Genomic DNA, 55,867 nt, shown 5'->3' with positions numbered 1-55,867 from the left:
TCCAGCGGGTGTGTCTGGTTCTCTGCGTGCCCGATACGTGACGAACTCTGTTTGAATTCATCCATGGTTGCTGCAGGAAGTAACACAAATTCTGGACCCGCTATTGGTGATGAGGTCCAGCTCCGGAGGGGCGGGGAAGTGGTGTCGGGGATCGTCGTCGAGGACTACTCCGATCAACTTGTCTCCGGTCCCGCGTTGGGTCGCGACTGGGCGCACCCGCATCGATGGGCTGTCGCGTTGAACTCGGGAGAACTCGCCTTCGTCGACGACGGTGATTTGCTGACCGAGATCGACGGAAAGAAACGGTGAGCGGTGGCGTCCGAGCAGCAATGTGATCGTTGGTTGCGTTTGCCGTGTTGTGGGAGCCGTTCGGGGGAGCGTCGGCATCGGATGTATCCGTCGAGTTCGGACTCGGGGTGGGTGAGTATCGCTGCCCGGTTGAGGGAACTGACTGGACGCACATGATCGAGATTGCCTCGACCCGGCGTTACGGGATCGGTTGGTCGAGTATTCGCGACGCCGGGATGAGCGCGCGCCGCGTCGGCGAATAGTGAAGAAAAAGCAAGCGTCACCACTGTTTCGGTACCAATGGGTGGCGGATACGGACGACGAGAGGTCTGTGCGCTCCCGGTAGGTTCAGTATGCGGCGTGTCGGTTCCGTCGTCGCGGCGGTACGACGGAACCGACACACCACAACCCCGACAGCAATCGCACGAGGCTGTGCGGGATCTTGTGCAACGACCGACCAGCGTGCCTCTACCCTCTCACTCAGCTGGGTTCCAGCAGAGAGTTGTTCGCTACTCGACGACATCGGTCAACTCTCCCGCCGCGTCCGGGTCGAGGAACTCGAGAAGATCGTTCAGCATTTTCTCAGCGCGGCTTTCGACGTCGGCGAAGACGGACTCGATGTCGCAGAGCACGCCTGGATACGCCTTGAACGATGCACAATTCGCGATGGCGAAAGAGGCACTGAACTACCGCATGAAGCTCGGCTGGGCAAGAAAGCTGACAGATACCGAAATGGAGTCGATCACAGTCCCAACGCTGGTGATCTTCGGCGCTAACACGGTGGTCTCGACCCCCCAAGCAGCGGTCGATCGAGTCAGATCCAGCATCCCGCGAGCAGAAACCGAGATCTACGCCGACACAGGACACGGAATCGTCGGCAAGATGAACCGTCCCGGGTTTCTTGCCGCTCCTACGCTTGCAACATCTCCGGGCGGAGTGCCGATTCTTGACTGTAGTAGACCTCCTCGAATTCGTCCGGTGTGAGGTAGTCGAGAGTGCTGTGGAGGCGGCGTTGGTTGAACCAGTCGACCCATCCCATCGTGGCGAACTCGACATCGTCGATGGTCTTCATCGGACCAATCAGGAACGGACTTCTCTTCGATACCGCCTCGGTCTTGAACAACCCAATCGTGCTCTCCGCCAACGCATTGTCGTAAGCATCCCCGACACTGCCGATCGAAGCCGCAATACCCTCCAGCACAAGCGTTTCCGCAAACGCGATCGACGTGTACTGGCTGCCGGCGTCGCTGTGATGAATGAGCCCCGAGCCGACGCGGTGCCCACCGTGATCGCGTCGCCACAGGGCCATCTTCAGCGCCGTGGTGACCATCGCCGTGTCTTTGACCGTCGAGGCGTGCCAACCGACAATCGCTCGCGAGAAGCAGTCGATGACGAACGCGACATAGACGAATCCCGCCCACGTTCTGGTGTACGTGAAGTCGGTGACCCACTTCCGGTTCGGGGACTCGGACGTGAAGTCACGGTCGAGCAGGTCAGGGGCCCGGGTGGAGTTCTTGCCGCCCTGGATTGTGGTGCGGTGCCGTTTGCCTCGGACGACGCCGGACATACCCTCGTCGCCCATCAGGCGGTCGATCGTGCAGGCAGCCGCATTATGGCCCTTCCTGCGCAGGTGGCGGTACATCTTGCGGCGACCGTAGAGCTCTTCCGGTTCGCCGACCGTGTCACGGAGAGCGGCAGTGAGGTAGGCGTCGGAGACAGTGCGAGCCGACGGTGCTGCGGTCTTCCAGTTGCGGTACGTGCGTGGGGCGACCTGTACTCCGTGCTCGGTGAGCACGCGGCAGATCGACTCGACCCGGTAGTTCTGTGCACGCATCTGATCGATGAACTGGACTATCTGCGGCGGCGAGGGTCGAGCTCCCTCGCGAAGAAAATCGAAGCCGACTTCAGAATCTCGTTGGCTTCCTTGAGATCTCGGTTCTCACGCTCGAGCTCCTTGATACGTTGCTGCTCCTCGGTCGTTGCACCGGGAGCTTGGTTGGCATCGATCTGAGCCTGGCGTGTCCAGAGCCGCAGTGACTCCGCGCCGACGCCCAATTTCGGTCCGATCGCCTTGCACGCGCCGTACACGGAGTTGTACTCGTGGAGATGGTCGAGGACCATCTTCACCGCACGCTCACGTTGCTCGGCCGGGTAACGCTTCGACATACGCTTCATCCTTCACAAAGAACGAAGCGGCATCAAACCCAGGACGGTTCACTCCAACCGTGGTTCCACGGACGGGCATCGGTCGTCCAATACCAGGAACAGACCAGACGTCCCAATCAGGGAACCGGCCTGATCCTCTAGCCGACTACGTCGAAGACACCACCCTCAGTTCACCACCACCCTCGCCGTCCTAATGAGCACCAACCGACCACCGTCCACCCGTCTGTTGAAATCGAACTATCAGAAGCCGACTTCACTCGTATATGAAGCGCCTGGTCGATGCAGTAGACCTGTGGAAATAGCACTCCAGTTGTCGGATGCGGACAGGTCCTATGCCCTCTGTTCGGGACCGTGAGGGGCCTGCAATCGCAACGCTCGTTCGGACTAGCGGCTGTCTCACGGATCGATGCCCCAGAAACGACCGTTTCTGGGGCGGCATATCGACGGCCGGGAGCTCAGCCCTAGTTTTGTGGCACAGTTCGTCGGCTGGTCGACGGATCGACTGATGTGTGGAGCAGGATGTGACAGAAACGATCGTTTCTGTCACATCCGCCCATTGAGCAGTCCGAGCACAAGTGCCATCACAAGGAAGAGCACGAGCTGGTACCCGATGTTGATGATCGTGAGCTTGGCCGGCTTCATCTCGAAGGCGTTGTGCTGAACGAGCGTCGACGCCGAAAACGCAACCCACGTCACGAGCCCTACGAGCAGCGCCGCCCACACCGAAGTACTGCCGGTCGCCTCGGCTGCGAGCCCGATTGCGACCGCTAACCCGAGCGCCATGATGATGATGGTGATGAAGAGCTGCATCATGCTTCGCGCCCGCACTGGCTTGATCCGCTCCGGGGTCACCCCGGTCAGCTTCTCCCATGCGCTGGCAATCGGTCCTGTCTGATACCAAAGAAAGGCAACGATCATCCCCGCCACTACAGCGGGAATGACACCGAGCCAGTTGATACCCATTGTGTGCGACCACTCCCCTGCATACGCGAGCGCCGTCCCGATCGCGACAGACACTGGCAGCTAGTACGTTTGGTTGATATTATCTACTGCAATGGACAAAGTAAAGCGTCACGGAGCCCGTTCTTACGGACAGTTCTGCGGTCTGGCTCGCGCGCTTGACCTCGTAGGAGAGCGTTGGAATCTTCTTATCGTCCGCGAGCTGCTTCCCGGCCCGTTGCGCTACAACGAACTAAAAACATCACTGGTTGGAATAGCGTCGAACCTTCTTGCTGAGAGACTTCGCACGCTCGAAGAAAACGGCATTGTCCAACGACAGCTCGGGGAGCCCGGGGTGCTTTATGCCCTGACCCAATGGGGTGCCGAGCTCCGTGATCCGATGGAAGCCCTTGGGCGGTGGGGAACGCCGTTGGTCGCCTCAGGTCGCGGCGACGATGTGTTTCATCCACGCTGGCTGGTTCTGGCTCTACCCGCCCTCTTGAGAGACGTCACTGCGACGCCCGCGGTCGAAGTCGAGCTGCTTATCGAGGGATTCTCGATCGCCCTGCGCATCGACGAGCATGGCCCGCAAGCGTTCAGTCGCCGTAACCAAACGGCAGCAACCGTCATCGAAGCGGCCCCAGAGATTATTGTCGGCCTCGCCGCCGGCGCACTGACGGTCGAACAAGCACGCCCCTCCCTGCAAGTCCGCGGTGACGCGCAGGTTCTTGATTCCGTCTTTCCTGCGGGACGCACTCAGCCGCCGATCTAAAACTCAGCCCCGGAACCTGACCGTCTGAAACGTCGCGAAGCGGACGCCGTAGCGGCCACCCACGCCTCCCGAACGCTGAAAACGAACGTTTCTGGGGCACTCGAACCACGCACGGTTGTCAGCTCGCGTTTGTGTATTCGGGAGCTGCAGCGGTCAGTGCGTAGTTTCTGTCTCTGTCATCGCCTTCTGTTTCTAGTTCGGCCGGCGGGCCCAGATGTTCGGCTGCCTTCATCGCAGTGACCTTGTTTACCAGTGCGGAGTATCTGTCGTATCGCCGTGCGACTGTAGGCGGAGTTACTCCGAGGCGACGGCTGACGGCCGCGAAGTTTCCCTTCGTTTCTGGGTCATTCTGGTAGAGGTCGGCGGTTTGCCAGATTTCAGGTTCGAGGGTTCCGTGCTGATCGAGCAGGGCAATGAGGTCGTTGGTACCGTCGCCCACTGTTGTCTGCTCAGCCGTCTCGAGGTTGCCGGATGCGTCTGCGGCGGCCGAGATGGGTTGCGTGGGCGTGCTGATACGCCGTCGAGGTGCGCTGATAACGATCGAAATCATCTCGCTCATGGTCATCACCATCAGGGGCGCGAGTGCGCCGAGGACGGCAGCGACTCCCGCATTGAGGTCGGTGACGGTGAGAACGGCGTGGTAGGCGTTGCCTGCCATGCTGCCCAGTCCGGCGAGTGTGTACACGGCGATGATGAAACGTCGGCCGATCACTGTGGCCCGGTCGGTGTGCTGGGACAGAGCGATCCGGAAGATGCCGGCCGCGAGGATGGGACCGTCGAGGACGACTGGGATAACCCAGGCGGAGTCACCCATGTTGGCCATGGTGGCAAGGTCATGGAGGGTTTGAAAGCTGAGGTTGAAGCTTGACGCGGTGACGGCGATAGCGACAATCAGACCGATGATAAGGGCCCATTTGATTACAGCCGGGTGGATCTCGACTGCATGTTGCGATGTCGGCAGCGCGCCGTCTAGTTCCTCGACCTCTAGGTCGGCGTTACGGTGGTTCATAGGTCACAGCTCCCTTTGTTGTCTGTGGCCGATGGCCCCGGTGGTGTTCCCGCACTGCCGGGGCCCCCTGCGTTGGTCTGGTGGCGGTTCGATCGAACGTTCTACCGTTGCTTCGTCGGCTTTGGTTTGTAGTGCTCGGGGTAGGCGACTCTGATTGCGTGCTCGATGATTTCGCGGATGGTGTCCCCAGAGTGGGCTTCGACTGCGTCGATGGCCTCTCGGTAGCTCAGTCCGAGACGTGTCGAGAACTGAATGACCGGCTCGGCCTTCTCTCGACGGGGGCGTCCTACTGGCCGGGGAGAGACCTTAGTCGACTGCGGGACCTCGGCGGAGTCAACCGTTTCATCGGCCGCTGGTCGAGGGCCCCTTCGGGTGACGTTCAGGTCCGGTTCGCTGCTCATAGTGAAGCCTTCCGTGCGGCGCAGTCATGCGTTCGTGCATGCATGCATTAATTAATGATTGATGAAAATATCTGCTGGTAGGCGGACAGTACGGGTGCGCCTTTGTCGAACTTTCCGTACCACTCGCCTGTCATCCGCGACTGGTCGACGATTGTTCGGTTCGGGATGATCGGGCTGAGCTGCAGGCCCGTCTCCTGGAGAAGCTCCAGCGCCTTCGTGGAGACCTTGGTCATCACGGTCTCTTTGACTGCACCGACGACGATGCCGGCTTCCTGGAGGTTCAAGGTCGCGCCGATTCGTTCCCGGCTCGCGCGGAACTTCTGGACGCTTTCCCGAGCCCCTTCGACTCCGTCCAACCCGTCTTGGTTGGCTGTCGCCGCGTAGACAACGAGACTGGAGGCAGCCAGCGCGTTCTGCGTCAAGAGCCCGCCTTGACGGTTCGGGCAGTCGATGATGACGACCTCGGATGTGTGTCCTTCGAGGGCGGCAGCAAGTCGCAGTTCCGCGTGGTCCTCGTAGTCCTTCTCGCGGTTCGAGAGCGACCTCGCGGACGGAAGGATTCGTAGGTTGTCGGACCATTCCGTGGGAATCGCGAGATCCTCGGCCCACCCCTCCGGGTTCGCGTCTGCGAGTACGGCACCGACGTGCTTCCACGGCTCGTCCGGGTAGCTCCCGACCCACTTTGTGGCCGCACCTCTCGGGTCGAGGTCGATCAGGGTGGTTGGGGTTCCAGCCGCAGCCGACACCATCGCCAGCGATACTGCTGTCGTGGTTTTGGTGACGCCCCCAGCCTCGCTGTACACCATGATTACGTTCATGCACGCACTCTAGCACTCACTCACGCGTGCGGTCACTAACTAATGAATGAAATAACGCACGAGTGAAGGAACGCGTTAATTAGTGCGCGCTTTCAGGCGTGAGTGAAAGTATGCGGTAACGAACGCACGCGTTACCGCATGCACTAATTAATTAACGCATGCACTAATTAGAGCACCTTCTGACCTGGCATAACTGCGAGAGTAACGCGAGGGGAACGCCCCCAAATGCGCACTCTGCCGGTGCGCAAGGTAAGCAACGGCCCCCCACCTAGACCGACCGGCATCGCGTCCATCCTGCCCCCCTTCCAAGTCTCGTGGAGCGGTTCAACCCTCTCCACCTTCGGCCAGATTTCAGAGCATTCCGCACCCGCGCGGGCGACAAGACCTCACAAGCGTCACGTCTGTGACTGCACGGGTGAAACAGTGCCCTAGTGGTGGGCGGCCTTGGATTGCACGACAGGCACGATCACTGCGCCGAGTCGGTCACTGAGGAGCTCCATGGCTTCCCGCACAGGATCAGGCTCTGGGGGTGGCCCCGCAGCAAGCATCGCCGCCCACAGCGCTTCCGACTCTTCCCCGCGCGGTGGGGGAGCGCCGTAGATCGGAACGTCGGCAGCTGGAACTTGCATGGCCGACGCGATGGCCGGGCCGTAGAAGCGGTTCTCAAGCCACACCTGCCACAAAAGCCGTTCGGCTCGGTGGCGAACGATGCGGTCGGCCGCGACGGTCTCGAGGCCGTGAGCGTCCGCTACGTCGTCCAACGTGCGGCTTCCGGGACCCAAGGTAGCCCCGTCGCGTTCGATGAGCCCAGCGGCCGTCAGAGCCGCGACAATGGCGTAACCGTTCGATGGCCGCAGCATCGCGCCGGCAAAGACGTCGTCGATGTTCGTAGCCAGACCCGCAACAACCAGCTCGTACACCGACCGCCCACGCAGACCGAGCACGCTCCATGCCGGATGTACCGGCTCCACACGAGCACGCTCGATCCGCGCTCGTCCTGGGCCCCGCGTGGTCGCCGGTGTGGTCAGGGCGTAGCGATCGGCCTCCCGACCAGCACCGCGGGATACGAGCAGCAGGGGAGACCCTGGAGTCTCTCTGAGCACCCGCAACGCACTCCACACCGTCGATTCCGACATCAACCCGGCCGAATGCGACAAGCTCCGTCCACCCACTGCCACCACAGGGACGCCCTCGACCAAGTCGCCGGCCAGAGCCGATGTGTAGGCGAGCGCTTGGACCACTGCGAGTAGGACAGGACGTTGTCGGGTACCGAGAAACTCCGAGTCGATCCACAGCTGTGCGTGCGCCAGCCACTGTCTACGAATTCGATCTTTCAGGAACGAACTACTACCCCCTGTGTGTCTGTTCTTGTGCGTGAGTTGGTGGAATGGTCGGACGATCCTTGCGGCCCAACTCAGGGCGTTGGCCACGTCTCGTTGCAGGGCTGCGGCGGAGTGCCTGCCGTACTTGTCGATGTACGAGTTGCGGACTCCCGACCACGCCTTGGTTGCGATCGCCTTCTCGATGTCCGCGGAGCTGGCACCGCGCAGCACGGCGTGGCTGATGACGGCCTGCCTCGCCTCTGAGGGGGAGTCCCAGAGGGCTCTGGCTGTTTTGGTGAACTTGCCCGTCGCCGCGTACGCCTCGACGGTCTCTGGGACGGCTGTAGTGCGGTGGAAACGCGGGTCCAAGCGTCGGTCCCTGCCGACACCGACGAGGCGTTCGTCTTGGGAGAGGGAGGCAGCGACAGCGGCTACAGGGGTGCGGTGCCGGGGAGTGGTCGCACCGCCCAGGAGAGCTATGAGGCGGGGGACGATACCGCGGTCGGACCGAACGGTGAAGGCGTCGATCGCCTCGTCGAGAGTGCCGTCGAGGATGCGGTAGCCACCCTCGCGGCACGGTGAGCCCGGGGGAGTGATGCATCCCCAGTCCGCGTTGAGCATCGGAGTGGCGTCCAGTGTGACCAGGCGGGCCGACAGGAGCTGCATCACCATTTTGATGTCGTCGACGCGCAGAGCGATGTCGGTGGCCATCGGCACCAGGACGTGGCGGCCGCCGCTCGTCGAACGATCGGTGACTGTGCGTCCACCGCATTCGTGAAGCCATCCCAAGGCACGTTCGACATCGACGTCGACCTGCTCCGGCGTGTGGTGCTTGGCGTCGAAGTCCAGCGCTAGCAGGCTCGTACGGCCGCGCGCATAGATCGGCACCGCGGCCGGCACGACCGGTAGGTGCTTTGTCAGAGTCCGCGAGGTATCGAACTTGCCGCTAGCGGCACTCCAGACACGCATGGACCGACGCGCGGCCACCAACGGAGACAGACGTCTCCACATGTTGTCGGGTGTCGACATCGCCGTGACGACACGAACGTTAGATCTTGAACCTTCATCAGGGCGCGAGGTACCCTGAGACGAGACCAGCAATAGTCTGTCCCTTCCAGGGGAATGCAGCACCGAAACGAAGATTGGCTCTCCGTTTCACCTCGAGCCCTCGACCTGCCAGTCGGGGGCTCGACTCTTTTCGGTCTGCACGTAGTGTGCGAGCGGGGGCCGAGGCTAACCGTCCTCAAGCACGCCGCATTCTTGTCCGTCTATGCGGTTAGCGGCATCACCTCTTGGTTCAATTCGCGTACTAGATCGGGGCGTCCGTGAACCACAGCGAGCAGATCCGCAAGGTACTGCGACGTAGACGTGCAGCCCGCCTCAAGTGCTCGCCGTTCGATCAGGTCACCAACCTCCACAGGGATACGAGTTGCGTACATACGCCTCGACCCCTTGCTCTGCATGGCCATCGCTGACACCTTTCCCGGACGCCAATCCATCACAGGATTCTGTAACAGATTGCGGATGGTGCCGGTTAGACACGCCGTGAAGCTGTAACAAGATTCGCCAAGACGCCTTGAAGCGACGACCTGCGAACGTCGGGGTTGGTTACGGCGGGTTGTCGACGAGCTCCAGCCCACGGCTTAGCCAGATCCACCCAGGGCGCACCTCTGCCCCCAACCGCGCTGATAGGGCAGACTCTTAGATCGCGTGGTAGCTACGCGGGGGACTGGCTCACACACACCGAGAGGAATATCGACTCGATGACATCTGATACGACGCAAGCGGGGGCGGCTCCGTACAGCAGCAATCTGTTTTTGAATGTCTACGATCTCTGGGTCATGCGGCTGTCGAACAGCTACGCCTGGCGCTGCAACCGACAGAACTTCCTTGACCTCTATAACGGTCGCATCGGACAGAGACACCTTGAGGTCGGGCCCGGATCAGGTTGGCTACTCGCCAACGCAGACTTACCAGCTGACCTCGATCTCACGCTTTCGGATCTCAGCCCGAACTCGCTGAAGCACACAGCATCTCGACTCCGGGTACCCACCACTCTGATCGAGCAAGACGTACTCGAACCCTTCGCCGAGAACATCGAAAAGTTCGACTCGATATCTCTCAACTACGTCTTGCACTGCCTACCCGGCGATTGGTCGACCAAAGATGCGGCGTTCGATAACCTCGCCGCGCTGTTAAAGCCAAAGGGAGTGCTGTTCGGTTCCACCGTGATTGGTGTTGACCAGCGGTATACCTTGTTCGGCAAGGCATTGATGACGGCGTACAACAAGATCGGTGCGTTCGGGAACTGGCACGACGATCTGCCGGGTCTGCAGAACGCGCTGGACAGCAGGTTCGAGCAGGTGGAGATCAACATGGTGGGGAACGTCGCTCTCTTCGTCGCCAACGGCCCGCGAGCCACACCACGGTCGGCCTCATCGCGGCACAGCGTGCAGATTGAAGCGCATGAAGCTGAGCACCACAGGCAATAGGGGCGGTCGACTACGTCCGTACTTTCTGCTGATGGCGTAGTTTGCGCCAGGCCCTGGCAACGTCGACCAAGTCATCGCTCGTGGCGGTGAGGTCGTAGGCCCCGGAGCGCTGCGCCAGCACCGTCAGGAGCTCGTAGCGTTCCGGAGGCATCTGACCAGCGGTTTTAGCGGCATAGGCCTGAGCCAGTTCTGCTGCGATACTCTCCGCATTTAATTGAAGCGCGTCCGATTCAGTGGACAACGTGGATGCGTTCCACTTGCTGAGCCTGCGTGCTGCATCGTGAATTTCGATGATCTTTCTGTGAAGCTTCATCGCAGGATCGGACTGGGACTGTCGACTGTCGACTGTCCTGACCTCGGGGAACTGATCGGTCATGTCTTGCCACAGAAGCTCGATTTCCTTCAAGTTCTTGCTGATTCGGTCCTGTCCTAGCTTTGCCCGCAGTACTGCGAGAACCGGAACCGCACCCATGATCAGCGATCCAGCAACCGCTAGGAAGAAAGTTAGGGCCTTCACATGCATCTCTGGATCCGCCGACCCAGAGCCTGTCAAGACCTCCTGAAAAGTGAGAATAGGCGTGCTCACCGCAACAAGTGCGAGACCGACCGCAATTGCAATCGCCAAGCCATAGAGTGCTTTCTCACGGACCGCGGTGTCGGGATGTCGAGCTTCACGTAAGAAGATCCTCATGACAGCAACTGCGACGAACAGAATCGGGGCATAGAAGGCGGTCCACAAGACGACTGCCGGCCAGCCCAAGTATTGATCGACTAACTCACCGGCCTTCCGGGAAGGTGTCCCGGAAATGAGGATGACGGCACTGAGAGCAAGTCCAATCGCGTCGTAGACCCGCTGGCGCTTCCACACAGCCGAAGGGTCGGCCCCCACCCATAACCGCGACATGCCGTAGATGGCCATGACAACCATGACGATGCAACAGAACGTGAGCTGCTGAAACAGAGCGACGTCGCCTAGCGGTTTCGGTAGATGCCTGATTGCGTCTTGAACCGCATTTTCACGGAGAACTAAGGCGAACCATCCGATGACCAGCGAGCGTGTAGTCAACCTGTCGATGATCGACGAGTTGAGCCACGCGACGCGAACCACCAACGTCAGTGCCATCAGTACGATGATTGGCCACGAGATCCACGCTGGGACGGGGGAGGTCATTTCGCCCTGAAAAATGTCGAGCGGAGGGGCGACTGGCGTCGATTTCGGTTGACCATCGCCTCGACCATGATGTGGTCGGCGAAGGACTCGGCGGCGGCTTCCTGGTCATCTTCGAAGCTGTCACGACCCAACACATTTTCGATTGTTCGCTCCGAGACGTGAGGCAACAACACCTTGAGCATGGCCCGACTGTGGTCGGACTCGGGAAGGCCGGTATGCGAAAGAACCATATGACCTACCTCGTGACCGATGACTTGGTCTGCTTGATACTCGGCGACGTCGGATCCGTACACGATGAAGTCGTCTTGCTTGCGGGCAACCCACAACCCACACAGAGTGCCTGTCAGGCCCACACGGCTCAGCAGTGCCGACTCGACGGGCCATAGGACGATCGGTCGGTCGCGTTCCTCTGCGATCAGGTCGATGAACTTCTGACGCGACCATGGCTCATCCGACGGCATGTTCGCTGCGATGCGTCGCACAGCCGACCGAATCTGACTCTCTTGGCTCACGGGTCCCGACTCCCTCCGACCTTTTTTAACCGAAAACAATGAACGGCGCTACACGTTACTCCTGGTACCGCCTGCATCGGATGTCTTGCCTTCTGGCTGGTCAGGAAGCTGTTCGAGGATGTTCATGAGGTCGTCGGCGCTCATCGCACCTCCGTCCCGCATCGCAAGCAACTGAACGCCGGAATCGCGTAGCTGGGTCAGCACCGACAATTCCCGGTCGTAGCTCTCCGCGGTGCTGTCCCACTTGTTCGCGAGAAAGGAGGCCGGGGCCTCGAAGTACTCAGCGAGAGCGTGGACCATGTCGCTGTCGGCAAATCTCAGACCGGCCTCAGCACGTAACTCTGCTATTTCCGTCTCGATAACAGGCCGTCCCAAGAGACTGGAGATCGACTCGGCGACGACGGCATTGCTGACTTCCGGGTTGTCGGCGGTGTGGTTCGTCTCGAAGAGTTTGTTGATTCTCACGTGCAAAGGAGGCGTTGCCTTAGCCATGTTCGTTCCGTTCTTTTTTAGCGGCGTCGACTGTCTTTCAGACGGCGAGCGAACCGATGGGCTGTTGCTTGATCGATTTCGATGGGACTGCCGTAAAGCCAACGGCGGTAGAGCTTTTCTTCACGTTCTGGATCGTCGTAATCGACAGGAAGCTCCAGGAGCGCCGCGATTGCGGAATCGATCGCCTTGTGGTGTTGCCCATGATTCCGTTCGAGCGTCTCGGTGACGAAGGACCCGGCGATGGCCGAAACTGCAACATCCAGTTTCTGGAGTGCTACCCGCAGATCATCGACCCCTGAGGTGCGGTCTTCCAGGCCATCGATCTCTCTGTGCATGTCCCTCTGGGCCGCGAGCAGTTTAGTCAGTGGGTCCAGCCCGACGGTGATGTTCCCCGTGCCGGCCTTGTACGGTGCTCTCCCCAACACAACCGGCTGCGCGCTTTCCCAATAGACATTCGCGGCGCTTCCGGGCTTCCAACTCAGGCCGGTATCGAACTTTTGCAAGGTGCTCGGCCGCGGGTTGTTGAGCTCGCCGCGTTCGGCCATCAGGACGACGGGCTTTGTAGGCCCACCCGCCTCGCGCAATCCCGTGATGGTGAGGTTCCGTTGCTTTCTGCGAGAGCTGACGCAGGTGGCAAACCATAGTGGGTGTCCCGTTTGCGTCACAGATCCATCCTAGAGCCGAGGTCAATATATGGTCAATAAACTGAGTGGGGTCAATAAACGTGTCGGATCACAAAGCCCAGTTCAGGGGCGTGTGATCCATTCGAAATTGACTTCTACTTGCCCATCGCTCAGAGGGACCATAGTGTTCCGCTCGTGATGACGAAACACGGCGCAATTAGATCGCGCGTTGAGTTTCGTGAATCTAGAAGACTGGATCCACGGGACGTCCAACGAAGGATGGTCGGCCCACTTACGACCGACCGAGACGGTTCGGTTCAGCTGCCACTGGACCGGACTACTTGCGACGAGAAACCCGTGCGGCCGTCAATGTCCTCAGGGAAGTACGTCCAACGGTCGGTTTCGTACGCGATCGAAGGAGGCGACTACACGCGACACCTCGAAACCAAGGGCGCTGGCAATCTTTCGGGCCATTGCGTCCGACAGCTTTACATGACCGCGTTCGAGTGCGCCGATGTGCTGAGGGCTCACCTCAACTTTGCCAGCAAGATCACCCTGAGTAAGGCCGCGAGCTACCCGCAAGTCTCCAAGGTGCTCATCACTAGGATCCACGATCACCACATCGGTCACACGCACTTGCAGTACAGCGAGGCAGCGGGCAAGTGCGGCGATACCCGGATCCGCCTTTCCCTGCTCCCACTGCGAGTAGGTCGACGCTCCGATACCGCCCCGTCGAGCAACCTCCGCACCACTGAGACCAGCCCTGGCTCGGGCGTCTCGCAAGCGGCTCGGATCGAAACCACGGAGGCGGCGCTTCATCGCTGGTACTCCACGGTGAGTCACAATGTCACCCGCCTATTCCTGGTAGCACATAATGCAGTCGTAAAACAGATTGGTTATCACGGGTTGTTTAAACCGGACTGTCGAAGTAAGGTTTAGCACAGAACCCGAACAAAGAAGAACCCCCGTGGTGCGCGTAGCTGATTGGCGTCCGCAAAGCGCATCCACGAGGGCCGACCCAGCAGACAGGGGTGCGACTACGTCGCGTCTACATGGGCATTCTCAGCCTAACGGACGTCGATGCACGTAGCGCCCCGGAACGGAACGCAACTGTGCTGTCCAGTCATTCACAGACTCTGCAACAACCAGCAGCCGCGTCCTCGCACTCGAATCAGTGCAGTGCCGTGAACGACCGAGTCCACGGTCTCGCTGTGTGCTCACTGCCCTCTACTCCGCATTCCACACACCAACTTCGGTGTGAAGAGACCGGCGAATTGATCGGGGAATGGACCGACGTGGACAAGGCGTTCCGCCGTCCCGCCAACGAACCTCGCCGCGACATCCAGTTCAACCAGGTGGCCTGACCCTCCCAGTCTCGGCTGGGGTCACCGTTTTGACGCCCAGCCGTGAGCTACAGGAGCTCCCCGACGCGCCCTGTAGCTCGACCGGTGGACCGGCGCGAGGGTCGTGCAGTAAGCGCATTTCATCATGTTCGGTGCTGCGCGACCCCGCCGGGACATCAACCGCGAACTCATACCCGTTCTCACAGAGAGGATTTCGATACCCGATGTGGATTTTCACTCAGCCTTGGTTCTGGCAGACGGTCTTCGGCTGGTTCTGAGGCACTAGCACGTGATGGGTGCGTGCGACTGGCCCACAACCTACGGATCGCACGCACCCATCCACTTCTTTCACTTGATCTAGAACCAATTGTCGCCAGAACGGTTGCTCCGCAATCGCATTCACCAGAACGACCCGAACGCCGGGTCGCACCAGGAAGGGATCGACACACAATGCCAGCAACATCGGGCTCCGGACAGCACCGCTCATCCAAGACACGAGGGCGGGTGATCAAATCGTTGCCCGCTATGGCTGCGGTGACGATCGCAGGCCTGACCATGCAGGCCGCTCCCGCTCAGGCCGCTCCGTCGCAGCCGGGGGTCATCGCCCCGCAGGAATCGCAGCCGGGCGTCACGGGCGCACCGAAGACGGCGCCGGTCGCCCCGCCGCCGGCCGCGCCGGAAGAACGTCAGTACCTACCCGGTTATCAGCCCTCACCCCAGGTCCAGCAAACCCCGTCACGCAGTTACGACGACTACCTGGCGGGCAATCAGCAGTCCTCGTACTACCAGAACACCTATTACGAAGCCCCTGCTCCGCAGGCTGCCCCGAGCGAAGCGCCCCCGGCTCTGCAGGCGACTCCGCCGCCCCCACCGCCGGTACCGACGGTGCAGCGCACCGTCATTGCTCCGATCGACGCACCTGATGGTTACTTCCTCGTCGGCGGTGAACTCGTGCCGTACGACCCGAACATCGTGGACCGCAATTTCGTCGAGCAGTTCAACAACACCACCCAGGCAATACAAGCCGATGGCGGAAACTGGCTGGTGGGCAACGGATTCGCCGATGCTCCCCGCGCCGACCGCATCGCAGCGGGTACCGCGACCGGTGTCATCACCGGTGGCGCTGTCGGCCTCGCGGCATCGATGGTCCCGGCCGCAGTCATCACCGGCACCGCCGCTGCCATCGGCGGCGGACTCGGTGTCGCCGCTACCACCGGCACCGGTGCGATCGTCTGGGGCGGACCGGTCGGCTGGGTGTTCATCCCCGGTGCAGCAGCTCTCGCAGGTGCCGGGGTAGGCGCGGCGCTGTCGGCACCGATCGTGCTGGGCCTGACCGGTGCCGGAGCAGTCATCGGCGGCGTCCTCGGTGCAACCGTCCTCGGCGGCGAGCAGCAGATCATCGAGGAGCCGGCACCGCTCCCGGCACCCGAGAGCGTGCCGGCAACGCCTGCCGCGCCGCTGACCATCGATGCCCCCAGTGTCCAGAAGGCCGTCGATCAGGCAGTGACCGATGCGCAGGTGTGGACCGAGCCCGCGTACGAGGCCGTACAGGGATTCACCTCGACCGCACTCGAACAGCCCGCAGTGGCCGAGACAGTCGCCGCGGTCAACAACGCCACTGCTCCGATCGTCGACCAGGCCAACGCAGCCCTGGCAGGCCTGCAGGCGGCACTCGTCCCCGCTTGATCCTGACTTCCCCCGGATTCATCTGTGCCAGAAAGGATTCATCGATCATGGTGCGAAGCCAGCAAGGTTCGTCGATAGTCAGCGCAACCGGCCCGAGCCGATCGCCGAGACGACCACAACCGGCCAGCGCCGCGTCCGGATCCCGTGACCGCAGTCGTCGCCGAGCAGCCCTGCTGTTCGGCGGCGCAGCGGTCACGGTCGCTGCGGTCGTCACCGGCGTCATCGTGGCCACCGGTGACGACTCGGCACCCGCGAAGGGCCCACTGCCGGCCGATGCACTGACAACGACCGCGCCGTCGACGTCCACCGACACCTCACCTCCTTCCGAGAGCTCACCGTCACCTGCTCCTGCCGAATCAGCGCAGGGTGATTGCTCGATGCCCGCAGGTGGGCAGGACAGCGGCGAGAACGCCATCAGGGCATTCGAGCACCGCCTGTACGTCGAACGGTCCGGCGCTGCCGCGTTCGAGCTCATCTCCCCCGCCGCCCCGCCGTTCACCACTGTCGAGAACCTCGATATCGGTATCGCCGAGACCCCGGTCGGGTCGAAATACTGCCTCGACCTCGACCCGGTTCTGCCCGGGCTCTTCACCCTCACAGTCAGTCTCGTCCAACCCGACGGGACACCCGGCCCGAAGTACCGCACCCAGCGCGTCACCACCTCTGTGGTCGACGGGCGTCATCTCATCGAATCGATCACCGAAGTAGGGGAATAGATCATGCGCAGTGCCGACTCCGTCCGACTCGCCGCCCTGACCGCCGCCGTGGCCACCGCACTGTCCCTCGCGGCCCCGGTCGCCTCGGCGGCACCCGCTGCCGGGTCACCGTGCGCGCGATTCGTGGCGGTCCTGGCACCGGGAACCACCGAAACCCGAGCCGACGCAGACCCCACCAAACCCGCCGGGATGCTGGGCCAAGTCGGGCAGGAGTTGCAGCGCCGGTACGGATCTCAGATCCAGGTCGTCTATCCCTCGTACCCCGCCCAGGCGTTCCTCCAGTCCGGCATGACGTACGCGACGTCGAAGACCGAAGGCGATCGGGCGACGGTAGACGCGATCTCCCGCTGCCCCGGATCCAAGTTCGTCCTCGGTGGCTACTCACAGGGAGCGCAGATCGCCAACGATGTGGCTGTCGAGATCGGGGCCGGGTCAGGTCCGACGCCGCCGGCGTCGGTGCTCGCGGTTGCGCTGCTGGCCAACCCCAAGCGCGGTACCGCCGGAGCGAAGATCGTCGGCCCCACACTGGCAGGTCAAGGCATCGGCGGACCCGACGCCCGCGGCTTCGGTGCCCTGTCGGGGAAGGTCTTCGACATCTGCCACCCCGACGACAAGTACTGCAACACCGAGACGTCTTCGAACTCGTTCCTGGCCTCACTCGGCCGAATCCTCGCCAACCCACCGGGCACGGTCGAGACCGCCGCAGGAGCCACCGGCCCCACACCCGACACCGACGTGACCACAACCAGCGCAACTGGACAGTCCACCGCAGCATCGCCGCTTCCCACCTCGAGCACGACCGGAAGCACAACCCCTACCCCGCCGACGTCTGGCACCGGCACCGATGCGACATCGACGTTCCTGAACGCAGTCACCTCCGACTACGGGTTCGCTGATCTTTCCGCAGCCCCGGGTGCCGCGAGCTCGCTGGCGGCGTCGGTGGACAAGCTGCAGAACGCCGGCGCGCCGACCTCGACCTCGTCGGCCCTCGACATTGCCGAGATCGGTCAGCAGGCCAAGCTCCTGGCCGGTACGTTCGCCCCGGTCGCCCAGACACAGTCGTGGATGGCGGCGAACCCCGCGGCCCGCGACGGCCTGCGTACGGCCGCCGAAGGATCTCCGGAAGCTGCGACCAGCAGCGTCGTCGACGCGCTCGAGCAGGTCGACATCCCGAAAATCGTCGGCGCTGCCGACCAGGTGGTCAACCTGGCCAGCTCTGTTCTGTCCGGCGCGTCGGCCCTGGCCGGCTCGACCTCGATTGCACCGTCCGGATCGACGCCCACCGATGCCGCGAGCACGTTCGCGGCCCTGTCCGGTCCCGCGCAGACCTTGAGCACCGGCGTGGCACCGCTGGCGAGCACTCCCGCCGATCAGCTCGCGACAGCGACATCGGTTCTGTCCGCGATCAAGCCGGTCACGATCGTTAACCAGGTCCTCGGCGTGGTGACCGGTGTGACGTCGGTCGACTACAACGGCGTCGCTGCGAACCTGCAAGCCCTCCCCGGATTCTTGCTCTCGGGCAACATCAAAGAAGCGCACAGGGTTTCGGGTGAGCTCAACAATCAGCTCTCTCCGCTGGTGAAGATGGCCGCCGGGGTGGACCTGTCGTCGATCGCGCGACTGATCAGCCTGATTCCGGACCCCTCCGGCACCGCAGCCGCCACATCGATGGTGGCCGGTCTGCTCGCCAACGTCGACGTCATCCGGCTCGCCCGCGACGTCGGCCAGCTCCAAGAGGTGGCATGGCAGGTCGTCGAGACCGGAAACCTGCTCGCCCTGGGTCAACTACTACCCATCGGAATCGACCTCGCCAACGTCGCACTCGGTGTGCTGATGCCGAGCCAGAAGATGTCCGCCGACCAGCTCGACGCACCCACCGACGCGATGACCGCACTGATGAGCAGCCAAGCCCAAAGCAGCGACCTCGTCGGGCTCGGCAATTCGGCTCTGGCCACCGTGACTTCCCCGGACGCGGCCGCATTGGGCCAGTTGGTCGATGCGGGTGTCACTGCGGCGAGCTTCCTGGGTTCGCGGGTGCACGAGTCCTACGGACAGTGGCTCGTCGACGGCCAGAGCACCGCACTGCAGGAAATGGTCGAGATCTACACCAAAGCCATCGGCGGCTGACCGGGAACGGGCCGCAGCACCAACACCTGTTCTGCCAGAACACAACACCGCAAGTACTTCGCACTTTCACCACCAGATGAAGGACATTCGGCAATGGGCACGCAGTCCAGCTCCACCAAGACCGGCATGAAGGCCGGGGCCGCAGTTCTCGCGGCCCTGGTCATGCTGGTCGGCGCAGTGGTGATGGGCAGCGACAACCCGAAACCGACTGCGGCCGACTGCATCCCGACCCGCTCGCAGACCCCGGCCGCCACCGGGTCGGTGACGGTGCCGGTCCCTGCCGGGCAGTACCAGCTCACGTCCGGCTTCGGTCCCCGGTGGGGAACCATGCATGAAGGCGTCGACTTCGCCGGGCCCGTCGGCACCCCGATACTCGCGGCCACCGACGGCGTGGTCGTCGCCGCTGGACCGGCAAGCGGATTCGGCAACTGGATCATCGTCGACACCGAGATCGACGGCGGCAAGCTCTCCACCGTCTACGGCCACATGTTCGACGACGGCGTGTTGGTCAAAACAGGTGACACCGTCACCGCCGGCCAACACATCGGCAACATCGGCAACGCCGGCGAATCCACCGGCGCACACCTGCATTTCGAGGTCGTCCCCGGCGGTCGCCTCTCCGGCGGTAAGGCGATCGACCCGGTCCCGTGGCTCGATCAGCACGGCGCGGCCGCCACCGGCAGCGACGCCACACCGCCCCCCGCGCCGGTACAGCTCGCGGCCGCAACGAGGCCGCTGACAGCGGGCGGCGAGATGGCCCCACTACCTGCCGACAAGGGCTCGGAGGAGCACTGGCAGGTCGACACCGTGCGCATCGCCCGTGCCGTCGCGGCGACCTTCCCGGAGGTCGACACCATCGGTGGGTGGCGTCCGGTCGACAGCTACGACGATCACCCGTCCGGCCGCGCCGCCGACATCATGATTCCGGCCTTCGAGTCGCCCGAGGGCATCGCGTTGGGCGATCGCATCGCCGATTACGTCATGGCGAACAAGGACGTCTTCCAGGTCGAATACATCATCTGGCGTCAGCAGTACCGTCCTGCATCCGGCGAGGGCAACCTGATGGAGGACCGGGGATCTCCCACCCAGAACCATTTCGATCACGTCCACGTCACCACCATCGGACACGGTTACCCCGCGCCCGGCCAGCTCTACGGCCCATCCCCCGGCGGCGCGGGAGCATCCGTGGCCCCGTCCGGTCCCTGCGCCGGAGTTCCGGCCCCCGGATCGGGCGGAGGGCTACTCAAGCCCGGTTCGACACCACCAGAGTTCGAGCCGTGGATCGTCAAGGCCGCCGCAACGTGCCCACAGGTCAGCGCCCCGATCATCGCCGCACAGATCGAGAACGAGTCCAAGTTCGACGTCGACGCCCACAACGCCGGTTCCGGAGCGGACGGACCGACTCAGTTCATCCCCGGCACATGGGCCGCGAAGGCGGTCGACGGAGACGGAGACGGCACTAAGGACACCCGCAGCATCCCCGATGCGGTGATGACCCAAGCCGCCTACGACTGCGAGCTCGCGGCGATCGCAGCAGACGGACTCGCATCCGGAGCACTCACCGGCGACGTGACCGAGCTCTACCTCTCGATGTACAACTGCGGGCCCGGCGCAACGCTCGGCCAGGGCCAGGTCTGCCAGAACGCAGAAACCCTCGCCTACGTCCGCAACATTCCCCAGCGAGCAGCATCCACCTTCGCCGCCGACACCGCTGTCGCCGCATGAGAACCCACCAGGAGAACCCGGACATGAACCCTCGACGCAATGCTCTCTCGGCCCGCGGACCACTACTGGTCGCCGTCGCCGCCGCTGCCCTGGTAATCACCGGATGCGGGTCGTCCGGTGAGAGCGCCGTAGCGACGTCGACGACGCCAGCAGCGCCAGCACAACAGTGGAACCCCGGCGAGAGCCCGACGACCTCGCTGGCCGCTCCGACGTCGTCTCGCCCACCGGCGGCATCATTGCCGCCCGAAGCAGCGGGAGTGGACTTCACCAGTCCCGACGCTGTCGCCCGCGCCGCCCTGACGGTGTGGTTCGGCTGGAACACCAACACCGACACCGGACCCAACGACGCCGCGCAGCGATCGACCCCGCTGCTCACGGACCGCTTCGCCGACTCGATCACCGCCACCTCAGCGGTATCGGGGCCGGGTGGCCAGTGGCTCGAATGGGCAGCAGAGCGCGCGGTGGTCGCCGTCGAGGTCGACCCGTCGACAGCATCGGTACCCGAGGAAACCCCTACCGAGGCCTACCGGGTCTTCGAGATCACCCAGACCGCCCGCACACCCGAAGGCGAAGTCGTCGGCACCCGCAAGGTCGGGGCGAACGTACAGCTGCGCAACGCATCCGGCGACCGGTGGGAGGTCGAGAAGATCTCCGAACGCTGACCCGCCTCGCCCCTGTTCACCACCCGCTTTTCACCGCCCGAGAAAAGGACACGTCATGACCACATCCGCCGCCACCGAATGGGAAGCCGCAGCCGCAGCCGTACGCGGGGCCGCCGAAGATCTGCGCACCAGCGACTCCGCTGCACTGCGGGCGTGGGCGAAGACGAACGACCTTCTCTCACGAACGATGTGGCCGAAAGTCAAACGAGAACTGCTCAAGCAACTCGACCTCGACTACGACAGTTTGCGGAACCGCGAAGCCATCGAACGCAGAGACGCCATCGCCGCATCGGCCGCATCGGCACCGCTGGTCGAACTGTTCGCAGCAGGTGACGAACGCGGCAGCTTTGCCGTTGTCGGTCCCGTCGACGACGCCGCCTGGTACGGAACGTTTCACCGCAACGACGCGGTGTTCAAGAAAGGTAACCAGGACTCCGCGGACGACTCGGCCGCCGGTAAGGCCATCTTCCTGGCCGGCAAAGCACGCGAGGAGGCAGACGTCCCGGCGGTGCGACTGTTGCTGCACATCAGCAACCCGAACATCGACGGGACCGCTCTGGCCGGCGTCGCCGCCAAACACGGGGTGTCCCTCGACCTCGACATCACCGACGACAACCCCGCCGCACAGTGGTGCGAGGAGCCCGGTTTTCAAGCGTGGCAGGCGATTCGGCTCTCCGATCTGTTCGTCGATGACGAGGAGACCGACGACCAGGCACCTGACGACCAATGACAGAGCGCGATGACGACCCCGGAAACACCTCTTCCCCGAAAGGAACTCCGATGAGTACTCCTGACCCCTACAGCGAGCCTCGCGACAACTATGACGCGGAAAAGACCGTCGACCTTCGCAGGCAACGACTGCGCCGCCAAAGCCCTCCCGAACTCGACCCGGCCCCCATCGATGACGGCGCGCCCTCCGTCGACGACGACCAGGACGACGACTTGTTCGCCGACCCCTACGAAGTGGGCCAGGATGCGCTGGCAGCGAACGAAGAGCCACTGACCGCTGTGCCGGCGGAGTACGTGGGTCGCGGTTTCGATGCCGGCTACACCGACACCGACTCCAGCCCCGCCGAATGGGGACTGCGGGGGCGAATCAATGCCGCCCTCGGACTCAAGAGAGCGCCGGTACCGGACTCCGCGGAGGACCGGTTCCGCCAATCCGTGCGCCGCGTACAGCAGCCCCTACCCGGCTGCATGGTCGTCTCAGTGGTCAGCCTAAAAGGTGACGCGGGCAAAACCTCCACCACCACAGCCCTGTCGAACACCTTCGGTCTGCATCGCGGCCGCGGAGTGGTCGCGTGGGACGCAAACGAGTCGACCGGCACCCTCGGCCACCGCGCCGAACGCACCACCGACCCAGAGCTCGGCCCGTGGGACATCCTGGAGAACGCGCACGCTCTCGCCTCCTCCGATGCTGTCTCGGGAGCACTGGGACACTACCTACGCCTGCAGCCAACGCACGATGAAGTTCTCGCGGCCGACGGATCCACCAGCCGAGAGCGCGGTATCGGTTGGGACGAATGCGCAGCATTGATGGCTGTCCTGCGTCGGCACCGGGACCTGATCTTCATCGACACCGGAAACAATGCGCTCGCCAGCAATTGGCAATGGGCAGTGCAACACTCGGACTTGTTGGTCATCCCGCTACCGCTTCGCCGCGACATGGCCATTCAAGCCTTGGCCATGCTCGACGGGATCGCAGCACGAGGTTACGAGCACCTCGTGCGCAGCGCGGTAGTGCTGACGGTCCTGACACCGGGCTCGGACCCCTCACTCGAGGACGCCATCGTCGCCGAGTTCGGGCAATTGGGTGTCACCACCATCATGCGGGTGCCGTACGAACCGGTGTTCGCCAGCGGCCAGCGCATCAAGTACCGCGAGCTGGCCCCGGCGACGGTCGAGGCGTACACCAACGTCGCGGCCGAGATCGCGGACGCGTTGGCCGCAGCGGCCTACGAACGTACCGCCCAATACGCCGATACCTATGCACCGCAGGAGTTCACGCGTCCATCGCAGGCAGCGCGGCGACCGGACCGACGCCCGCCGGTGGCCCCACCGAGAGGGTGGGACGACGACGCACCGGACAACCAATACCCCCCTCGCCTTCCGCAGGAACCACACGAGCAGTGGCGACCTCGGGCGGTACAACCCCGATCCGGCCGCCCGGGCTGAGCACTCCGCCATCGCAATTCGACCCCCATACGAAAGGACCCACCTCATGACCGAATCCACCCCCACGACACCACCACCGCGGCCAGCTCTGCGGAGAGCGGCGACCACCGCCGCGGTCACCGTGGGCACGCTCGGGTTGGCGATCGTGCTCGCAGCACCCGCCGCCGCGCAGACCGGGAACCCTCTCGAAGGAATCACGCCGTCGCTGACCTTCCTCGGCCCTGCGTTCAACAACGTCTGGGCTCGTGTCATCGCCTCGATCTGGGCGGTCCTGCTCGGCGCTACCGCAGTGAAACTGATGGTCGCGATCTACAAGATGCGTGCCGCCAAAGCAGGTGGCTACGCAGCGGAGATGACCGACGCGATGGGCGAGGCGAAAGTGTCCGGGATAGCCTTCGCTTCCTTGTCTGCGGTGACTGTGATCATCGGCGCGATCATCTTCGTCACCAGTCAGGGTTGATCACCACCGGCATAGGGCCAATACCCCTTGCTACCAACGCATTCCATACAAGAGAGAAGAATTGACATGGCACGAGATTTCTCCGCCGTCGGCACCAGCAGCGGCACCACCAGAGCCACAGGATCGACGTCCGGATCCTCCGGATCGGGACTGTTCGGTCTACCGAAGTGGGTTCTGGCGTTGATCGCTGTCTGCGTCGCGCTGGTTCTCGCCTTCGTCGTGAGCTTGATGGTCTCCGGTGGCGACGACGCAGACGGTAGCGGGTCGTCGGATGCGATTCGCGCAGCGCACGGACCGACCACCACCATCGACGGCATCCCCGCCGGCTACACCCGCGATCAGGAGGGGGCGCAGACCGCGGCCGTGAACTTCATCCAGGCCAACGGTCAGACCTACGCGGGTCGGATCGACGCTCAGAAGTTGCAGGAAGTGGCGGTGTCGTCCACGCCGACCCCAGCTCTGACCGAGGTCATCGAGATTTCCAGTAACCGGGAAGAGACAGGCGGCACCGTCAACAATGTCCCGTTGATCGTCACGGTCACCGATTTCACAGAAGACAAGGCGACGGTGTCGGTATGGGGCATGGGAGTGGGCCAGACACCGGTCAGTGAGGGAAGTGACAAGGTCGGAATTCTGACTGTCTACTCCACCAGCACTGTGACTCTGTCCTGGGAGAACGACGACTGGAAGGCGCAGGACTGGAAGTTCCAGACTGGCCCGTCAGCTGACCAGGCTCAGTTCCCCGCCGATGACTCCCCGCTGTCCAAGCCGGGTGCGAACGGTTTCTACACCTTCTACGTGAACTGATGAGGGGCTGGCCTTCGATGTGGCGAAAGATCCTGTTGACGATCGCGGTGGTGGTCATCGCGGCCGCAGGGCTCGCGTGGCCCGCGGCCGCGCAACCTACCGCTGTGCCGGCTCCAGGTCCCGGTGGCCCACCCGCCACGACGTCGGCCAAGAAGCTACCCGAGACGTTCCCTGCGGATCTGCGCAAGTACATCGCCGGGACCGATGAGTTCAAAACAGCACCGTGGTTCACCGGCCCCTGTAAGGACAAGGGCGGCGACATGGGCCAGTACGTCGGCGCGGTGATGAACGAGGAAGGCCGTCTGCTGTATTGGACGGCGAGCGAGAACGACCGGCTCGCGCGCTGGACCGCGGCGGTGACGCTCCAGAAGAACCCCGTCCTGATCGGCGCACTCGTCGACGCCGGAGCCGTCGGTACCGCCACGACCGGGATCGATCTGGGAGTCGAGCAGAACCGCACGGCTGCTCTCTCGATCACCGACGAGTCGATTCTCGAAGCGTTCTACCCGCCGGTCTACCCGGCGGGTGACTCGTCGATGCAGCCGCCGGCACCGACGTGCGCCGAAGACCTTGCGCGGTGGACGACGAAGACTTCGAGCACGTGGGGTTTCGACTGGGCGTCGACGCCGGATGCGGCGTCGCTCGCTGAGATGAAAGCCCAGCCGAACGCCGACCAGGTTCCCGACCAGGCCTGGACCGACGCCTGTGCCGAGGGTGTGCCGGCCTCGTTGTGCATGCACGCGATGTACGTCAACTGCGACAAATCCACACCTGGACAAGATCAGATCACGTGCGGTCAGTGGAATGTCCGCATCGGAAAGTTGTTCGGCGGCACCATGAATTGGATCGACCAGAACACCAGTTTCAGTGACCGCCTGAGCGAGACCCTCGAATCGGCGTTCAAGTCGACCCCGCAGTACAAGGTCGGGAAAATGTACGTCGACGGATTCTCCTGGGTCTGGGACAACACCGTCGGTGCCGTCTCGGACATCGTCGACTTCGTCAAGGACCCGTCCGACGTCATCGACTCGTGGGCGAACAAGCTCAAGAGTTCCGCGATCGCCATCACCACATCGGTGCTGCACGGACTTGCCGGGATCGGTGAGTTCGACCCCGGGCAGCCGGAATTCCTTGCTGTGTACGCGATGTCGACCGGTCTGGGCATTCTGGTGCTCGTCTTGATGACGATGCTCGCCATCCACAAATCATCGGATGGGAGCAGACCCGGAACCGAGTTGGCCAAAGATCTGTTCGGTTACGCCCCAGCCGGAATCATGATGATGCTCTTCGCTCCATCGATGGCACAGCTGATCATCTCCTTGGCCCACGAGTTGTCGGTGTCGCTGATCGCGGTCCTCGGCACCACCACCGACGAGGTGATCGACAACGTCTCTTCCGTTCTGGGGCCGTTGACCGATGCCACCCTCATCGGCGGGGCGATCGCGGCGATCGCCGGGTTCTTGCTGCTGTTCCTCGGCGCGCTGGCGATGTTCTTCGGGTTCCTCATGCACGCTGCAGCACTGCCGGTGCTGGCGGTGGTGTGCGGTATCGCCTTCGGTATGTGGGTCCACCCGACGTGGCGGAAGAAAGCGCTGCGGCCGGTGATGATGTTCCTGGGCATCGTGTTGTCCAAGCCGCTGATGTTCGTCATCCTGGCGGCGATCTTCTCGGTGATCAACGTCGCCGCTGCGGGGGCGGTCGCCGACGACGGCGAGCTCGAATCGTTGGGCGATCTCGGTCTGATCGCCGTGTGCTTCGTCATGATCGGGTTGGCCCCGTTCGCTCTGCTCAAGTACTCCCCGATTCTGCCGACGTCCGCTGACTCCGCCGATTTCGGGTCGAGCGGATCTGCCACCGGTCAGACGATCGGGTCGAGCGCGGGGATGTACCAGCAGCGAGCAGGAGGCGGAAGCAGCGTCGCCTCGAAGAACGCCGGAGCAGCAGGGGCACCGGGCAGAGATTCCGGTGGTACGTCCGGCAGCGACGGATCACACGGTTCAGGGGCGGGTCGCGGATCCTCGGCGTCGTCGACGCATGCCGGCCACCAGAGCGGTCAGACAGCGTCGCGTTCCGGCGGTATCAGCAGCGGTCGCGGCGGAGGCGGCGGCGGGCACGGCGGCGCCAAGGCCGGCGGATCGGAATCGAAACTGCTCGCGGCCGCCGGAAAGACCGCGGGCGCGGCAGCAGGAGCGGCCACCGTCGTTGCACCGATCGCACTGTCGGCGGCAGGCGCTGCGATGAACAAGGCCGGCTCGGCCGCACAGAGCGCCCCCGAACACGCAGACAGCGACAACTGATGACCAACCCCGACGACGAGGACCGCAGATGAGTGAGCAACGCACCGCAGTACTGGGCCGCCAGCTCGCCCGCAAGGGCATCCTGCCATTCCCCGAACCGGTGGTGATGGCATGGACGGCAACGCTGATCCTGGCGTTGTTCCTGGTCTTCGTCGTCGGCCAGAGTCTGTGGACGCTGGCGATCGACGTGGTCCTGATCGTCGCAGTTCTGTGCGCGACACTCGATTTCGGGCTCCGCGAGTCCTACGCGGCACGCAAGGTCAAGACCATCCGCAACCGTCGACGCCGTAAAGCCGGTGAACACGTGTGGGTCTCGCCCACCGACCCGCGCTACGGCAACCCCGACCACGACCCAGGGTGGACGATCCCGGTTCCGCTCTACCGCGCCGAACCGGTCGACCTGACCGGGACCGGGCTGGACGACATGTTCATCGTCGAACACCGCACCCCGGGCGACAACAACTACTACTCGGTCCTCATCGCCATGCAAGGCCTCGCCGAAGGCCTGCGCGGGGACGCCGCGTGGGCGGTGACCTCGTCCGCGTTCGGGCGAGTTCTCGCCGGGTTCGCCAAACGCTCGTCGTTCATCCGCGGCCTGGAGCTGCTGCACCGCAGTGTCCCAGCCGACATGGTGCCGCACGAGAACTGGGTGAGCGACCAGATCGCCGCCGGTGACCCCGACCTGGCCCTGATTCCGGCAGTCCGCTCCTACGGGCAACTCATCGACCGTATGAGCCCCTACTCGGAGGAACACCGCTCCTACGCCGTACTCATCTTCCCGAAGTCGACCACGTTCCTCACCGAAGCCGGCCGGATCGCACGCCGTAAAGACGCCGCACTGGTCGGCGGCATCGCGCAGGTCATCCGCGACGAGACCGCGCGGGCCGTCAGCGCTCTGGAGCGCGCAGGAATGGGCCGAGTGGAGGTCTACGGCGAACAACGCGCGTGCGCGGTTCTACGGGCGTTCCAGGACCCCAGCTACCCCCTCGACGCACACAAGGGCGTGCGGTGGGAGAACTGCTGGCCCTCCTACATCGGGCGCGACGACTCGGTGGAGATCGCAGGCCAATGGCACACCCGCGTCGGAGTCATCCCCCCGTCGTCGATCGAACCTGTCGAACTCGGCCCGCTGTGGCTGGCGACACTGCTCACCGGTGTCGAACCCGACGCCGGTGATGACGAGATCCCCGCCGCACCCACGATCCGAACCGTGATCGCGCGAATGGACTTCGTCGACGCCCCCAAGGCCCGCGAGGCCGCGAAAAAGGACGTCACGCAGGACGAGGCGAAGCAGATCGAGGAGCAGCGCAAAGGCAGGACCACCGATGGCACCTCGGAGGTCGAGATGGGCGAATCTGGTCGTCGCAGAGTTGATCTCATGCCCGGTAGCGGGCATCACGGCATGATCTACACCCTCGCGGTGTCGGTGACGGGCCGCGATGAAGACGACGCATTGCGGGCCTGCACTCGCGTCGCACAAGCAGCCGACGACAGCGGCATCGGAGAGATCGAGTGGCAGGACAACCGCCACGACGTCGCCGCGTTCGTCACCCTGCCCCTCGGCCGCGGACTCGCAGCCACCAAATGGACCCGCGTCCGCTGAGCCGGACCCAGAGACGATCGAGGCGAGAGAAATGACCAGCACTCAACACAAGACCGATCGGCGGCGTGGTCATGCCGCCGGCCCGCGCAAGCGCCGTCTGTTCCGCCTGACACTGCGCGCCAAACGCACCGCAGTGGACCTGCAGGCGCAAGCCGACACCGCCGCTGCGCTCGGCGCAGCCGAAGCCGCCGGGCTGATCACCGCCCGCAGGCACCCACCGACGCGGAAGAAGTGGCTCGACCGGTGGGGCTGGTACGAACTGCGCACCGAAGGGGCATGGACCTCCACCCGACAAGGTGAGGCGCTGAACTTGGCGACGATGCGCCGCTCGGTGCGTCATGAGGGCTTGCTGACGGGACTGAACAAGATCAGTCAGTCCGGAGTGATCACCGATCCGTTCGCCCTCTACGGCTCGGAGATCGAGAACATCAACATCGCCATCATCGGCGACATCGGCAAGGCGAAGTCCTCGCTGATCAAAACTGCGATGTGCGTTCGCCAGCTCGCCCTCCCGAATCGACAGGTCGTGGTCATCGACAAGAAACGCCAGGGCAGCAAGGGCGGCGAATACAGCGGCATCGCTGACGCGATGGGCGCTCAATCCATCCGGTTCCGCACCGGGACAACAGGAATGCGCATCAACCTGCTCGACCCCGCGATCGCCACCGGAGTCGAGCGCACCGACGGTGTCGCCCCAGCCGGCCAGGAAGCACTCGTCGGCGCGGTCATCGAGGACACCATGGGTCGTACGCTCGTCGAGACCGAGAAAGCGGCCCTCGGTTTGGCTCTGCAGGTGGTCAACGCACGCGCTGCGCACGAGGACCGCGAACCGATCCTGATGGAGCTCGCCGAAGAGCTGCTCAACCCTACGGAGGGCGCGGGAGCGACATTCGGTGAGCTGTGGTCGGAAGAATCGCGCCGATGGGGTCTCAATCCCGGTCTGGCACTACGCGAACTCTGCCTGGGCGACCTCAAAGGGCTCGTCGACGGCGCGACCTCACCGGAGGTCCGCCAAGCACTCGACCATCCGTTCGTGCACTTCGACGTGTCCGCGCTGCCGAACAAGGGACCGGCGTTGCGCGTGATCATGACAGTGATCAACACATGGCTCGCGAACGTGCTCGCCTCACGCTCTGCCCGGCACATGCAGACCCTGCTCCTCGTCGAGGAGGGATGGCACGTCGCCGACGGCTCGACCGGAAAAGTGTTCCGCGAGAACATGAAGCTCTCTCGCGGACTCGGCCTGTCGACCGTGTCGGCGTTCCACCACATCTCCGACCTACCGGTCGAATCCCCGGCGCGGGCGTTGATGAAAGAAGCCGGGATCGTGTTCCTCTACGGGCAGGACCGAGTCGAGGACGCCGAAGAAACCGCCCGCATGTATCACCTTCCCCCCGGGTCGACCGAGATCATCATGTCCCTCGCCAAGGGCCACTGCCTGGTCAAGTACGGCAACGCCGATCCGATCCTGATGGAGCACGTGCGCTCGGACCTGGAGATCGAACTCACCGACACCGACGAAGTGATCAAGGGAGCAGCCGCATGATCGATCGAGCTGGCATCGAACCACTTGGCGACCGCGCGCTGAACTGCGTGTGTGGTCCGCGACCGGATTGGGAGTGGCTGGCCTCGATGACGCACGGGTGGCCACTGATCTTCACTGCCGTCGCCGCGGTCGCGTTCGTCGTTCTGGGCATCCTCGTCGTACTCCCCGCTATCGAACGACACCGCGATCACCGCGGCGACGTCGATACCGCTGCTCCGCTGACTGTTTCGGAACGGAAGTCATGATGACTCTGCACTCACCGTCGCTGGTCGGACTGGACTTTACTGCCCTCGATGGGTCGGGCAGCACAGCATCGCGTCGGCTGTTTCGTTCCCGTTCGACCGCGGCAGCGTTCGCTCTGACACGGGCCGCTGCAGGCGGCGACGCGCTGTTCTCGCTCGACTTCTCCGCCTTCGCGGTGTCCTCGGCCGATACGAACACGTTCCGGTCGATCGACGAAGTATCGGTGACGGGGTCGGTAGCCGAGTTGGCCTGTGCCCTGGCCTCTCTCGCTGACTACGCGATCGGTGTCCGCCGCGCGCAGTTCCCTCTGCCCGTAGCCCTGTCGGCGGATATCTCCACACTGGTGGCCGCCGTGGCGTCGCCGGTCCATCCCTCGCGGGAGAACGACACCGGCTCGGTGGAGGTGCACGTGTGCACGATGCGACCGGTTCCCCTGCCGGACACGCGTTCGCTGGTGGGCATCTACGCCGCCGAGGACGCCGAGCGGGTTGCGGGTGTACTTGCGTACCGTCTCGGCGGCGAGATCTCGCCGGCACCATCACAGGGCCGCATACAGATCCACCACCCCGCCGATCTCGGCGACAGCGACCGCGACGCGATCGAGCGGTACACCCGGATCACCGAGCTACGCGCCAACCTCACTGCTCTCGACCCGCTGCGAGACGACGAGATGGCGACTCGCCTCACCGACGAGCTGGACGCGCTGAACGGGGCCACAGTGCAGCGCCGAACGACACCGTCGGCCGCCCTGATCTCCGGAACCGATCTGATCCGCAGATACCTCAACACGCCACCCACCCTGTTCGACACCGCGAAGGACTGACCGTCATGGCCACACCCGAACCTCGCCCCACCCCGCCGGTTCTGCCGTACGGCACCGGTCCCATCGTCGGATTCATCGCCGGCGCTCTCGCCTCGATCGTCGGCGGCGGCTACCTCTCAGGTCTCGTCGCCGGAACCGGACCTGCCCTGCCCGCCGGCGTCTACGGGGTGATCCCGGTAGTGACAGGTCTGTTCGGAAACCCCGGCGACCCCGCATCGGCGTGGCCGGCCGGATCTCGCCCGGGCGGCCCAACCCTGACATGGCTGTGCATCGCCGTCGTCGCGGCCGCCTGCATCATGCTCGGGGCGATCATCTCGGGGAAGAACATGGCTCGCAAAGTAGCTCGACGAGTACGCGCGAGCGGCTTCGCCGGCAAGGAAGAGCTCGTGAGGGTCGGGCTCGACGAGAAGAGCGCCGTGAAGAAAGCCAAGGCCACCCGGCTCACCCTCTCCGACGTTCCTGTTCGGCAGATCGACGCGGCAGTGGAGACCACTCGCATCGGAACGCTCTACGACGACAAGAAGCAAGGCGTGTTCCTGCAACACCGCGACGGTCTGATGGTCGAAGGACCCACCGGATCCGGCAAGACCTGGCGCATGTTCTACAAGGCGGTCGTCGACGCCCCGGGGACGGTGGTTGCGACCTCCACGCGCGGCGACCTCCTGCGCGCCACATGGGCCGAACGCAGCGCGATCGGCGAAGCGGCGGTGTTCGATCCGGATGGACTGACGGTGTTTCCGAACAAGATGCGCTGGTTGCTCCTCGACGGTTGCGAGGATCCTGAGGTGGCCATGCGCCGGGCCGCGGCCTTGGTGCAGGCGATGCCGATGGACGACACCAGCAATTCGGGCTACTGGAACGGCAAGGCCGCGATGCTCATGCGCGGGTACCTTTATGCCGCAGCGGTTCTCGGCAAGGATCTGGTGACGCTGCGTATGTGGGCGTCCTCGCGCGACGTCCGTGCGGTCCGCGACGTGCTCTCGGTGGATCTGCCGGACTGGAACACCGACCTCACCCAGGCGTTGGACTCGGGCTCCGACTCCTCCGACGATGTGATCAGCGCGTGCACGCGGCTGCTCGAGCCGTTGGCGTCGCCGCGGTTGATGCGTTCGCTCAATGTTCCTCGTGGTGAGTCCGCGGATCTGCACGCACTGGTCACCGAAGGACGCAACACCGTCTATCTCATCTCCGAGGGAGGTAGCGCGTCGGCGGCCGCGATGACCACCGTGCTCTCGGCCGAGCTGTACCACGTCGCCAAGACGCACGGTCTCACCCAACCCGACGACAAGATCGACCCGCCGCTGCGCATGGTGCTCGACGAGATGAACAACGTCGCGGCGATCCCGAACATGCCGTCGCTCATCACCGACTCCGGCGGCCGCGGAATCCAGATCTGGGCGGGGGTTCACTCGCGGCTGCAGAACGAACAGCGGTGGGGCCGCGTCGGTGGCCACCAACTGTCCAACGACTCACCGGCGCGGCTGTATCTGACCGGTCTCGGCGACGCCGACGAGCTGGCCACGATCTCCAAGGGTCTGGGAATGCGTGACGAGTACATGAGCGCATCCCGAATGACCGGCCCGCGGTCGGTGCCGGTGATGGCCGGCAATGAGATCTCGCAGATGGAAGCCGATCAGGCACTGTTGCGCTACCGCGAGGCCAAGCCGATCAAGCTGCACGTTCCCTCCGTCTGGGATGTGCCCGCACTTTCGGAGAAGGTGCGGGCCAACCAGGCTGCATTCGATCGGTTCTGCGCCGGCGAGACCGACGACGCGCCTGCCGTCGACCTGGCCAAGCGATCGGTTCGGCAGAGGCGATGAGCCTGCCGCAGTACACACCGGGGCCGGCGGATTGGAGACACCTCGATCAGGTCGAGGCGGCAGATCTGTGGAGCGCACTCGTTCCTTGGGTCGAGCACATCCGCGCACGGTACGACCTGGGAAGTCGGCACATTCTCGGCTGCTGGTTCAAACACCCTCCGCTGGTCGAGGAGTTGACCGCGGCTATGTACGCCCACCGCGAGGTGTACCAGCTACTCAAGAAGAACGTCTATCACGGCGGCCTGTCCGCATGGCACTACCAAGTCCTCTGGCCACTGATCGGGCGCTTGGACAAGGTCACCAGTTTCGACGACTGCCGCACCGGCGAATGCGGCTACCGGCCGGCACCGTCACCGATCCTGGACGACGTCGCCGAATACATTGCCGCCGACGTCGACGGCCGCGCCGAGCACATCCCGTCCAACGAGCAGGATGCGGAGCCGTCGGCGGGGGCGCAGTCGGCGTCGACACTGACGATGGAAGAAGTGGTCGAGATGATCGACAGCGGCACAGCCACTGCCGAGGACCCGGCAGACGATTTCAGCACCGTCGAAATCCTGGGCGCACGTTGGGAATACGACGACGACACCGAGCAGTACCGGCAAGTCGAGTGAACTTCTAGGGTGGTGCAATGCCTGAATGGATCGAGAATGCCCCAGCACCCGACGCCCTCGACGTCGCAGTGAGGGCGGTGGTCGACGAGCTGGCCACAGAGGTCGGCCAGACCGTACCGGTGAGAACCGAGATCTCGAGCGAGCTGAGCAGGACCGGCGGGATTGCCGCCTACCATGTCGAGCCGGACAAGTTGTATCTCGACCCTGCACTGGCGCAGGGGATTTCAGACGACCCAGGGTCGTATTACGGCACCGGTGTGGTTCTTCACGAACTGGGGCATCGAGCCGACAGGAAGCTCATGCTCTGGAGGCTCCGGTCGGTCTGGTGGACGACCTACGCCATTGCCCTTCCGATGCCTGTCTTACTGACGATCGGCACGTGGGCGCAGCAGCCCTGGGCCTGGACCGCGATGGGTGTCCTTATCGCACTGTGGTCCATCGTCTTTCTCGTTGTTCGCGTTCCGTTGTGCTGGTACAGCGAGTTTCGCGCCGACGACTTCTGCTGCGATGTCGGAGGAATCGCAAGGGCCGCAATAGTGTTGACCGTATTCTCCGAGCTACGACTTACGTTCGGAAAGGCACTGGCTGCCAGGCTCACCCATCCGCCGACGAGCATGAGATTGCGCCGACAGATGCGCCGCGCGGGCTTCGACATGCCCCCACGTGCAATGCGACTACAGCCCCACGACTAGTAGCGGGTCTCAGCCTTTGAGGTCGGTGACCAAGGTAGGTTCGCGCAGAGCAGCAACAAGAAGGCGTCTGGTGAGCGTACGAGCGAAGCGGTGCAGCTCAAGAGCCGTTAGCGGTGCCGGCCACTTCTGTTTGAAGATGTCGAGCTGACTGTCCGGATCGCCGCCGTGCGCGATCGCGCTCCTATAGTTGTAGAGCCTGCCGATCACTTTGTCGGGACGAGTGGTGCCAAACGTGTCCAAGCCCAGGTCATGGTGTGGCGGCATGCGGTTACCGAGCAGGATGATGTTTCGTTTGAGCTGTTGAGTAATTGTGTCGATCCGGTCCTGGGGCTCCGGTTGATGGGTGAGCAGGCCCTCGATGATGGCCAGATGCGCAAGAAATTTCTGCCGTGATCGTTCGTGAATCTCCGCGGTGTAGGAGAACAACTTCAACATTCGGTGAATCGCAGGGAATTCCGAACCGGCGAAATTTGCTCTCAGTTTCACGAGGCCGCGAAGTTCGTCGAAATCCGGGGTTTGAGGTGCGTTGTCCCACCCCACGACATCATTAAAGAACCGCGTCATGGCCGTGGCGTTCCCTATTCGCGAGGCACCTGTCAGCGACGAATCGGGTTCACCGTTGGGCCAATAGTCGACAAAGAGCTCTGTGTCTGACAATGCCAACGCTTCGACCAACCCATCGGCGGACAGCCCAGCCGGATCGGTCCGGTGAACGGTCCAGTACCGCCACTCGGACCGCTGTAAAACGCCCCATTGAAAACTCAGACCGGCTCCCGATGGGGCGATTTCCGCTTCATGGGGAGGTGGGGTTCGCTTCATATTCAGCGTGACTGCGTTGTAGAGGTTTTCGACGACGGGTTTGAATTGGGTCAGCTCGTCGTCTGTCGCTCGACGCAGCTCCCATCCCTCACCAAGGGAGTGGACGTCGCCAGTCGGAAGCTGCAGGTCGTTGAGCACTACTCCGTACCGGACTTTCGTCATGCTCCCGAGACTACGAGCCGGGCCGGGACGTTCGCTGACGAAGATGCGGTTCCGGACCGCTACATTCGCGGTCCTCTGCGGTGCGCCTCGTGCTCGACAACGGCTTGGTCCACGGTGCGGTGGTGTTCGACAGTCTCGCGCTCGTGCTGGGCGCGGAGTTGTTCTTGCCGTTGCTCGGTCCGGTGTTGCTCGATGGCGGCGGCGAGGGTCTCGGCGTCATCGTGGACGGTGTTGAACGGTGCGCGGTCGGCCCGGTTCTCGGGTCGGTCGCCAATGATCGAAGCGGTATCGGTGATCTCGTTTCGGTCGCGGTAAGCGTGGATCTCTGCCGCGGTGCGGTTCCACTTGGCTTCGAGCTCGGCGTCGTCCGGGCGCTGCTCGAGGTGCTGGGTGAACGACAGTTCCGGTTCGGCTGCTGGGTTGGGCAGCGCAGCGATCCGGTCGACGGTGGCGGCATGTTCGTCGGCGATTGCGATGTACTCGGCGCGCAGCTGCGCCGCGAGCGCATCGTCGACGAGCTGAGCGTCGAGGGGCGGTGACGAAATCCAGTGCGGGGCGCGGTGGTCGACGAGCTCGCGCTGAGGGGCCGCAATGTCATCGAGGGCGGCGGTGATGCCGGTGACGTGTGCGGTGGAGTGTGTTGCGGCGGCGATGGTGCTGCACAGGTCGTTGAGGTCGTAGCCGCCGTAGGTCGTCAGTTCCCGGATCCGGCCGGTTGCTGCGGTCCAGCGTGGGTCGTCTGTGCGTTCGGCGATCGCGGCGGCGATCGGGAAGTGCTCGCGCAGGGTTTCTGCGTTCTCGTGTGCCCACCGGGTGTTCGCGGTGTCGGCCGCTGTGGCGATGGCCGGCGCGAGATCGCGGATGAGGTTGGCTGCGGTGAGTTCGTCGCCGCGTGTAGCCAGTTGTTGGGCGTGCCAGGCGAGCACGGCGTCGGGTGCGATGCCGGCGAGTGCTGCGGTGCGTAGGTGCCGACCGAGTCGGTGGATGCCGGGTTCTGCGATGAGCCGTTCGGCGGTGGTGGGGTCGAATGCGGCGCGAATGGGTCGCTGCACACGCGCGGAGTCGAGGGTGGCCGTGGCGGCCTCGTATCGGCGTATCTGCGCCCCGATGCCGTCGGTTGTGCTGGGTGCTGGGCGGGCGGCAGCGTAGCGAGCTGCGACTTCACGTGCGTAGTCGTCGAGTTCCTTGTCGGTGCCCGGGACTCGGGGCGGTAGGGGTGGTAGTGCGTGCTCGGGCTGGTCCTGGTGGGCGGAGACGGCTGCCGCGCTCGTGGCCACCGATGCGTTGGTCGAGTCGTTTTCGGGTGTCGTGCGCGGTGTGCTGCGGACGTCGTGGATGCGTGAATTGAGTACTCGGGCGACGTCTCGTGCGGTGTGGAGTTCGCCGGCGGCGAGGGCGTCGACGAGGACATGGCGGGCGCTGTCTCCGCGGTCGTGGATCTCGGCGAGGGTCGCGCGCAGTGCTGCGAGGCTTGCGGGGTGTTCGGCTTGCGCGGTCGCGTAGAGGGCGGCGGGAAGGGACCTGTCGAGGACGGTGTCGAGCCAGTGATCGCGGAGACGGGTCTGGGCGGCGAGGTATGCCTCGCGGAGCCGGTCGGGGCTGTGGGCGTGTTCGGCGGCGTCGCGTATGGCGGTGATGGCGGCTTTATGCCCGTTGTCGTTTGCGAGGATGCGGGTGAGGACGTCGCGGGAGTTCGGGGTCTCGATCTCCGAGAGGTGCATTCCTTCGGTGTCGAGGGTGACGCCCGGTTCGACGGGTACGTACATCTCGTTGTTGGTGCGACCGCGAGTCAGCGCGACGTAGAGCCCGGCGCGGTCGGTGGTGGGACTGAGCGCGGTGTGGGCGGTGTCGACGGTGATGCCTTGGCTGCGGTGCACGGTGGCGGCGTAGCCGAGTTCGGTCAAGCCGGACACGTAGTCGGCCGGGAGGGTGATCGTGCCGTCGTGGGTTTTGCTGCGGACGGTCAGCGAGCCGTCTTTGCCTACTGCGGTGACGGTCCACAGGTCACCGTTGCGGACGAACATGTTCCGCCGCCGACCGCCCTTGGTGCGCAGCCACGGTGCGTTCTTGCGGGTGAGAACGGTGTCGCCGACCCCTGCGGTGAGCTGATCCGACAGTTCGGCGGTACGGCGGGACTTGACCGTTCCTTGGCTGCGGAAGTGCTCTTGGATGGCGAGGTTGACGGTGCGGACGTCCTCGCCGGTGGAGAGCATGACGAGCGAGGACTTACCGGCTGCGATGTCGGCGAGGTACGCGTCGGCTGCGGCGTCCTTCATCTCCGTGGCAGTGCCGGTGTGGACCCATCCGCGTTGGTAGAACATCTCGAGGCTGGCCGGGTCGCCGTGCCGCAGATCGAGTGAGTTCTCGGCCTGTTCGGTGTCGCTACCGAACCGCACGACGGTGGTCAGTTCGGGTGCGCGGGTTTCTTCGGCGAGCAGCCGCAACGCACCGCCGGTTTCGACGGCGTCGAGCTGGTTCGGATCTCCGAGCAGACGCACGACTGCGCCTTTGGCTGCGGCGATCTCGGTGATGGCGGCGAGGTCTTTGGTCGAGGCGAGGGATGCTTCGTCGACGAGCAGCATCGCACCGGGTCGAATGTCGATCTGGTCGGACAGGGTCCGAGGTTCGTGGCCGTTCTTGCCTCGCCACGGGTAGGTCAGGGTGGCGAGCGTGTGTGCGGTGACGCCGATTTCCTCGCCGAGGTTTTCCGCTGCGACGGCGGACGGGGCGAGGGCGATGACCTGATATCCGGCTTTCTTCCAGGTGTCGGCGACGGCCTGCATGGCGGTGGTCTTGCCGGTGCCGGCCGGTCCGATACCGACCGCTACGAGGGTGCCGCTACCGACGAAATGTTCGGCGAGTTCGCGTTGCCCGGCGTTGAGGGTGCGTCCGTCTTTGCCTTTCGCGGCGGCGGTGATGACCTTGTCGAGCGCGGCCTGCGGGGCGATGTAGGCGACCGGGGTCTGAACGGCGTCGAGCAGGGAACGTTCTGCGGCGAGGACGCTGTGGGAGGTGTGCAGGGCGGTGCCGGGGCGGGTGAGGATGAACTCGCCGTCGCGGCGGCGCAGCGCTGTCGGAGCTTCGGGCAGCTCGGGGAGCGGCATGTGTACCGAGGTTGCGAGGACACGGTCGATCACGGCTGCGGTGGCGGCGCGGCGGGCGGTGTCGTCGGTGAAGGCGACGGCGGCGAAGTTCGCGTCGACGGCGGAGTGGACGTGGGTGATGGCCCAGTTCGATCGTTTGTCTTCGAGGCGTTCGAGTACGCGCTCGACCTCGTCGTCGAGGGAGTCGAGGGTGCGCATGTGCTCGCCGACCTCGCGCACGCCGGAGGCGTGGTCTCGTTGGACCTGTTGCCACTCCGCGGCGAGGGCGTCGACGTCGCGGGGGGTGCCGAGGATCTGCGCTGACCGGGTGAGCCAGGCGTTCTGCATCTCGCGCAGCGTCTGCGGTTCCTGCTTGCCGGCGCGGGTGTCGAGGTTGGCCTGTTGGTAGAGCGAGTACATCGCCTTGGGGGACGGCATCCGGCCGTGTTCGGCGCGGTACTCGGCGACGAGCTGGTCTCTGCGCGTTTCGATCTGGCTGCGGCGTGAGGAGAACATTTCGCACAGCTCGCGCGGGACCTGCTCGATTTCGACGACGTCCTGCCGGCCGTGGCCGGTGGAGCGGGCAGCGAGGGAAAAGCCGAGTTCGGTGTGCAGCTTGGACATGATGGTGGCGTTGTAGCGCTGCGAGGCCGGCACCGCGTACCGGTGCAGGATCGACCCGTCGAGGGCGCGCCATTTGCCGTCGGATTCGGTGCACACCTTGATCGAGACGACGGCGTGGGTGTGCAGGTTCGGATCCCCGGCGCGGGAGTCGTAGTGGTCGTAGAGGGTCGCGACCAGACCGGTGGTGTCCTGGACTTCCTGGCTGGTGTTGCCGGTGCGGGTGAAGCACGCTTCCTTCTCGATCCAGCCGAGGGCGTCGGTGACGGTCTCTTTGTGGATGCGCTCGATTTCTCGGCGGGTGCCGTCGTCGGCGAGCGCCCACATCACCGACACGCTTTTCGGTGGGGTGAACACCAGGTCGTAGCCGGCCACGGGCTGGCGGACGCGGGACTTCTGCGCGCTGATCCACGAGCGGAGCTCGCGCTGATCTTCCGGCGGGCGGCCGTGGCCGTCGGTGAACAACCGGGTTCCGACCTCGTCCATGATCTGCTGCGACTGCGCTTTCGACGGCGCGTGCCCGTGCTCGCTGCGGAACTCCGCTACCGCGGTCTTGTGCTCGCGGAGCAGTTCGATGTCGTTGGAGAATTCGGGGAACTTACGGCCGAGTCGGGCCGCTTTGAGCGCGGTCTTCTCGTTCGCGCCCTTGGTAATTGAATTTTCGATCAACGCCGAGGCGTTCGGGTGCAGCCCGCTACCGAACAGTGCTTTCATCTGCGGCTCGGACACCTGCCCACCGCCGGTGATCGACGCGGCCGCAGTCGGGTCGATCCCGGCCTGCATCTGCTCGAGATTGTCCAGGCCGGCACCGAACCAGACACCCGGCGGTGTGCCGTGCGCGGTGTAGTAATCGGTCAGATCTTGGCCGTGCTCCCGTTCGCGGTCAGCGGTGGCCACCTGCTTGGTCAGGTACTCGTAGCCATCGCCCGCGTGCAGTACGTGGAGCGTCATCACACCGCCACCCTAGACGCCGCAGGCGGGCAGGCGGAAGGCCGGGACCCCCCAAAGTCTGAAATTCAGCAAGAGGTGTGTAAATCATCTAAGCTTTTAGCAGGCGAAGCCTGTGCAGTAAGGCCCAGCCCTCAGGACTCTCGGCCAGGTCACAGGCTGGGGACGGTCGGAACTGGGGTCGATGGAGTCAGAGATGGAGAGGCAGCGGGGCATGGGGTCGACAGGAGATCGGGTAGCCGCCCGTGAGCGGGGGCTACTGAAGGCCACCCGCGCGGCGGGTACAGCGGTACGGGACCGAGAGAGCGCTGTGCGTCGATTCGCGGCGGCGCGGGTCCAGCGAGACGCGGCCGAACAGGCGATGGCCTCCGAGCTGGCACAGCTGGCTACGCCCCTGGGTTCACTGACACGTGCGGCGGAGCTCGTCGGCGTCGAGCTCGCGGAAGCTGAACGTCTGACCGCACTTCACCGAGTTGCCCGACCTACTGACGCGATCGGCGAGCCAGCCTCGTGACTTCTGCTGCACCTGTGCGAGGACCTGGCAGGGAGGGTGCCCGCCGGCCGTCGTCGCTGCGCGAACACCCTGTGGGTGCGATGTCCCCTATCTGGGTGTCCGGCCCCGATTGTGGGTGCCTGAGATCGAGCGGAGCGGTGGGAGAAATCTCGGGCATCCACATGAGGATGCAGGCCGGTGCACAGTTGGGGGCACCGCACCCGATCTCCGCATTGGTCGACGGTCGGTCAGTCAGTCGGACTGCTCGGGGTGTCCGGTGTCGTCGCTACCGTGCTGATCATGAACGAGCTTCGGGATCGTTTGGTTGCGGCCATGACAGCGCCGTCTCTGCGCGCGGTGGTGACCGTGGCGACCGGGTGGCAGGCGACGAGGCTGGCGTACGCGGCGGGGTGGGCAGCGCGACGCACGGCCGGGTGGCGGCCGGCTGTGCCGACTGCGCGAGCAGTCGTCTTCACACTTGGCGGTGCGTGCGTGTTCGCGGTGTGCGCCGTGTGGGTGTCAGAGCTGGCTGTGGTGCGCGCATTACCGCTCGGCTCGATCGGGTGGGCGGTGGCTGCATTCATGATGGTGATCGGGCTCTCGACCTTCGTTCTGGTGGCAGCGGTGCTCGGTTGGATGGGTGGGTCGACGACGCTGCCGGTGCGATTCGTCGCCACCGGCGACGACACGGAGACTGTGCAGGTTCGCGTCGGTTCGGGTTTTCTCGTGGTGGAGGGTTGGGCGTATCTCGACCAGCGCCGGGCAGGATGTCCGCCTCGTCCGTGTGTGGCGGCGCTGCGGGTGTTGGACTTCGCGGCCGCCGAGAGGGTGCCGGTGTTCGCTGCGGTGTCGACATCGGCTGTGCCGTTTCGTATTCGATACGCGGATCTCGGATTCGTCACCGTGCCACCGCGTCGGGTGCCGTGGGTTGCTCGCCTGCCTCACCTGCTCGGGGCGCGGGTAACGACACTCGTACGACCGGTGTCGCCTGCGGCACTCGGGCGGTAGAGTTCACAGTGCGTTCGAGCGGTGCCGTGTGGGCCCTCCGCCGAACGTCCATCAAGTGCACCCTCACCGGCTCTTACGCATCTGAATGCGTGTGGTCGGTCGGACGAGAAAGGCCCACACTCATGACTCTCACCCCGTTGGATCAGGATGCGGTTCGCGCGGCCGCCGAAGCGACAGTCAGCGATCGCATCGCCAAGATCGAGGCGATCGCCGCAGCGCAGCAGAAGGTCGTCGAGGCCGAAGCCGACGACGCCAAGGCGCGCGCGGCGGCCGACGCAGCGATCAAGGAAGCACAGGCCGCGAAGCGCGCGTCGGCGAAGACTGTGCAGCAGTGCAAGGACGCGGTCACCGCGGCGCTGCGTAGTGCGCTCGATGGTGGGTGGACAGCGCAGCAGTTGCGCGATTTCGGTTTGACCGTTCCCACGTCGGTCATTGCCTCCCCGAAGTCGTCGGCCGCCGCCGGTAAGAAGAAGCGGACGGTACGCCCGCGCATCGGCGTCGCAGCCGGCGGAGCCGAGTCGGGGGACAAGCCCGGCACGGGCGAGTCACCCGAGGGCTCCACTCCCCCGTCGCCCGGCACCGACGCCCCGCCTGTGTCGCAGGAGTTCGCTCACGCTGGGCAGGGTGCACAGTGACCGCTCTCGATGCACTGGGCATCGTCGTGTCGAACACTGTCGGCCCCGATCCTTCGACGTTCGCGGCGTCGATCGCCTACGCCGACAGTGCCGGCAACCCGGGTAGCTCGGTTGCGTACGGCGAGTTCTTCACCCTGCTCGACGCGACCCAGTTCGTCGTGACGCAGGCGTGGGTTCTGGCGATCACCCGTGAACGTGAGCACCTCGCCGCCACGATCGTGCTCGGTGGTCCGGTCGATCCCGGCACGTATGTCCTCGCCGCTGCCGGGACGGCGACGGCGATCTCCGACGCGGTCGGACAGCTACTTTTGGATCGGGCTGGTGCACGATGACCGGTGAGCACAGCGAGACGGTGTTGAGCGAGACCGACGTCCTCGAGCTCGACATCCTTTCCTTGCTGCAGAGTGCTGAGGCGGTCAGAGCGTTCGAGGCGTACTCGGCGCTGATCACTCCCCGGACCGCGGGGCGGTTCGCTGAGTTGCTGCGGATGATCAACCGCCTCTCCAGCGGCGGCGTGGACTTCTCGGCGGCGGTCGAGACGGAGATGTTCGCTGCGGTGCGTTCGCCTGTCGACATCACTCGGTTGGAGAGGTTCGGGGCGCTCGCGAGTACGGACCCGATGCTCAAACTCGCTGCCGTCCAGATGCTTCGCACTATCCATGACACTGAGAGCGCGGAGCCTTCGACGGGCAGCGAACCGCCGGCCGAGGGTCCGAGAGACGTTAGGTGACTGGCAGAGGGTCGGTGCGGTGCCGGAACCGTTAGGTATCGGCACCGCAGCGGAGCTCGCGCGGTTTGAGAGCTACATCGTGCGAGGCCCGCGGCCGCAATCCTGCGCGGTGTGGGTGGGCGCTGTAGCCGATGACGGTTACGGCAGATTTTGGTTGATGCGCGGAGGTCGGCAGCGTGTGGTGCGCCCTCATCGGTATGCGTTGGCGCGTGAGCTCGGCGTGCCGCTGACCGACGATGTGACGGCATTGCACCTGTGCGACAACCCGATCTGTGTCCGGGTCACCCTCGACTCGGACGCGGCAGCGGGCAGGGGCGGGGTGCGTCATGTCGTCGACGGGACACAGTCGCAGAACCTTCTCGATATGGCGGCGAAAGGCCGCGGTGGTGGCCGGCGGCAGCCCGGCCTTTGGTACGGACCCGATCGGGTCGCGAGAGCTGCGCGGTCGCGTCGGCTGCGGGACGCGGTACGCGGCGGGTGGAACGAGGACGCGGTGCGTGCTGCACTGCTGGACTCGACTGCACCGACGCTGTTCTGACGCCGGGCGCGAATGGGGTTCTTCGTCGCCGGTCACTGTCGTTGGGTGGGTGTGTACTGGGGCCGACTGCAGGCCCGCGCCGAATCGTCTCCGCTGCGCGAGTGTGACGAATGGAAGGGATTGGTTCGATGATCGTGTATCTCGTGGCCGCCTCGGTGCTGGCATATGTGGTGTTGAGCTCTGGGCAGCGAGCGGACGGCCGTTGGAGGTTCGCGCCGCTGCGCGCGACGGGCATGCTCGCCGGCGGCGTGTTCCGGATCGCGGTCTTCGTTGCCGTGTTCGTGTTCGCGTTGACGCTCGGCGCTTTGTTCGGGACTGTTCGCAGCTCGTTCTGACTCGCTGCGCTTTGCTCGTGCGCCTGGGTCAGGGTGCTTCGGTTCGGGCCGAGCCGCACCGAAAGGTGTTGAGTCGATTGAAGGCTGCGCGTTGCGCGGTCCCCAGTTCGACCATGTAGCCGAACAGATCCGCTTCGGGTCCCTCTTCGGCGGCCTGGACGAGTCGCTGGCCTGCGATGTGGAAGCTGCGGCGGTACGACTGGGACAGGACGTTGTCGGCGTAGTGGACGGCCGCGACGGCGTGTGCGCCGGCGGTGACAATGCCCATCAGGCGTTTGCGTAGGGGTGCGTCTTTCGCTCCGTCTGCTCCGGATCGGATCAGTGCGCCGGTGACGGACGCGAAGTCGTGGGGTTGGCCGGCCGCGACGAGCTCGACGATGAGGGTGAACATGCGCGCGTGTGCGGGATCCTCGAAATCCGCCGGCGTGAGTGTGGCGGCGATGCGGTCGGTATCGAGACCGTCCGCGGGGCGGCCACGGACATCCATCAGAGCGCACAGGAGCATTGCTTCGGGGTCGGCGGCCGGGTCGTAGCTTGGTTCTACCGTGCGGTTGTGGTCGAGATCGTCGACGGATGCGAGGTCGGCGCGGGCGTGCACTGCCATGGCGGTGTCGTCACCGGTGAGGGGTGTGGGGACTGCGCGTAGTGCGTTCATCGCGGGTTCCTCGCGTTCGTGTGGCGTGGGGGTGGTTCAGGTCGTGGACGTCGAGCCTGGCCGTGCGCTGTAGTGGCGTTCGATACCGGCGTATTCGGCGGGGTAGACGTGGGGGCGTCCGGCGTCGCTGACACAGTTCCCGGTGCCCCAGGATTGAGGGTTGTCGCACATCGTGCACCGCTCGTCAGGGTCGGGATTGTGTTCGGCCTCTGCGCGGATGGCGGCCAGTTCTTCGTCGAGCTGGCGGTCGATGTAGTCGGGGTCAGGGTTGTAGGCGGGTACGAGTCGCATGTCGGATCCTGTCCTGGGGTGGTTCGGTGGGCTCAGGCTGCTGCGGTGAGCTTTGTCAGGGCCTCGATCCGGAACCCGCTCCAGTGGGTGATGTCGTCGACGACGACCACGGGCATCTGTCGGTAGCCGAGTTCGTGGGTGATGAAGCGGAGGGCCGTGTCGTCTTCGGTGACGTCGACGGTTCGGTATTCCAGATGTTTTTTGTCGAGCATAAGTTTCGCGGCATTGCAGGCGTCGCAATTTGGTTTCGTATAGACGGTGATCGACATAAGTGGACCCTTCCGGGAATTGTTCTGGTGGCTTATATTCTACGGTAATTGCCGGGCTATATCTACAGCTGAAGTCGTGGATATAAACACCAATTGTGTTGAACCGAAGTTCTTTTCATGACTGCGCCGCCATGTTTTCGATTCGAATAGGAGCGCGTAATCAATGCCCCATTTCGGGGTTAGAAGTAACGAGGGTCGTCCCAGGAAATGCGCGTGAGGGCTATGCACTGGAGGTCGCGCGTGCTGAGGTCGCGGCGGTCGCAGTACAGCCAACCGTCAGCTGCCGGGGCGATCCCGTTTCGATGTTCGCGGTCGAGGATCCTGCGGCGGTTGCTGGCCGGCACGATGTAGCGGGTCCGGCTGATCCAGTCGACGGTGCCGTCTTCGTTCTCGAAGCCCTGGTCGACGGTCTGCACGAGGTCGAGCTCGCGGGCTGTGGTGGTGGTCGGTCGTGTCATGTCGGTTCCTTTTCGGGAGTGGCGTGATGCGGTGGGTGTGCAGCGTCGGTTCAGGCTCGAAGTGCGCGGCGGGCAGTGCGGCGGTCGCGGCGGGCGCTGGCTTTCTTGACGGTGCGGCGGACCTTGGGGCTGCCGGTTCGGTGGACGATGATGTCGATCTCGTCGGCGGTGGTGGGGTGTTGTGCGCGCATGGCGGATCTCTCCTCGATAACCCGTGTGGCCTGGACCTTTGCCCTGCCAATTTCTTTTTGCCGTGGTGGCTGGGGAGAGAAACCAGCGCACGGGGCCGGAAGTGTCAACGGTCGGGACGGGAAGTTTTCAGCCGCAGGCGCTGTGAAAAGTTTTCGGAGCCCTTGGGTCGGGAGCGGAGCGGACGCCGGCGGTTGATGCGGAGGTCACGGGTGATGGATGCTCGGAGAAGCCACCAACGACAAAAGAAATTCGATCTCTTCTACAGAGTTCCGATTGGGGGCGTGCCCGTAGGGTCGGCCAGAGTGCGGGGTACGGCTGGTGGGTGATTGTGCGGGAGCGACGGGGCGGGACCAGGCTCGGTGTCGCGGTAGCTTGCGACGAAAGCCAGGCCAGGACACTCCACGAGCGTCAGCGAATGATAGATTTATGATTAATTAATGATTTCGTCAGGAAGGAATGCCCATGCCTCGCACTCCCGGTGCCAAGAACCGGAGCCCACGTGAGCTCCGAGCAGAAGCCGATCGACTGAGGGAGAAGGCGAAGCTGATGGACAAGCTGGCTGAAGCCAAGAAGAAAAAGTAACTGCGGCGGTAGTCGCTAGCCTCGCAGATTCGAACTCGCCCCACTGGGGTGGCGTACAGCAAAGACGTTCTGTCACTTGGCTGGTCGGTAGCGCACTGCTACGACACGTCAGGCTTTCGTCAGTGACGCAAATGGAACGAACCGAAGAAGGGTGTGGCAAGGACGTGGCGGTTGTGACGTGTGATGGGTGCGAGGAACCGATCACTGACGACGATGGCAGCCACATCGACGTCGACGGGGTGGACTGGCACGAGTCCTGCTACGAGGCGTACGGAGAGTCTACGACGTCGTACTGCTGCGGCTCGATCTATGAAGAGGGTGAAGCCGTGTGCGCTAGCTGCGGCGATCCGTTGTAGATCCGGCTAGAGATCGCTTGGATCAACACGCTGGCGACCCGGAATCAGCCAAATCGATTGCAACAACAACACTTCATTGGTTAAAGACCCTCGACGCGCGGCGAGACGCGTCGTCGGGTGGGTGGCTCGAAGTGGGTGGGCCAGGCGTCGAACATTCCGCCGGCGGCATCGGTGGTCATTGCGCGGCCGCGAGCGGTCGGCGGACGGTGAGGTCGTCGACCGGTGCGGGTGTCCACCGCAGGCCTTGCTCACCGAATGTGGGTGCGGTGAGGGTGTAGCGGCCGGTGCGCTGGGGTGTGCCGCGGCCGTGGACGGTGGTGTCGAGGGTGATCGACCGAATGCGACCTCTCCCCTGCTCGATGCCGCCGTAGCTGTGGACGGTCGATGCGATGGTGAGGTCGATGCCGGGCATGCGTCCGTCAGTGATTGCCAGGATGCTGCCGTGTCTGCGGTTGCGTGCGAGCAAAGCTCTTGCGCGCGTGGGTGGTACGTCGCGACCGTTGAGGGTGGTGACGACAAGATCCAACCCGTCGAGGCAAATCGAGGCGGCGTCGAGAGGGTCTGTTTCTCCGGTTTTCACGAGCGCGATTTTTGTCAGGTCGCCTCCGTGTTCGTGGACGGCGAGCAGGTTCAGTTTGGGTTGGCCGATGAGTGCGACGTGGTGGCCTGCGGCGGATGCTTCGGCGATGAGTGCGATGAGGACTGATCCGGCACCGGTGACGGTGATGGCGGTTCCGCGGGCCAGGGCTCGGCGTGGGAGCAGCGCGGCGAGCGGTGGGGGTACGGGCATGGTTCGGAGCGTTTGGCCGCGCACAGCGGCGATGAGCGGTTCCTGATGCTCGTCGACGACGGGTTCGACCCGGTCTGGCACTGCGGTGGGCAGTTCGGCGGGTGCGTGGTCGCGGTGGCCGACGGTAGTGGCCATTCGGCGGCGTAGGACGTCGAGCTGGGTGGCTTTGTCGAGTCCGGTGAGGTCTTCGATCGCGTCGACGGTGGCCATGAGAGGTGACCTTTCGCCGTGCCGATGGGACTCCCGCCAGAATATCGAACACGCGTTCGACTGTCGAATGCGCTGGTGGTACGCGTCAACGGGGTATGCGGTGGCCGTCGAGGTCGTCTGCGGTGAGAGTCCAGGCGAGGTACCTGTAGAGGTGAAGCGTGCGTTTGACCTGTTCGAGGGCATGCACGACGGCGGGATGGTCCGGGTCGTGGCCTTCGTCTCGGATGGCTTCGTGTTCCTCGGCGTCCATGTTTTGTTGGACGCACCCGGGGCGTGGTGGTTCCGGGCAACAGTCATTCGATCGAATGACTGGACGAGCTCGGAGCCGGACGACGGGTGTGGCCCCGCCCGGTGTGGGCGGGGCCGTTCCGGCTAGAGCTTGAGTGGCTGGATCGGTTCGTCGGTGCGGTGTTTGCCGAGTAGGCATTCCCAGGTTCGGTTGTCGAGCTGCTCGGGTGTGACCCACTGCCCGCACATCGTGGCGTGGTGCACGTCCGCGTGCAGGCCTCCCAGGTTGTGGGTGGCGTTCGTTGCGCCGCGGTTGTGGGCAGCGGATGCTATGGCGGAGAGCCGATCTGGAAGCATAGCGAGATCCTTTCGAGGTTCGGATGAGACGCAGCGATCGGACATGACGAGGGTGGCCTGTCAACCCCGAAGAGGGAGCCTGCGACCGTGGGTTGACTGGTCGGGGTCCCCGGCATGTCAGACTCGGCGTCCTCGTACGACCCCCCTTGGTGACCCATATGGGGCGACGCCGGAGGCGGCGAGGTAGTGCGGTGAACGTCCGCTCCCCCGCATGACCGGCCCCTTTCAGTCGTGCCGGCGGTCTTCCTCAAGGCCGCGAAGTCGATCGAGTTCGGCGCGTTGCAGCGAGATCTCCTCGCGCAGGTCAGCAGCGATCATCTTCTGTTCGTCGATGCGCTCGGTGTAGTCGCGGCGCAGCTCGACCTCGCGTTTGGTGGCGTCGGTGCGCTGCTGGGCGAGTGATGCTGCGTGCGTGCGGTTGTCGTCCTGATGTGCGGTTCGTTCGGCGGCGAGATCCGCGCGCAGGGTCTTCGCCTCGGTACGCAGCTCGGCCAGCTCGGCCTCGAGACGGCGATCCTTCTCGTCGTAGCGGTCGATCGCCTCGCGGTGGCTGGTGTTGAGCGAGGCCACGATCGAGTCGTGATTGTCCTGCAGAGCATTGATTTCGGCGCGTTGGCGTGCATCGAGCTCATCGAGGGTGCGCCGGTGCGCGGCCTTCTGCTCCTCCAGGTCGGCACGGGCCTGCTCGGCGGCACTTTCTGCTGCCTCGGTCTGCTCCCATGCGTCGGCGGCATCGGCGCGGAGCTCGTCGTTCTCGGCGTCGAGGGCGTCGGCGCGAACGGTCGCGGCGTGCGCCGCCGCTTCGGCGGCTGCGGCGCGCTCTTCTGCGGCGGAGACGGTGCGTGCGGTTTCGGCGCGCATCAGCTCGAGACGCTGATCGAGGGCCTTGGGGTCCGAGACGGTGCCGATCGCGGATTCGACCCGCTGGACCAGTGCGGTGATCTGTTCGGCCTGCGTGGCCAGCGCGGGGAGGACGGCCGCGAGCGACGCGACGGCGAGCTCGGGACTCGCAGTGTCGACCTCGTCGACGCCGCCCGCAGCGACGAGGTTGCGGGCCTTTTCCGCTGCCTTGGCGCGGTGGGCCCGCACCCGATCGGCCGCGGTGGCGTGGATGCGGGGTCGGCCTGGCTTGCGGGGCGGCTCGGCTGCGGTCATGGCAGAACTATATCATTTCGTTTCATATCGTTACGTTTCATTTCATTACATCTCGGTAACGGAATGGGAGACAAAAAGGGGGGTCCCGGCCCCGTAGCGGGACCGGGACCCCCGGGGGCGTAGCTCAGTGGGTGCACCAGAAGGAGCCGACCGGGATGGCTGAGCCCGGCTGCCCGGCGCACCACCGGCAGGTGGTGTCGTGCTCGATGCGTCCGAGCACTCCCTCGGCCTCCTCGATGAGGATGGGCAGCTCTGCTGCGCTGGCGAGCGCGAGCGCTTCGGTGGCCCACCGGGCCGCGCGCGGATCTTCGGCGGGGGCATTCGCGGCTGCGCCGATGAGCGCGGTGATGATCTGGTGATCGTTGAGCAGTTCGTAGTTGTTCATGTCAGGGACACCTTCCAAAGGTTCGGATGAGACGTCCCCGATCGACATGACGAGGGTGGCCTGTCAACCCCGAAGAGGGAGCCTGCGACCGTGGGTTGACTGGTCGGGGTCCCCGGCATGTCAGACTCGGGCGACTCGTACGACCAAAATGTGACCCATATGGGGCGGCCCCGAAGGGGACGTGCGGACGCGTTCACGCGGCCGAATACTGTTGCACTGCAATGGCATCGGCTCCTGCATAACCCCTCCGCTACGAGGGCGGTATTGCTTTCTCGGTGCTATGAGTCCGATTGCGGAAAATCGAATACGGCTCGATAGCGGCTCGAATTTCCGTGTCGGTGAAGAATGCGGATATCGGCGCTGGTTACCCTCGTGCAGACGAATGCGGTTGTGCAGTGCGAATGTGTCGATGAAAGGTTTTCCGGCTGTGGCAAAACGAGTGACAACCCAATTGGTGGACGATATCGACGGGTCGGTCATCTACGACGAGTCCGGTGAGACGATCGAGTTCGCGATCAACGGTGTCGAGTACTCGATCGACCTGAAAGCTAAGAACGCGAACGAGTTTCACAAGAAGCTCGACTACTACACCGGGCATGCAACGCGGGTCGGTGGCCGCAAGCGTAAGCCCTCCCCTGCTGCCGCGTCGACCGCGACAGCGGCCGGCGGATCGGGCAAGCGTGATCCGGAGCAGACGCGGGCGATTCGGCAGTGGGCGTTCGATCAGGGCTACGAGATCAGCGATCGCGGCCGGATTCCGGCCGATATCGAAGAGGCGTTCAACGCCGCTCATTGAGGCGGTGAGCCGCCTGCGTCGAGGTGAGCGGGTGCCGGTGGTGGCGCGTCGAGCGGGGGAGCTCGAGGGGCTGCCGCAGGCCCCCTCGACCGGGGGCGGGGACGGGAGCCACCGGCAGCGGGCACCGTCGAGGTACCCGCTGCCAGCAGCCGTTACCTACTCGGTGACGGACTCCTCGCTGGCTGCGGTGAGTGCGTCGTAGCCCTTTTCGGGGGTCAGTCTTCCGGCTGCAACTTGCTCGACCGGTGTCAGCTCGTAGCCGTGCTCGGCCAACAGGTCCAGGTAGTTGTCCTGGTTTCCGTAGCCGGTGCGCTTCCACCAGTCCTTGCCGGTCCCGCTCATCCGTGCCTCGTACGCCGCGAGGAGCTGCGCGAGCAGGATCACCTGAGCGCGGGTATCGCTGGCCTTGTCGATGACCGGGGCGAGTGCGTCGCGGGCGGCACGTTCTTTCCAGTCTCCGTAGACAATGCTGGTCGGTTCGGCGACGGTGACCCCCAACAGCTCCGCGAGGTGCCCTGACGCCTTGTTCTGGGTGAGCAGTCCCGGCTCGTCTACGAGCGTGTCGGTGATCCACTTCGCGGCACCCTTCGGCAGCGTCTTGCGCGTGAGGAACTTCGCCAGAAACTCCTTGCGGACCACGGTCGAGGCGACCGATGCGACGTTGAGCGCTTTGGTACGCCTGCGTACCGCCCGCTCGGATTCCTTCGCTGCGGACTCGGCGGCGAGTCGCTTCCGCTCGCGGGACTGCGCGACGGCCTCGGCATCGGCGGGGTCCACGTCACCGGTGGGTTCGGCCAACGCGGCCGCGAGGATCGGCCCCGGCTTCACACCGGCGGCATCGGGGTCGGTGGTGAAGTACTCCGCGACCCACACCTCGGCGGCGGTGATGTCTTTGTGGTGGTGCAACCCGGTTCCGGCTTCGGCTTCCGGGTCGTCCTCGGTGTCCCAGTCGATGCTGTCCTCGTCGATGACCGCGCCGGTCGCGGTGAGGGTGAACTGGTCCTCTTTCGACAGCCATACCGCCCAGTGACCGGCTGCGGCGTCGATGGCGGTGTCGGTCACTGCGCTGCCGTCTGCGGACACCAGGTCCTCAGCGCGGAGGTACGGGCTGCCGTGGGCCGGTTCTTCCTTGAGGACGGTGAACCCTCGCTCGCTGTAGGGCGTGCCTGCTTCGGCGCGGGCCTTGCGCTCGGCGCGGTCGGCGAGCAGGCGCTGCGCGGTCCACCGGAAGTTGTACCGTGCGCCGAGCAGCTCGTCGACGGCGGCGGTGTCGCCGTCTGCGTCGAACGTGGCCACGATTGCGGCCTGTTCCAAGTCGAGCTGTCCGGAGTCGAGAGCGTCGAGCGCGGTTTGCGAGCGGCCCGCTGCGCCAGCAACTTTCACGGTCTCGCGCCCCAGCTGAACTGTCTTGGCGATCTTGGTCACCGAGACACCGAGTTCGAGCATGTCGGTCACGGCCTTCGCTCGTTGGCCTGGCGTGAGGTCGGTGCGCTGGTCGTTGGTGACGACCTGCGTGGTGAGTCGGTCGATTTCCCGGTCCTTGGCCTTGGCGGCGGCGGTCCGGATCAGCACCGGCACGCTCTCGACCCCGGCTTCGATCGCGGCGAGGGTGCGCTGCTGGCCGTCGATGACGACGACCTTGTCGCCGTCGCGGACTGCGGAGATCGCCTGTACGACACCATGAATGACGACGCTCGCGACCAGGTCGCGGAAATCCTGGCTGTCGGTGTCGACGTGGTCGCGGACGTTCGGGCCGACCTCGAGGGCGGTGGGGTGCAGGCGGGCGTATACCTCGCCCGCCCCCACGACCGGCGTGGTGCCGGTCGTGGGGGCTTCGGTTGCGGCGGTGGCGGTTTCGGTGCTTGTGGTCATGGTGGTGTCTCTCCCTGGTAGATTCTTCGGTTGGAGACACCGGGCAGATAGAAGCTGTCCGGTGTTTTCTTGTTTTCCGGGCCTGTACGGGGGCCTGGGGGTTACTGCTGAGCGGTGGCCACGCGGTGGTGGCCTGCCTCCCGTGCGGCGTGGATTTCGTCCTCGCTGGCTCCGTGTTCGCGCGCGGTGCACGCCCAGAACGCGGCCCGCTCGAGGTGCACATCGACGGTGGTCGAGTTCGCATCCGCTGCGGCCCGGTTGACCTGCTCGGTGTAGGCGGTGACCTGCGCGAGTGCGTGGGTCTTGACCTGCGCCGGTACCTGACCGATCGCGGTCATGATCGCGGTGCGCAGTCCCACCGTCCTCGGTCCTGTGACGGTGTCGTGCATGTGGTGACTTCCCTTCTCGACTGGTGGCCTGGCCCTTTGCCCTGCCACGTTTTTTCGCCGTTTCTGGCGTGAGGAGAGAAGTCAGCGCACGGGGACGACGGGGCAACCCCTCGTCTCGGACAGTTTTCGTGGGAGCGCAGCGACTGCTCTACGAAAAGTGTTCGGAGCCTTGGCCGTAGCGCAGCGGAGCGAGGGGTTGAGCCGGCGGTCACGGGTGATGGATGCTCGCCGTTAGCCAGAACCGGAGTGAAAAAACGTCTTGCTCTTTCGAGTGCGGAGCGAAGCGGAGTTCGATTCGGTGGACGCCCGCAGGGTGGCCGGCACCGCTGCCAGGCGGAATGCACGACTCGCGCCGTCACCGGGCTCGGTGATCGTGCACTCGGTGGCGGCGCGCTTCGGGTCGGCTTTCGGAGTACCGTTCGAGGTGGTCCTCTTCGACGGGAAGAGGCGACGGATACCTGTTGGAGGTAAAAAAATGCTCAGTCGTGCTGCGCAAGAGATGGCCGCAGAAATCGCCGGCCATGATTGGTCGGATGCGCCGTATCGCCTCGATCGCGCTGGTCATCAGCGCTCGACGGACACCAAGCGGACCGAGAAGGTGCTACCGGGCGAGGACGCCGATCGGGTGCGGTGGAACGTGGTGATGGTGACAGCGCAGGTGCTGCTGCTCCAGGATCCTGGAATGGACATCGTGGAGTACGCGATCGCGTGTGGGTTGCCGCGGCGGCTGACGCACAATTCCAACGGCAAACCCAGCGGTGGACTCTCTGCAGGCCTGCGCACACCGGCACAGGTCTAGCGACATCACTGTTGCGGCAATGAGCTCGACGCGCATGTTCGTTCTCATTGCCGCGCGATGAGCGCCCTCGTTCGACGCCCTGAGTCGGCGTCGTCGTCGGCCCGGCGGTGCTGTGCACCGACGATATCGGCGAGAGCGATCGCTCGTGCGAGCTGTGCGGCAAGTTCGCCGGGTAGAGGCGGGCCGCAGGTGGTGCGTATTCGCATGGTGGGCAGTATGACGGTCGGTACCGACACAGTCTCTGCGTAACAACGCTTTCGGGCTTGCGGCCTGGGTGTTGTCACAAGAAGTCGAGTGGAGCTCGGACGACCCCTGCCTGGTGATGCTCGAACGCTTCGATGGCGTCGAGTGCGTCGTCGAGGACGAGCTCGCCGCTACGGGTACCACCGGTGCCGATCGTGAGGGCGGTCTGGTGATCGATGGCGATGGTGTACACGGGACCGGTCCCCGCGGCGACATTGGTTCTGGCGTCCATCAGCGCCGAGCGGGTCGCGTTCGCTGCCGCGTCGACGGCGTCGGTGCGGGTGAGTTCGCTACCTGCTGCGGTGAAAGCCGGGCGGCGGTCGAAGACGGTGGTGGTGAGGGTCCAGGTGATCACGGGGTGAACCTTTCGTCGAGAACGGTCGAGGTGGGATCAGTGTTGCGCCGCGAGCGAAGCGAGCGGCCGCCCTGTCCTGGGGTTTCGGTGAACCTGTGGATAGAGAAATTGCCCTGTGGACACACGCCGATCGGCCCGGACCTGGCGGAAGGTCCGGGCCGATCGGCGTACTTGGGTCGGGCGGGTCAGGCGTCGCTCTCGGCCTCGTCGAAGGCATCGAGGACCTTGGTCGGGTCACGGCGGTAGCGGCCACCGTCGGGGAACGCACCGACCGAGACACGGTGCATTTTGCGGAACTGCTCCATCAGCGTGTCGTAGCTGTCGTGGTCCACAATGCGCCAGGTCACCGGTCCCATGACCAACTCGACCCAGTGGATGGGGCGGCGTTGGACTTCGCTGTAGCGCTGGACGTTTTCGACGTGGTATTTCGGGGTGTCGAGGTAGACGACGGCGAGTGTGGCCATCGCGAATTCGTCTCGCACGGTGAGCGGTACGCCGACTTTTCCGGTGAGGCCGAACATCTGCGAGCGGACCGCGGCGAACGCGGAAATGAATCCGTGGACGGCGGCGGCGTTGCGGAAGATCAGGAAGAACGGTCCGAGGTTGATATGCAGCTCGGCGGTGTCGGATCCGGCATGCAGGACCCGCACGTCGATCGTTCCCACCTCGGCGATCATGGCGGTGGTGTGAGTGACCACGGCGTGGGCGTCGGCGGCGCGCATCGCAGCTTCGCGCCTGCGGTCCATCCCCTTGACGTCGATCGGTGTTCCTTTTTGCCTGTACTTGCGGACCATGTCGGCCTCCCCTGCTCGGTGACGACGGTCCTGGACCCCGCCAATTTTTTTGCCCTTCTGGCAGGGAGAGTTGGACCGGCATGAGGGGGCCGGAGTGCAATTGTCGGGCCGGAAATTTTTCAGCCGGAGGCGCTGTGAAAAGTTTTCGGAGCCCTCGGGCCGGAGCGTGCGACGCCGGCGGTTGCGCGGAGGTCACCGCCGGTCAAAATCGGAGGCCCAGAAGGGAAAACAAAGATTCTTTTCACAGGACGCAGCGCAGCGGAGTTCGATTCGGCGGGACGCCCGCAGGGTGGCCTACACCGACGGTGCGACGGCCGGGCTGCCGCCACGAAAAGGCCCACCGGCCCGCAGGGGGTGGGGCCGGTGGGCCGTGGTCGATGTTACGTGCGGCCGGTGCTCAGGGCTGTTCGGTTGGGAGCACGGTGGGTTTGCCGGCGGCGGTGTCGCGGAGCCACTGGGGGACCTCGAGGTTGTCGCGTTCGTACAATGCGATCGAGGCGCGGGCTGCTGCTGCTGCGCCGCGGCGTCGTTCGGCCGGTGTCCAGTTGCTGCGCTTCTCGGTGGTGGTCATCGCGGGTCCTCCTGCTCGGTCTGGGTATCAGTGTCCTCGGTTTCGCTGGCCTGCGCCAGTGCACGCGCTGCTCGTGAGGACGTGGCGCGAAGTACGGCGCGCTCGGTGGTGGTGATCAGTGGGGAGTCGGTGACGGTGGCGTAAATGTCCCAGCCGAGTTCGAATCGCTCGAGGTCTCCGCTGACGGTGTGATCGAGGCACCAGGTGATCCGTTGCCAGGCTTGAGCGCGTTTGTCGGCGACGGTGCGTTGGCGGACGGTCAGGCCGACCCCGATCACGGCGAGGACGCCGACGATCAGGGTCACCCATGACGGTCCTATACATGTCAAGCGATCCGTGGGCGGGAGCAGTGAATCGTCTGTCAGTCGAGCATGTGTCAGTCGTCGAGTTCGCAGAAGCGCAGG

General features: G+C 64.5%; 59 protein-coding genes. 29 read left to right on the top strand and 30 right to left on the bottom strand.

Features of this window, described 5'->3' with window-relative positions:
* The first annotated feature begins 138 nt into the window (after nt 1–138).
* A complete protein-coding gene (locus tag AB0P23_RS21725; protein WP_232433770.1) occupies nt 139–309 on the top strand; it encodes a hypothetical protein in 171 nt (56 codons plus the stop codon).
* Nucleotides 310–797: 488 nt separating this feature from the next.
* On the opposite strand, the gene AB0P23_RS21720 is transcribed toward AB0P23_RS21725, so the two are convergent.
* The 3 genes from AB0P23_RS21720 to AB0P23_RS21710 form a co-directional block, all read right to left on the bottom strand.
* A complete protein-coding gene (locus tag AB0P23_RS21720; RefSeq protein ID WP_363799368.1) occupies nt 798–920 on the bottom strand; it encodes a hypothetical protein in 123 nt (40 codons plus the stop codon).
* 278 nt (nt 921–1,198) lie between these two features.
* Nucleotides 1,199–2,454 (bottom strand): IS3 family transposase gene (locus AB0P23_RS21715; protein WP_363799365.1). Its coding sequence is split into 2 segments (ribosomal slippage): nt 1,199–2,181 and nt 2,181–2,454, totalling 1,257 coding nucleotides; the frame shifts between segments, so codons are not numbered across the junction.
* A gap of 543 nt (nt 2,455–2,997) precedes the next feature.
* Nucleotides 2,998–3,417, bottom strand: a complete 420-nt coding sequence (locus AB0P23_RS21710) for a DUF1761 domain-containing protein (RefSeq protein WP_363799362.1) — start codon at nt 3,415–3,417, stop codon at nt 2,998–3,000.
* A gap of 91 nt (nt 3,418–3,508) precedes the next feature.
* Here AB0P23_RS21710 and AB0P23_RS21705 point away from each other — a divergent pair, with 91 nt between their 5' ends.
* A complete protein-coding gene (locus tag AB0P23_RS21705) occupies nt 3,509–4,165 on the top strand; it encodes a helix-turn-helix domain-containing protein (RefSeq protein WP_363799359.1) in 657 nt (218 codons plus the stop codon).
* A 118-nt stretch (nt 4,166–4,283) separates the two neighbouring features.
* Here the strand turns inward: AB0P23_RS21705 and AB0P23_RS21700 are convergent, their stop codons facing one another.
* From AB0P23_RS21700 to AB0P23_RS21690, 3 genes are all read right to left on the bottom strand, one after another.
* Entirely contained in the window at nt 4,284–5,174 is an 891-nt protein-coding gene (locus AB0P23_RS21700) for a DUF2637 domain-containing protein (protein ID WP_363799356.1), read from the bottom strand.
* A 448-nt stretch (nt 5,175–5,622) separates the two neighbouring features.
* Nucleotides 5,623–6,393 carry a ParA family protein gene (locus AB0P23_RS21695; protein WP_094653627.1) on the bottom strand — a complete coding sequence of 257 codons (771 nt, stop codon included), beginning with the start codon at nt 6,391–6,393 and terminating at the stop codon, nt 5,623–5,625.
* A gap of 428 nt (nt 6,394–6,821) precedes the next feature.
* Nucleotides 6,822–8,744, bottom strand: coding sequence for a hypothetical protein (locus AB0P23_RS21690; protein WP_363799353.1), 1,923 nt, complete (start codon nt 8,742–8,744; stop codon nt 6,822–6,824).
* A gap of 734 nt (nt 8,745–9,478) precedes the next feature.
* Between AB0P23_RS21690 and AB0P23_RS21685 the strand changes: the two genes are divergently transcribed.
* Entirely contained in the window at nt 9,479–10,207 is a 729-nt protein-coding gene (locus AB0P23_RS21685; protein WP_363799350.1) for a class I SAM-dependent methyltransferase, read from the top strand.
* A gap of 10 nt (nt 10,208–10,217) precedes the next feature.
* On the opposite strand, the gene AB0P23_RS21680 is transcribed toward AB0P23_RS21685, so the two are convergent.
* The 5 genes from AB0P23_RS21680 to AB0P23_RS21660 form a co-directional block, all read right to left on the bottom strand.
* The gene (locus AB0P23_RS21680) at nt 10,218–11,330 is read right to left on the bottom strand and encodes a DUF6545 domain-containing protein (protein ID WP_363799347.1); all 1,113 of its coding nucleotides are present in this window, start codon (nt 11,328–11,330) and stop codon (nt 10,218–10,220) included.
* Nucleotides 11,331–11,374: 44 nt separating this feature from the next.
* A complete protein-coding gene (locus AB0P23_RS21675; protein WP_141216890.1) occupies nt 11,375–11,890 on the bottom strand; it encodes a hypothetical protein in 516 nt (171 codons plus the stop codon).
* Between the two features lie 48 nt (nt 11,891–11,938).
* Nucleotides 11,939–12,382: a hypothetical protein gene (locus tag AB0P23_RS21670; protein ID WP_363799345.1), complete on the bottom strand. Its 444-nt coding sequence runs from the start codon at nt 12,380–12,382 to the stop codon at nt 11,939–11,941.
* A gap of 17 nt (nt 12,383–12,399) precedes the next feature.
* Complete coding sequence (locus tag AB0P23_RS21665; protein ID WP_094653620.1) at nt 12,400–12,927, bottom strand: hypothetical protein; 528 nt, start codon at nt 12,925–12,927, stop codon at nt 12,400–12,402.
* Between the two features lie 453 nt (nt 12,928–13,380).
* The gene (locus tag AB0P23_RS21660; RefSeq protein ID WP_080729902.1) at nt 13,381–13,824 is read right to left on the bottom strand and encodes a helix-turn-helix transcriptional regulator; all 444 of its coding nucleotides are present in this window, start codon (nt 13,822–13,824) and stop codon (nt 13,381–13,383) included.
* Nucleotides 13,825–14,873: 1,049 nt separating this feature from the next.
* Between AB0P23_RS21660 and AB0P23_RS21655 the strand changes: the two genes are divergently transcribed.
* The 17 genes from AB0P23_RS21655 to AB0P23_RS21575 all read left to right on the top strand — a co-directional run bounded on the left by AB0P23_RS21655 (nt 14,874) and on the right by AB0P23_RS21575 (nt 34,344).
* On the top strand, nt 14,874–16,034 hold the full coding sequence (locus AB0P23_RS21655; protein ID WP_363799342.1) for a hypothetical protein: 1,161 nt from the start codon (nt 14,874–14,876) through the stop codon (nt 16,032–16,034).
* Between the two features lie 47 nt (nt 16,035–16,081).
* The gene (locus tag AB0P23_RS21650) at nt 16,082–16,750 is read left to right on the top strand and encodes a hypothetical protein (protein WP_230598239.1); all 669 of its coding nucleotides are present in this window, start codon (nt 16,082–16,084) and stop codon (nt 16,748–16,750) included.
* A gap of 3 nt (nt 16,751–16,753) precedes the next feature.
* The gene (locus AB0P23_RS21645) at nt 16,754–18,877 is read left to right on the top strand and encodes a cutinase family protein (RefSeq protein WP_363799339.1); all 2,124 of its coding nucleotides are present in this window, start codon (nt 16,754–16,756) and stop codon (nt 18,875–18,877) included.
* 93 nt (nt 18,878–18,970) lie between these two features.
* A complete protein-coding gene (locus tag AB0P23_RS21640; RefSeq protein ID WP_363799337.1) occupies nt 18,971–20,602 on the top strand; it encodes a M23 family metallopeptidase in 1,632 nt (543 codons plus the stop codon).
* Entirely contained in the window at nt 20,599–21,264 is a 666-nt protein-coding gene (locus AB0P23_RS21635) for a hypothetical protein (RefSeq protein ID WP_363799335.1), read from the top strand. The genes AB0P23_RS21640 and AB0P23_RS21635 overlap by 4 nt, the downstream gene beginning before the upstream one ends.
* Before the next feature lie 55 nt (nt 21,265–21,319).
* Nucleotides 21,320–21,994, top strand: a complete 675-nt coding sequence (locus AB0P23_RS21630) for a hypothetical protein (RefSeq protein ID WP_287452022.1) — start codon at nt 21,320–21,322, stop codon at nt 21,992–21,994.
* A 50-nt stretch (nt 21,995–22,044) separates the two neighbouring features.
* Nucleotides 22,045–23,439, top strand: coding sequence for a ParA family protein (locus AB0P23_RS21625; RefSeq protein WP_363799333.1), 1,395 nt, complete (start codon nt 22,045–22,047; stop codon nt 23,437–23,439).
* A gap of 46 nt (nt 23,440–23,485) precedes the next feature.
* On the top strand, nt 23,486–23,899 hold the full coding sequence (locus AB0P23_RS21620) for a hypothetical protein (RefSeq protein WP_052053388.1): 414 nt from the start codon (nt 23,486–23,488) through the stop codon (nt 23,897–23,899).
* A 66-nt stretch (nt 23,900–23,965) separates the two neighbouring features.
* Nucleotides 23,966–24,706 carry a hypothetical protein gene (locus tag AB0P23_RS21615; RefSeq protein ID WP_287452020.1) on the top strand — a complete coding sequence of 247 codons (741 nt, stop codon included), beginning with the start codon at nt 23,966–23,968 and terminating at the stop codon, nt 24,704–24,706.
* Nucleotides 24,707–24,723: 17 nt separating this feature from the next.
* Nucleotides 24,724–27,003, top strand: a complete 2,280-nt coding sequence (locus tag AB0P23_RS21610) for a hypothetical protein (protein WP_363799329.1) — start codon at nt 24,724–24,726, stop codon at nt 27,001–27,003.
* A gap of 28 nt (nt 27,004–27,031) precedes the next feature.
* Entirely contained in the window at nt 27,032–28,606 is a 1,575-nt protein-coding gene (locus AB0P23_RS21605) for an SCO6880 family protein (RefSeq protein WP_363799328.1), read from the top strand.
* A gap of 31 nt (nt 28,607–28,637) precedes the next feature.
* Nucleotides 28,638–30,152 (top strand): ATP/GTP-binding protein, encoded by a 1,515-nt coding sequence (locus tag AB0P23_RS21600; RefSeq protein ID WP_363799326.1) that lies wholly within the window; start codon nt 28,638–28,640, stop codon nt 30,150–30,152.
* On the top strand, nt 30,149–30,397 hold the full coding sequence (locus AB0P23_RS21595) for a hypothetical protein (protein WP_363799324.1): 249 nt from the start codon (nt 30,149–30,151) through the stop codon (nt 30,395–30,397). The genes AB0P23_RS21600 and AB0P23_RS21595 overlap by 4 nt, the downstream gene beginning before the upstream one ends.
* Nucleotides 30,394–31,218, top strand: a complete 825-nt coding sequence (locus tag AB0P23_RS21590) for a hypothetical protein (RefSeq protein WP_363799321.1) — start codon at nt 30,394–30,396, stop codon at nt 31,216–31,218. The genes AB0P23_RS21595 and AB0P23_RS21590 overlap by 4 nt, the downstream gene beginning before the upstream one ends.
* 5 nt (nt 31,219–31,223) lie before the next feature.
* Entirely contained in the window at nt 31,224–33,038 is a 1,815-nt protein-coding gene (locus tag AB0P23_RS21585) for a TraM recognition domain-containing protein (protein ID WP_363799318.1), read from the top strand.
* Nucleotides 33,035–33,652: a hypothetical protein gene (locus AB0P23_RS21580; RefSeq protein ID WP_363799316.1), complete on the top strand. Its 618-nt coding sequence runs from the start codon at nt 33,035–33,037 to the stop codon at nt 33,650–33,652. The genes AB0P23_RS21585 and AB0P23_RS21580 overlap by 4 nt, the downstream gene beginning before the upstream one ends.
* Nucleotides 33,653–33,669: 17 nt before the next feature.
* A complete protein-coding gene (locus AB0P23_RS21575) occupies nt 33,670–34,344 on the top strand; it encodes a hypothetical protein (RefSeq protein WP_363799315.1) in 675 nt (224 codons plus the stop codon).
* A 9-nt stretch (nt 34,345–34,353) separates the two neighbouring features.
* On the opposite strand, the gene AB0P23_RS21570 is transcribed toward AB0P23_RS21575, so the two are convergent.
* Together AB0P23_RS21570 and mobF are read right to left on the bottom strand one after the other, a co-directional pair.
* The gene (locus AB0P23_RS21570) at nt 34,354–35,325 is read right to left on the bottom strand and encodes a hypothetical protein (RefSeq protein ID WP_363799313.1); all 972 of its coding nucleotides are present in this window, start codon (nt 35,323–35,325) and stop codon (nt 34,354–34,356) included.
* A gap of 59 nt (nt 35,326–35,384) precedes the next feature.
* On the bottom strand, nt 35,385–39,980 hold the full coding sequence (mobF, locus tag AB0P23_RS21565; RefSeq protein ID WP_363799311.1) for a MobF family relaxase: 4,596 nt from the start codon (nt 39,978–39,980) through the stop codon (nt 35,385–35,387).
* Between the two features lie 193 nt (nt 39,981–40,173).
* Between mobF and AB0P23_RS21560 the strand changes: the two genes are divergently transcribed.
* The 7 genes from AB0P23_RS21560 to AB0P23_RS21530 all read left to right on the top strand — a co-directional run bounded on the left by AB0P23_RS21560 (nt 40,174) and on the right by AB0P23_RS21530 (nt 43,716).
* Entirely contained in the window at nt 40,174–40,491 is a 318-nt protein-coding gene (locus tag AB0P23_RS21560) for a hypothetical protein (RefSeq protein ID WP_032375765.1), read from the top strand.
* A gap of 279 nt (nt 40,492–40,770) precedes the next feature.
* Nucleotides 40,771–41,478, top strand: a complete 708-nt coding sequence (locus AB0P23_RS21555) for a hypothetical protein (protein WP_155289668.1) — start codon at nt 40,771–40,773, stop codon at nt 41,476–41,478.
* A gap of 122 nt (nt 41,479–41,600) precedes the next feature.
* Entirely contained in the window at nt 41,601–42,113 is a 513-nt protein-coding gene (locus tag AB0P23_RS21550; protein ID WP_052063221.1) for a hypothetical protein, read from the top strand.
* Nucleotides 42,110–42,445, top strand: a complete 336-nt coding sequence (locus tag AB0P23_RS21545) for a hypothetical protein (protein WP_052063222.1) — start codon at nt 42,110–42,112, stop codon at nt 42,443–42,445. Before AB0P23_RS21550 ends, AB0P23_RS21545 begins: the two co-directional genes overlap by 4 nt.
* Nucleotides 42,442–42,843, top strand: coding sequence for a hypothetical protein (locus AB0P23_RS21540; protein WP_032375770.1), 402 nt, complete (start codon nt 42,442–42,444; stop codon nt 42,841–42,843). Before AB0P23_RS21545 ends, AB0P23_RS21540 begins: the two co-directional genes overlap by 4 nt.
* 19 nt (nt 42,844–42,862) lie before the next feature.
* Entirely contained in the window at nt 42,863–43,381 is a 519-nt protein-coding gene (locus tag AB0P23_RS21535; RefSeq protein WP_363799308.1) for a hypothetical protein, read from the top strand.
* A 128-nt stretch (nt 43,382–43,509) separates the two neighbouring features.
* Complete coding sequence (locus tag AB0P23_RS21530) at nt 43,510–43,716, top strand: hypothetical protein (RefSeq protein WP_363799305.1); 207 nt, start codon at nt 43,510–43,512, stop codon at nt 43,714–43,716.
* Between the two features lie 28 nt (nt 43,717–43,744).
* Here AB0P23_RS21530 and AB0P23_RS21525 read toward each other — a convergent pair whose 3' ends face one another.
* From AB0P23_RS21525 to AB0P23_RS21480, 10 genes are all read right to left on the bottom strand, one after another.
* The gene (locus tag AB0P23_RS21525) at nt 43,745–44,371 is read right to left on the bottom strand and encodes a DnaB-like helicase N-terminal domain-containing protein (protein ID WP_363799302.1); all 627 of its coding nucleotides are present in this window, start codon (nt 44,369–44,371) and stop codon (nt 43,745–43,747) included.
* A 36-nt stretch (nt 44,372–44,407) separates the two neighbouring features.
* Nucleotides 44,408–44,662 (bottom strand): hypothetical protein, encoded by a 255-nt coding sequence (locus AB0P23_RS21520; protein WP_363799300.1) that lies wholly within the window; start codon nt 44,660–44,662, stop codon nt 44,408–44,410.
* 32 nt (nt 44,663–44,694) lie between these two features.
* On the bottom strand, nt 44,695–44,931 hold the full coding sequence (locus AB0P23_RS21515; RefSeq protein WP_363799298.1) for a glutaredoxin family protein: 237 nt from the start codon (nt 44,929–44,931) through the stop codon (nt 44,695–44,697).
* A gap of 179 nt (nt 44,932–45,110) precedes the next feature.
* Nucleotides 45,111–45,389, bottom strand: coding sequence for a hypothetical protein (locus tag AB0P23_RS21510; RefSeq protein ID WP_363799296.1), 279 nt, complete (start codon nt 45,387–45,389; stop codon nt 45,111–45,113).
* Nucleotides 45,390–45,439: 50 nt separating this feature from the next.
* Nucleotides 45,440–45,580 carry a hypothetical protein gene (locus AB0P23_RS21505; RefSeq protein ID WP_363799293.1) on the bottom strand — a complete coding sequence of 47 codons (141 nt, stop codon included), beginning with the start codon at nt 45,578–45,580 and terminating at the stop codon, nt 45,440–45,442.
* A gap of 1,114 nt (nt 45,581–46,694) precedes the next feature.
* Nucleotides 46,695–47,519 carry a hypothetical protein gene (locus AB0P23_RS21500; RefSeq protein WP_363799290.1) on the bottom strand — a complete coding sequence of 275 codons (825 nt, stop codon included), beginning with the start codon at nt 47,517–47,519 and terminating at the stop codon, nt 46,695–46,697.
* 85 nt (nt 47,520–47,604) lie between these two features.
* On the bottom strand, nt 47,605–47,769 hold the full coding sequence (locus tag AB0P23_RS21495; protein WP_155289669.1) for a hypothetical protein: 165 nt from the start codon (nt 47,767–47,769) through the stop codon (nt 47,605–47,607).
* 122 nt (nt 47,770–47,891) lie between these two features.
* Nucleotides 47,892–48,104 carry a hypothetical protein gene (locus tag AB0P23_RS21490; protein WP_032375772.1) on the bottom strand — a complete coding sequence of 71 codons (213 nt, stop codon included), beginning with the start codon at nt 48,102–48,104 and terminating at the stop codon, nt 47,892–47,894.
* Between the two features lie 225 nt (nt 48,105–48,329).
* Entirely contained in the window at nt 48,330–49,259 is a 930-nt protein-coding gene (locus tag AB0P23_RS21485; protein ID WP_032375773.1) for a hypothetical protein, read from the bottom strand.
* A 124-nt stretch (nt 49,260–49,383) separates the two neighbouring features.
* Nucleotides 49,384–49,644 (bottom strand): hypothetical protein, encoded by a 261-nt coding sequence (locus AB0P23_RS21480; protein ID WP_032375774.1) that lies wholly within the window; start codon nt 49,642–49,644, stop codon nt 49,384–49,386.
* A 427-nt stretch (nt 49,645–50,071) separates the two neighbouring features.
* Between AB0P23_RS21480 and AB0P23_RS21475 the strand changes: the two genes are divergently transcribed.
* Nucleotides 50,072–50,440 carry an Lsr2 family protein gene (locus AB0P23_RS21475; protein WP_032375775.1) on the top strand — a complete coding sequence of 123 codons (369 nt, stop codon included), beginning with the start codon at nt 50,072–50,074 and terminating at the stop codon, nt 50,438–50,440.
* Between the two features lie 156 nt (nt 50,441–50,596).
* Here AB0P23_RS21475 and AB0P23_RS21470 read toward each other — a convergent pair whose 3' ends face one another.
* Both AB0P23_RS21470 and AB0P23_RS21465 read right to left on the bottom strand, forming a co-directional pair.
* Nucleotides 50,597–52,312 carry a ParB N-terminal domain-containing protein gene (locus AB0P23_RS21470; RefSeq protein WP_363799286.1) on the bottom strand — a complete coding sequence of 572 codons (1,716 nt, stop codon included), beginning with the start codon at nt 52,310–52,312 and terminating at the stop codon, nt 50,597–50,599.
* Between the two features lie 101 nt (nt 52,313–52,413).
* On the bottom strand, nt 52,414–52,701 hold the full coding sequence (locus AB0P23_RS21465; RefSeq protein ID WP_363799283.1) for a hypothetical protein: 288 nt from the start codon (nt 52,699–52,701) through the stop codon (nt 52,414–52,416).
* A 475-nt stretch (nt 52,702–53,176) separates the two neighbouring features.
* On the opposite strand from AB0P23_RS21465, the gene AB0P23_RS21460 reads away from it, so the two are divergent.
* Nucleotides 53,177–53,500, top strand: a complete 324-nt coding sequence (locus tag AB0P23_RS21460) for a hypothetical protein (protein ID WP_363799280.1) — start codon at nt 53,177–53,179, stop codon at nt 53,498–53,500.
* Between the two features lie 44 nt (nt 53,501–53,544).
* Here AB0P23_RS21460 and AB0P23_RS21455 read toward each other — a convergent pair whose 3' ends face one another.
* From AB0P23_RS21455 to AB0P23_RS21435, 5 genes are all read right to left on the bottom strand, one after another.
* Nucleotides 53,545–53,706: a hypothetical protein gene (locus AB0P23_RS21455; RefSeq protein ID WP_363799278.1), complete on the bottom strand. Its 162-nt coding sequence runs from the start codon at nt 53,704–53,706 to the stop codon at nt 53,545–53,547.
* Nucleotides 53,707–53,780: 74 nt separating this feature from the next.
* Nucleotides 53,781–54,098, bottom strand: coding sequence for a hypothetical protein (locus tag AB0P23_RS21450; RefSeq protein ID WP_363799275.1), 318 nt, complete (start codon nt 54,096–54,098; stop codon nt 53,781–53,783).
* 185 nt (nt 54,099–54,283) lie between these two features.
* On the bottom strand, nt 54,284–54,892 hold the full coding sequence (locus tag AB0P23_RS21445; protein WP_363799272.1) for a hypothetical protein: 609 nt from the start codon (nt 54,890–54,892) through the stop codon (nt 54,284–54,286).
* Nucleotides 54,893–55,289: 397 nt separating this feature from the next.
* Nucleotides 55,290–55,463, bottom strand: a complete 174-nt coding sequence (locus AB0P23_RS21440; RefSeq protein WP_363799270.1) for a hypothetical protein — start codon at nt 55,461–55,463, stop codon at nt 55,290–55,292.
* Nucleotides 55,460–55,768: a hypothetical protein gene (locus AB0P23_RS21435; RefSeq protein ID WP_363799267.1), complete on the bottom strand. Its 309-nt coding sequence runs from the start codon at nt 55,766–55,768 to the stop codon at nt 55,460–55,462. The genes AB0P23_RS21440 and AB0P23_RS21435 overlap by 4 nt, the downstream gene beginning before the upstream one ends.
* Nucleotides 55,769–55,867 lie beyond the last annotated feature (99 nt).

Origin of the sequence: Rhodococcus sp. NPDC077669 (assembly GCF_040686915.1) — a bacterium.
Classification (GTDB): Bacteria; Actinomycetota; Actinomycetes; order Mycobacteriales; family Mycobacteriaceae; genus Rhodococcoides; species Rhodococcoides fascians.
This window is presented reverse-complemented; position numbering and strand designations above follow the sequence as displayed.

Coding starts and splice junctions, on each gene's coding strand:
- AB0P23_RS21655 (WP_363799342.1), top strand. CDS start 14,874: ATGGCTGCGGTGACGATCGCAGGCCTGACCATGCAGGCCGCTCCCGCT.
- AB0P23_RS21500 (WP_363799290.1), bottom strand. CDS start 47,519: ATGGCCACCGTCGACGCGATCGAAGACCTCACCGGACTCGACAAAGCC.
- AB0P23_RS21690 (WP_363799353.1), bottom strand. CDS start 8,744: ATGTCGACACCCGACAACATGTGGAGACGTCTGTCTCCGTTGGTGGCC.
- AB0P23_RS21505 (WP_363799293.1), bottom strand. CDS start 45,580: ATGCGCGCACAACACCCCACCACCGCCGACGAGATCGACATCATCGTC.
- AB0P23_RS21480 (WP_032375774.1), bottom strand. CDS start 49,644: ATGAACAACTACGAACTGCTCAACGATCACCAGATCATCACCGCGCTC.
- AB0P23_RS21700 (WP_363799356.1), bottom strand. CDS start 5,174: ATGAACCACCGTAACGCCGACCTAGAGGTCGAGGAACTAGACGGCGCG.
- AB0P23_RS21455 (WP_363799278.1), bottom strand. CDS start 53,706: ATGCGAATACGCACCACCTGCGGCCCGCCTCTACCCGGCGAACTTGCC.
- AB0P23_RS21685 (WP_363799350.1), top strand. CDS start 9,479: ATGACATCTGATACGACGCAAGCGGGGGCGGCTCCGTACAGCAGCAAT.
- AB0P23_RS21495 (WP_155289669.1), bottom strand. CDS start 47,769: ATGGACGCCGAGGAACACGAAGCCATCCGAGACGAAGGCCACGACCCG.
- AB0P23_RS21485 (WP_032375773.1), bottom strand. CDS start 49,259: ATGACCGCAGCCGAGCCGCCCCGCAAGCCAGGCCGACCCCGCATCCAC.
- AB0P23_RS21460 (WP_363799280.1), top strand. CDS start 53,177: ATGCTCAGTCGTGCTGCGCAAGAGATGGCCGCAGAAATCGCCGGCCAT.
- AB0P23_RS21570 (WP_363799313.1), bottom strand. CDS start 35,325: ATGACGAAAGTCCGGTACGGAGTAGTGCTCAACGACCTGCAGCTTCCG.
- AB0P23_RS21540 (WP_032375770.1), top strand. CDS start 42,442: ATGACCGGTGAGCACAGCGAGACGGTGTTGAGCGAGACCGACGTCCTC.
- AB0P23_RS21665 (WP_094653620.1), bottom strand. CDS start 12,927: ATGGCCGAACGCGGCGAGCTCAACAACCCGCGGCCGAGCACCTTGCAA.
- AB0P23_RS21660 (WP_080729902.1), bottom strand. CDS start 13,824: ATGAAGCGCCGCCTCCGTGGTTTCGATCCGAGCCGCTTGCGAGACGCC.
- AB0P23_RS21630 (WP_287452022.1), top strand. CDS start 21,320: ATGACCACATCCGCCGCCACCGAATGGGAAGCCGCAGCCGCAGCCGTA.
- mobF (WP_363799311.1), bottom strand. CDS start 39,980: ATGACGCTCCACGTACTGCACGCGGGCGATGGCTACGAGTACCTGACC.
- AB0P23_RS21595 (WP_363799324.1), top strand. CDS start 30,149: ATGATCGATCGAGCTGGCATCGAACCACTTGGCGACCGCGCGCTGAAC.
- AB0P23_RS21465 (WP_363799283.1), bottom strand. CDS start 52,701: ATGCACGACACCGTCACAGGACCGAGGACGGTGGGACTGCGCACCGCG.
- AB0P23_RS21445 (WP_363799272.1), bottom strand. CDS start 54,892: ATGGTCCGCAAGTACAGGCAAAAAGGAACACCGATCGACGTCAAGGGG.
- AB0P23_RS21615 (WP_287452020.1), top strand. CDS start 23,966: ATGGCACGAGATTTCTCCGCCGTCGGCACCAGCAGCGGCACCACCAGA.
- AB0P23_RS21620 (WP_052053388.1), top strand. CDS start 23,486: ATGACCGAATCCACCCCCACGACACCACCACCGCGGCCAGCTCTGCGG.
- AB0P23_RS21640 (WP_363799337.1), top strand. CDS start 18,971: ATGGGCACGCAGTCCAGCTCCACCAAGACCGGCATGAAGGCCGGGGCC.
- AB0P23_RS21625 (WP_363799333.1), top strand. CDS start 22,045: ATGAGTACTCCTGACCCCTACAGCGAGCCTCGCGACAACTATGACGCG.
- AB0P23_RS21600 (WP_363799326.1), top strand. CDS start 28,638: ATGACCAGCACTCAACACAAGACCGATCGGCGGCGTGGTCATGCCGCC.
- AB0P23_RS21530 (WP_363799305.1), top strand. CDS start 43,510: ATGATCGTGTATCTCGTGGCCGCCTCGGTGCTGGCATATGTGGTGTTG.
- AB0P23_RS21525 (WP_363799302.1), bottom strand. CDS start 44,371: ATGAACGCACTACGCGCAGTCCCCACACCCCTCACCGGTGACGACACC.
- AB0P23_RS21645 (WP_363799339.1), top strand. CDS start 16,754: ATGCGCAGTGCCGACTCCGTCCGACTCGCCGCCCTGACCGCCGCCGTG.
- AB0P23_RS21560 (WP_032375765.1), top strand. CDS start 40,174: ATGGAGAGGCAGCGGGGCATGGGGTCGACAGGAGATCGGGTAGCCGCC.
- AB0P23_RS21575 (WP_363799315.1), top strand. CDS start 33,670: ATGCCTGAATGGATCGAGAATGCCCCAGCACCCGACGCCCTCGACGTC.
- AB0P23_RS21580 (WP_363799316.1), top strand. CDS start 33,035: ATGAGCCTGCCGCAGTACACACCGGGGCCGGCGGATTGGAGACACCTC.
- AB0P23_RS21650 (WP_230598239.1), top strand. CDS start 16,082: ATGGTGCGAAGCCAGCAAGGTTCGTCGATAGTCAGCGCAACCGGCCCG.
- AB0P23_RS21470 (WP_363799286.1), bottom strand. CDS start 52,312: ATGACCACAAGCACCGAAACCGCCACCGCCGCAACCGAAGCCCCCACG.
- AB0P23_RS21695 (WP_094653627.1), bottom strand. CDS start 6,393: ATGAACGTAATCATGGTGTACAGCGAGGCTGGGGGCGTCACCAAAACC.
- AB0P23_RS21490 (WP_032375772.1), bottom strand. CDS start 48,104: ATGCTTCCAGATCGGCTCTCCGCCATAGCATCCGCTGCCCACAACCGC.
- AB0P23_RS21635 (WP_363799335.1), top strand. CDS start 20,599: ATGAGAACCCACCAGGAGAACCCGGACATGAACCCTCGACGCAATGCT.
- AB0P23_RS21520 (WP_363799300.1), bottom strand. CDS start 44,662: ATGCGACTCGTACCCGCCTACAACCCTGACCCCGACTACATCGACCGC.
- AB0P23_RS21710 (WP_363799362.1), bottom strand. CDS start 3,417: ATGGGTATCAACTGGCTCGGTGTCATTCCCGCTGTAGTGGCGGGGATG.
- AB0P23_RS21605 (WP_363799328.1), top strand. CDS start 27,032: ATGAGTGAGCAACGCACCGCAGTACTGGGCCGCCAGCTCGCCCGCAAG.
- AB0P23_RS21510 (WP_363799296.1), bottom strand. CDS start 45,389: ATGACACGACCGACCACCACCACAGCCCGCGAGCTCGACCTCGTGCAG.
- AB0P23_RS21550 (WP_052063221.1), top strand. CDS start 41,601: ATGACTCTCACCCCGTTGGATCAGGATGCGGTTCGCGCGGCCGCCGAA.
- AB0P23_RS21670 (WP_363799345.1), bottom strand. CDS start 12,382: ATGGCTAAGGCAACGCCTCCTTTGCACGTGAGAATCAACAAACTCTTC.
- AB0P23_RS21515 (WP_363799298.1), bottom strand. CDS start 44,931: ATGTCGATCACCGTCTATACGAAACCAAATTGCGACGCCTGCAATGCC.
- AB0P23_RS21440 (WP_363799270.1), bottom strand. CDS start 55,463: ATGACCACCACCGAGAAGCGCAGCAACTGGACACCGGCCGAACGACGC.
- AB0P23_RS21555 (WP_155289668.1), top strand. CDS start 40,771: ATGAACGAGCTTCGGGATCGTTTGGTTGCGGCCATGACAGCGCCGTCT.
- AB0P23_RS21705 (WP_363799359.1), top strand. CDS start 3,509: ATGGACAAAGTAAAGCGTCACGGAGCCCGTTCTTACGGACAGTTCTGC.
- AB0P23_RS21680 (WP_363799347.1), bottom strand. CDS start 11,330: ATGGCACTGACGTTGGTGGTTCGCGTCGCGTGGCTCAACTCGTCGATC.
- AB0P23_RS21610 (WP_363799329.1), top strand. CDS start 24,724: ATGTGGCGAAAGATCCTGTTGACGATCGCGGTGGTGGTCATCGCGGCC.
- AB0P23_RS21585 (WP_363799318.1), top strand. CDS start 31,224: ATGGCCACACCCGAACCTCGCCCCACCCCGCCGGTTCTGCCGTACGGC.
- AB0P23_RS21590 (WP_363799321.1), top strand. CDS start 30,394: ATGATGACTCTGCACTCACCGTCGCTGGTCGGACTGGACTTTACTGCC.